General features: G+C 58.5%; 50 protein-coding genes and 2 pseudogenes. 12 read left to right on the top strand and 40 right to left on the bottom strand.

Annotation, left to right across the window (positions count from 1 at the left end; translation table 11 throughout):
• Positions 1-283 precede the first annotated feature (283 nt).
• Positions 284-493 carry a DUF6316 family protein gene (locus tag AUK77_RS03480; protein ID WP_296126161.1) on the top strand — a complete coding sequence of 70 codons (210 nt, stop codon included), beginning with the start codon at positions 284-286 and terminating at the stop codon, positions 491-493.
• Between the two features lie 72 nt (positions 494-565).
• Here the strand turns inward: AUK77_RS03480 and AUK77_RS03475 are convergent, their stop codons facing one another.
• The 3 genes from AUK77_RS03475 to AUK77_RS03465 form a co-directional block, all read right to left on the bottom strand.
• Entirely contained in the window at positions 566-1,750 is a 1,185-nt protein-coding gene (locus AUK77_RS03475) for a thiolase family protein (protein WP_296126159.1), read from the bottom strand.
• Between the two features lie 117 nt (positions 1,751-1,867).
• Positions 1,868-3,355, bottom strand: a complete 1,488-nt coding sequence (gene pap, locus AUK77_RS03470) for a polyphosphate:AMP phosphotransferase (protein WP_296126156.1) — start codon at positions 3,353-3,355, stop codon at positions 1,868-1,870.
• A 69-nt stretch (positions 3,356-3,424) separates the two neighbouring features.
• A complete protein-coding gene (locus AUK77_RS03465) occupies positions 3,425-3,733 on the bottom strand; it encodes a class I SAM-dependent methyltransferase (protein ID WP_296126153.1) in 309 nt (102 codons plus the stop codon).
• A gap of 537 nt (positions 3,734-4,270) precedes the next feature.
• Between AUK77_RS03465 and AUK77_RS03460 the strand changes: the two genes are divergently transcribed.
• Both AUK77_RS03460 and AUK77_RS03455 read left to right on the top strand, forming a co-directional pair.
• A complete protein-coding gene (locus AUK77_RS03460) occupies positions 4,271-5,215 on the top strand; it encodes a triacylglycerol lipase (protein WP_296126151.1) in 945 nt (314 codons plus the stop codon).
• A gap of 73 nt (positions 5,216-5,288) precedes the next feature.
• Positions 5,289-6,314, top strand: coding sequence for a lipase secretion chaperone (locus AUK77_RS03455; RefSeq protein ID WP_296126148.1), 1,026 nt, complete (start codon positions 5,289-5,291; stop codon positions 6,312-6,314).
• A gap of 45 nt (positions 6,315-6,359) precedes the next feature.
• Here the strand turns inward: AUK77_RS03455 and AUK77_RS03450 are convergent, their stop codons facing one another.
• Both AUK77_RS03450 and AUK77_RS03445 read right to left on the bottom strand, forming a co-directional pair.
• On the bottom strand, positions 6,360-6,794 hold the full coding sequence (locus AUK77_RS03450) for a DoxX family protein (RefSeq protein WP_296126146.1): 435 nt from the start codon (positions 6,792-6,794) through the stop codon (positions 6,360-6,362).
• Between the two features lie 112 nt (positions 6,795-6,906).
• A complete protein-coding gene (locus AUK77_RS03445; protein ID WP_296126143.1) occupies positions 6,907-8,292 on the bottom strand; it encodes a transglycosylase SLT domain-containing protein in 1,386 nt (461 codons plus the stop codon).
• 239 nt (positions 8,293-8,531) lie between these two features.
• Here AUK77_RS03445 and AUK77_RS03440 point away from each other — a divergent pair, with 239 nt between their 5' ends.
• Entirely contained in the window at positions 8,532-9,332 is an 801-nt protein-coding gene (locus AUK77_RS03440; RefSeq protein ID WP_296126140.1) for a TatD family hydrolase, read from the top strand.
• Between the two features lie 209 nt (positions 9,333-9,541).
• Positions 9,542-11,008 carry a methyl-accepting chemotaxis protein gene (locus AUK77_RS03435; RefSeq protein ID WP_296126137.1) on the top strand — a complete coding sequence of 489 codons (1,467 nt, stop codon included), beginning with the start codon at positions 9,542-9,544 and terminating at the stop codon, positions 11,006-11,008.
• Positions 11,009-11,074: 66 nt separating this feature from the next.
• Here the strand turns inward: AUK77_RS03435 and AUK77_RS03430 are convergent, their stop codons facing one another.
• From AUK77_RS03430 to AUK77_RS03410, 5 genes are all read right to left on the bottom strand, one after another.
• Positions 11,075-11,872, bottom strand: coding sequence for a thioesterase family protein (locus AUK77_RS03430; RefSeq protein ID WP_296126135.1), 798 nt, complete (start codon positions 11,870-11,872; stop codon positions 11,075-11,077).
• A 105-nt stretch (positions 11,873-11,977) separates the two neighbouring features.
• Positions 11,978-12,751, bottom strand: coding sequence for a CHAD domain-containing protein (locus tag AUK77_RS03425; protein WP_296126133.1), 774 nt, complete (start codon positions 12,749-12,751; stop codon positions 11,978-11,980).
• Between the two features lie 82 nt (positions 12,752-12,833).
• A complete protein-coding gene (locus AUK77_RS03420) occupies positions 12,834-14,828 on the bottom strand; it encodes a DUF3488 and transglutaminase-like domain-containing protein (RefSeq protein ID WP_296126130.1) in 1,995 nt (664 codons plus the stop codon).
• The gene (locus AUK77_RS03415) at positions 14,825-15,781 is read right to left on the bottom strand and encodes a DUF58 domain-containing protein (RefSeq protein WP_296126128.1); all 957 of its coding nucleotides are present in this window, start codon (positions 15,779-15,781) and stop codon (positions 14,825-14,827) included. The genes AUK77_RS03420 and AUK77_RS03415 overlap by 4 nt, the downstream gene beginning before the upstream one ends.
• Positions 15,778-16,695 (bottom strand): AAA family ATPase, encoded by a 918-nt coding sequence (locus AUK77_RS03410; RefSeq protein WP_296126125.1) that lies wholly within the window; start codon positions 16,693-16,695, stop codon positions 15,778-15,780. The genes AUK77_RS03415 and AUK77_RS03410 overlap by 4 nt, the downstream gene beginning before the upstream one ends.
• 168 nt (positions 16,696-16,863) lie before the next feature.
• On the opposite strand from AUK77_RS03410, the gene AUK77_RS03405 reads away from it, so the two are divergent.
• Positions 16,864-19,557: a cation-transporting P-type ATPase gene (locus tag AUK77_RS03405; RefSeq protein WP_296126123.1), complete on the top strand. Its 2,694-nt coding sequence runs from the start codon at positions 16,864-16,866 to the stop codon at positions 19,555-19,557.
• On the opposite strand, the gene AUK77_RS03400 is transcribed toward AUK77_RS03405, so the two are convergent.
• A complete protein-coding gene (locus AUK77_RS03400) occupies positions 19,554-20,159 on the bottom strand; it encodes a flavin reductase family protein (RefSeq protein WP_296126120.1) in 606 nt (201 codons plus the stop codon). The two genes, AUK77_RS03405 and AUK77_RS03400, sit on opposite strands and share 4 nt — an antisense overlap.
• 2 nt (positions 20,160-20,161) lie before the next feature.
• The gene (locus tag AUK77_RS03395) at positions 20,162-20,440 is read right to left on the bottom strand and encodes a hypothetical protein (protein ID WP_296126119.1); all 279 of its coding nucleotides are present in this window, start codon (positions 20,438-20,440) and stop codon (positions 20,162-20,164) included.
• 252 nt (positions 20,441-20,692) lie between these two features.
• On the opposite strand from AUK77_RS03395, the gene AUK77_RS03390 reads away from it, so the two are divergent.
• A complete protein-coding gene (locus tag AUK77_RS03390; RefSeq protein ID WP_296126114.1) occupies positions 20,693-21,718 on the top strand; it encodes a patatin-like phospholipase family protein in 1,026 nt (341 codons plus the stop codon).
• A gap of 3 nt (positions 21,719-21,721) precedes the next feature.
• Here AUK77_RS03390 and AUK77_RS03385 read toward each other — a convergent pair whose 3' ends face one another.
• The 17 genes from AUK77_RS03385 to AUK77_RS03305 form a co-directional block, all read right to left on the bottom strand.
• Positions 21,722-22,417, bottom strand: a complete 696-nt coding sequence (locus AUK77_RS03385; RefSeq protein WP_296126113.1) for a response regulator — start codon at positions 22,415-22,417, stop codon at positions 21,722-21,724.
• 10 nt (positions 22,418-22,427) lie between these two features.
• A complete protein-coding gene (locus AUK77_RS03380) occupies positions 22,428-25,082 on the bottom strand; it encodes a sensor histidine kinase KdpD (protein WP_296126111.1) in 2,655 nt (884 codons plus the stop codon).
• 5 nt (positions 25,083-25,087) lie between these two features.
• Complete coding sequence (gene kdpC / locus AUK77_RS03375; RefSeq protein ID WP_296126109.1) at positions 25,088-25,654, bottom strand: potassium-transporting ATPase subunit KdpC; 567 nt, start codon at positions 25,652-25,654, stop codon at positions 25,088-25,090.
• 84 nt (positions 25,655-25,738) lie between these two features.
• A complete protein-coding gene (gene kdpB / locus AUK77_RS03370; protein WP_296126106.1) occupies positions 25,739-27,790 on the bottom strand; it encodes a potassium-transporting ATPase subunit KdpB in 2,052 nt (683 codons plus the stop codon).
• Positions 27,791-27,802: 12 nt separating this feature from the next.
• Entirely contained in the window at positions 27,803-29,503 is a 1,701-nt protein-coding gene (gene kdpA / locus AUK77_RS03365) for a potassium-transporting ATPase subunit KdpA (protein ID WP_296126104.1), read from the bottom strand.
• 8 nt (positions 29,504-29,511) lie between these two features.
• Positions 29,512-29,601 carry a K(+)-transporting ATPase subunit F gene (kdpF, locus tag AUK77_RS03360; protein ID WP_090253391.1) on the bottom strand — a complete coding sequence of 30 codons (90 nt, stop codon included), beginning with the start codon at positions 29,599-29,601 and terminating at the stop codon, positions 29,512-29,514.
• Positions 29,602-29,801: 200 nt separating this feature from the next.
• Positions 29,802-31,340 (bottom strand): YdgA family protein, encoded by a 1,539-nt coding sequence (locus tag AUK77_RS03355; protein ID WP_296126101.1) that lies wholly within the window; start codon positions 31,338-31,340, stop codon positions 29,802-29,804.
• A 209-nt stretch (positions 31,341-31,549) separates the two neighbouring features.
• The gene (locus tag AUK77_RS03350) at positions 31,550-32,629 is read right to left on the bottom strand and encodes an AI-2E family transporter (RefSeq protein ID WP_296126098.1); all 1,080 of its coding nucleotides are present in this window, start codon (positions 32,627-32,629) and stop codon (positions 31,550-31,552) included.
• 92 nt (positions 32,630-32,721) lie between these two features.
• Positions 32,722-33,534, bottom strand: coding sequence for a DUF4892 domain-containing protein (locus AUK77_RS03345; protein ID WP_296126095.1), 813 nt, complete (start codon positions 33,532-33,534; stop codon positions 32,722-32,724).
• Positions 33,531-34,193 (bottom strand): glutathione S-transferase N-terminal domain-containing protein, encoded by a 663-nt coding sequence (locus AUK77_RS03340; protein ID WP_296126092.1) that lies wholly within the window; start codon positions 34,191-34,193, stop codon positions 33,531-33,533. The genes AUK77_RS03345 and AUK77_RS03340 overlap by 4 nt, the downstream gene beginning before the upstream one ends.
• A 50-nt stretch (positions 34,194-34,243) precedes the next feature.
• Positions 34,244-35,107, bottom strand: a complete 864-nt coding sequence (locus tag AUK77_RS03335) for an alpha/beta hydrolase (protein WP_296126089.1) — start codon at positions 35,105-35,107, stop codon at positions 34,244-34,246.
• Positions 35,104-35,913, bottom strand: coding sequence for an alpha/beta hydrolase (locus AUK77_RS03330; protein WP_296126085.1), 810 nt, complete (start codon positions 35,911-35,913; stop codon positions 35,104-35,106). Before AUK77_RS03330 ends, AUK77_RS03335 begins: the two co-directional genes overlap by 4 nt.
• Before the next feature lie 139 nt (positions 35,914-36,052).
• On the bottom strand, positions 36,053-36,499 hold the full coding sequence (locus tag AUK77_RS03325; RefSeq protein WP_296126081.1) for a hotdog fold thioesterase: 447 nt from the start codon (positions 36,497-36,499) through the stop codon (positions 36,053-36,055).
• A 65-nt stretch (positions 36,500-36,564) separates the two neighbouring features.
• Positions 36,565-38,232, bottom strand: a complete 1,668-nt coding sequence (locus AUK77_RS03320) for an AMP-binding protein (protein ID WP_296126078.1) — start codon at positions 38,230-38,232, stop codon at positions 36,565-36,567.
• A gap of 153 nt (positions 38,233-38,385) precedes the next feature.
• On the bottom strand, positions 38,386-38,841 hold the full coding sequence (sixA, locus tag AUK77_RS03315; protein ID WP_296126075.1) for a phosphohistidine phosphatase SixA: 456 nt from the start codon (positions 38,839-38,841) through the stop codon (positions 38,386-38,388).
• A 25-nt stretch (positions 38,842-38,866) separates the two neighbouring features.
• A complete protein-coding gene (locus AUK77_RS03310) occupies positions 38,867-39,214 on the bottom strand; it encodes a DUF4389 domain-containing protein (RefSeq protein ID WP_296126072.1) in 348 nt (115 codons plus the stop codon).
• A gap of 21 nt (positions 39,215-39,235) precedes the next feature.
• Positions 39,236-40,258 (bottom strand): NAD(P)H-dependent glycerol-3-phosphate dehydrogenase, encoded by a 1,023-nt coding sequence (locus AUK77_RS03305; RefSeq protein ID WP_296126068.1) that lies wholly within the window; start codon positions 40,256-40,258, stop codon positions 39,236-39,238.
• Positions 40,259-40,516: 258 nt separating this feature from the next.
• On the opposite strand from AUK77_RS03305, the gene AUK77_RS03300 reads away from it, so the two are divergent.
• From AUK77_RS03300 to fabB, 3 genes are all read left to right on the top strand, one after another.
• Positions 40,517-42,430, top strand: coding sequence for an ATP-binding protein (locus AUK77_RS03300; RefSeq protein WP_296126066.1), 1,914 nt, complete (start codon positions 40,517-40,519; stop codon positions 42,428-42,430).
• A gap of 190 nt (positions 42,431-42,620) precedes the next feature.
• A complete protein-coding gene (gene fabA / locus AUK77_RS03295) occupies positions 42,621-43,136 on the top strand; it encodes a 3-hydroxyacyl-[acyl-carrier-protein] dehydratase FabA (protein ID WP_296126063.1) in 516 nt (171 codons plus the stop codon).
• Between the two features lie 12 nt (positions 43,137-43,148).
• Positions 43,149-44,369 (top strand): beta-ketoacyl-ACP synthase I, encoded by a 1,221-nt coding sequence (gene fabB, locus AUK77_RS03290; RefSeq protein ID WP_296126060.1) that lies wholly within the window; start codon positions 43,149-43,151, stop codon positions 44,367-44,369.
• Positions 44,370-44,455: 86 nt separating this feature from the next.
• Here fabB and AUK77_RS03285 read toward each other — a convergent pair whose 3' ends face one another.
• Positions 44,456-46,081 carry a methyl-accepting chemotaxis protein gene (locus AUK77_RS03285; protein ID WP_296126058.1) on the bottom strand — a complete coding sequence of 542 codons (1,626 nt, stop codon included), beginning with the start codon at positions 46,079-46,081 and terminating at the stop codon, positions 44,456-44,458.
• Positions 46,082-46,340: 259 nt separating this feature from the next.
• Positions 46,341-46,805 carry a DUF3859 domain-containing protein gene (locus tag AUK77_RS03280; protein ID WP_296126055.1) on the bottom strand — a complete coding sequence of 155 codons (465 nt, stop codon included), beginning with the start codon at positions 46,803-46,805 and terminating at the stop codon, positions 46,341-46,343.
• 243 nt (positions 46,806-47,048) lie between these two features.
• Here AUK77_RS03280 and AUK77_RS03275 point away from each other — a divergent pair, with 243 nt between their 5' ends.
• Positions 47,049-48,443: a methyl-accepting chemotaxis protein gene (locus tag AUK77_RS03275; RefSeq protein WP_296126053.1), complete on the top strand. Its 1,395-nt coding sequence runs from the start codon at positions 47,049-47,051 to the stop codon at positions 48,441-48,443.
• Positions 48,444-48,544: 101 nt separating this feature from the next.
• Here the strand turns inward: AUK77_RS03275 and AUK77_RS03270 are convergent.
• The 5 genes and pseudogenes from AUK77_RS03270 to AUK77_RS03250 form a co-directional block, all read right to left on the bottom strand.
• Positions 48,545-49,322, bottom strand: a pseudogene (locus tag AUK77_RS03270) (dienelactone hydrolase family protein).
• A 102-nt stretch (positions 49,323-49,424) separates the two neighbouring features.
• The gene (gene htpG, locus AUK77_RS03265) at positions 49,425-51,329 is read right to left on the bottom strand and encodes a molecular chaperone HtpG (protein WP_296126050.1); all 1,905 of its coding nucleotides are present in this window, start codon (positions 51,327-51,329) and stop codon (positions 49,425-49,427) included.
• Positions 51,330-51,463: 134 nt separating this feature from the next.
• Positions 51,464-52,714: an MFS transporter gene (locus AUK77_RS03260; RefSeq protein WP_296126048.1), complete on the bottom strand. Its 1,251-nt coding sequence runs from the start codon at positions 52,712-52,714 to the stop codon at positions 51,464-51,466.
• A 53-nt stretch (positions 52,715-52,767) separates the two neighbouring features.
• Positions 52,768-53,214, bottom strand: coding sequence for a PaaI family thioesterase (locus tag AUK77_RS03255; RefSeq protein WP_296126045.1), 447 nt, complete (start codon positions 53,212-53,214; stop codon positions 52,768-52,770).
• Entirely contained in the window at positions 53,211-53,675 is a 465-nt protein-coding gene (locus tag AUK77_RS03250; RefSeq protein WP_296126043.1) for a PaaI family thioesterase, read from the bottom strand. Before AUK77_RS03250 ends, AUK77_RS03255 begins: the two co-directional genes overlap by 4 nt.
• 176 nt (positions 53,676-53,851) lie before the next feature.
• Between AUK77_RS03250 and AUK77_RS03245 the strand changes: the two genes are divergently transcribed.
• Complete coding sequence (locus AUK77_RS03245) at positions 53,852-54,142, top strand: hypothetical protein (protein WP_296126042.1); 291 nt, start codon at positions 53,852-53,854, stop codon at positions 54,140-54,142.
• A 71-nt stretch (positions 54,143-54,213) separates the two neighbouring features.
• On the opposite strand, the gene AUK77_RS03240 is transcribed toward AUK77_RS03245, so the two are convergent.
• The 4 genes and pseudogenes from AUK77_RS03240 to AUK77_RS03225 form a co-directional block, all read right to left on the bottom strand.
• Positions 54,214-54,606 carry an MAPEG family protein gene (locus tag AUK77_RS03240; protein ID WP_296126040.1) on the bottom strand — a complete coding sequence of 131 codons (393 nt, stop codon included), beginning with the start codon at positions 54,604-54,606 and terminating at the stop codon, positions 54,214-54,216.
• Positions 54,603-55,337, bottom strand: a complete 735-nt coding sequence (locus AUK77_RS03235) for a DUF599 family protein (RefSeq protein ID WP_296126038.1) — start codon at positions 55,335-55,337, stop codon at positions 54,603-54,605. Before AUK77_RS03235 ends, AUK77_RS03240 begins: the two co-directional genes overlap by 4 nt.
• A 102-nt stretch (positions 55,338-55,439) precedes the next feature.
• Positions 55,440-56,753: a branched-chain amino acid transport system II carrier protein gene (gene brnQ, locus AUK77_RS03230; RefSeq protein WP_296126037.1), complete on the bottom strand. Its 1,314-nt coding sequence runs from the start codon at positions 56,751-56,753 to the stop codon at positions 55,440-55,442.
• Between the two features lie 411 nt (positions 56,754-57,164).
• Positions 57,165-57,422: pseudogene (locus AUK77_RS03225) on the bottom strand (arsenic resistance protein); the annotation flags it as partial.
• Between the last annotated feature and the right edge of the window lie 94 nt (positions 57,423-57,516).

The raw sequence follows: 57,516 nt of genomic DNA, 5'->3' as shown, positions 1-57,516 counted from the left end.
AAACGCCTCAATACGAAGCTGCGGTATCCCCAAGCGGGATGTGCAGCGTGACTGCATTCTAGGGGCTGACTGATAAGCAGCACAGCCACAGCCGAGCTGTGCAAAACAGCACAACTGTACTGATGGCCTTTCACTATTCAGGCAATGAATTGGCGCCAAAAACCCAGATAACGAGCACAAAACGTGCGATTTGACTCGATAAAGACCGTTTGTCGTTCAACTCACCATCACTGGAAACGGGGTTTAGACTGATTTTCATACAGCGTAAGCAGGAGGCTTAACCATGTTTGGTCAACGCACCATCGATCACAACCCAGGCACCCACTACCGCAGTGAGCGCGTCTGCGCGGTCAATGGCCAATACTTCTTCTCCACGCGCGAGGGCACACTGGAAGGCCCCTATTTCAATCGCGACGACGCTGAGCGAGAAATTGCCTTCTATATCCGCCGGATGATCCAGGCCAACCAAATCATCGATAGCCGCTCCTTTTAAAACGCTGGCGCATATAAAAAAACCGCGACATGTCGCGGTTTTTTATGTCCTGCTCAAAGCGTTTAGAGCGGCTTAGCGCACCGCTTCAAACAAGCCCGTCGCACCCATACCACCGCCCACACACATGGTGACGATGCCGTAGCGCAGGTTACGCCGCTGCAGTTCACGCACCAGATGCCCGACCTGACGCGAACCGGTCATGCCAAACGGGTGGCCAATTGAAATCGAACCGCCGTTGACGTTGTACTTGGCGTTATCGATTTCCAGACGATCGCGCGCGTACAGGCACTGCGAGGCAAAGGCTTCGTTCAATTCCCACAGGTCGATATCGGCGATGCTCAGCCCTTTGGCCTTAAGCAGTTTGGGCACCGAGAAGACAGGTCCAATGCCCATCTCGTCAGGCTCACAACCTGCGGCGACAAAGCCACGGAAAAACGCCAGCGGCTTGAGGCCCAGTTCGATGGCTTTTTCCAGGCTCATGACCAAGGTCATCGAAGCGCCGTCGGACAGTTGCGAGGCGTTACCAGCCGTGACCGAGCCATCCTCGGCGAACACCGGCTTGAGTGCGGCGAGACTCTCCAGCGTGGTGTCCGCGCGGTTGCAGTCGTCGTGTGCAACGATGCCGTCGACGATGCTCTTTTCACCCGTTGCCTTGTCTTCAACCTGATACTTGACGTGCATTGGCACGATTTCATCGTCAAACAAGCCTTCAGCTTGGGCCCGTGCGGTGCGCTGTTGGCTTTGCAGGGCATAGGCGTCCTGGGCTTCGCGGCTGACGTTATAGCGGCGCGCAACGATCTCGGCCGTTTGGCCCATCGGGTAGTAGATGCCCGGCACGTCTTTTTGCAGCACAGGATTGAACAGATTCTGCGTGTTCATGCTTTTCAGAGTCATGGTGATCGACTCAACACCACCCGCCACAATCACATCGCTGCAACCGGACGCCACCTGATTAGCCGCAATGGCAATGGCCTGCAAGCCCGAGGAACAAAAGCGGTTCAGGGTCATGCCGGCCACGTTGGTGCCCAACCCCGACAGCACGGCCACATTACGGCCAATGTTCATGCCCTGGGCACCTTCGTTGGAACCGGCACCCACGATGCAATCGTCCACCAAGGCTGGATCAATACCGGTACGGGCCAACAGGGCATTGACGCAATGGGCAGCCATGTCGTCGGGACGGGTCAAATTGAACTTGCCACGAAAGGACTTGGCCAAACCGGTTCGAACGTTGTCAACAATCACCACTTCACGCATGCCACACCTCAATGTTGTTGGGTTTTATGGCATGAGAATAAAACCGCGCAATCTCGCTCGGCGACGATCATTCATCAGGGATATGCGCAGCCATCCTTTGGCTCACAGGCCAGCGGCTCAATCCTTGGCAAAGGCGGCTTCAATGGCCTCGTTGATCGTGCGCAGCACCTTAATACGGGCGAAGCACTTGTCGTTGGCCTCAACCAGTGTCCAGGGCGCGATTTCCGTGCTGGTGCGATCAACCATGTCGCCCACCGCATCGCGGTAAAGCGGCCATTTATCGCGGTTTCGCCAATCTTCTTCAGTGATTTTGAAACGCTTGAAGGGGATTTGCTCGCGGGCTTTAAAACGTTCCAACTGGGTTTGCTGATCAATCGCCAGCCAGAACTTCACCAGCACCACCCCCGCGCTGCTTAATTGCTCTTCAAAATCATTGATCTCGCCATAAGCACGCAACCAGTCTCCGGTGCTGCAAAAGCCTTCAACGCGCTCGACCAATACGCGGCCATACCAGGAGCGATCAAACACGGTGAACTTGCCGCGCGGTGGCATGTGCCGCCAAAAGCGCCAGAGGTAAGGCTGCGCGCGCTCTTCTTCGGTGGGCGCGGCCACCGGCACAATCCGGTACTGGCGCGGGTCCAGGGCACCAATCACGCGACGAATCGCGCCGCCCTTGCCGGCCGCATCATTGCCCTCAAAAACCGCAATCAGCGAATGCTTACGCATACGTTTATCGCGCATCAGGCTGGATAAGCGTGCCTGCTCAAAAGCCAGTTGTGCGGTGTAGCTTTCCTTATCCAGCGTCTGCGTCATGTCCAGGCTTTCGAGTAAGCCACGCTCATCCAGGCTAGAGGTCAGCGGCGCGGCATGCGGGTGAGGCAGCGGTCGGTTTTTGGCTTTTAGCGCGGCCTGCAGGCCGTCGAGCAAAATGCGCCCAACGGTCAGGCTGCGGTAATACTCATCGACCCCCTCGACCACATACCAAGGGGCATAGTCGCGACTGGTGCGACGCAACACGCGCTCACCGACGCGGACAAACTTGTCGTAGGTTTTCGATTGCTGCCAGTCAAACGGGCTGATTCGCCAGCTGTGCAAAGGGGCGTCCTGCAGGGCTTTGAGGCGCGCCTTCATGTGCTGTTTGGAGAGGTGAAACCAGAACTTGAAAATCAGTGTGCCTTCGTCGCAGAGCATGCGCTCCATGCCAAGGGTGCTGTCGATGGACTGATCGAGCACGGCGTTTTTGATCCGTCCATGCACCCTGCCCTGCAACATCTGGCTGTACCAATTGCCGAAGAAAATGCCGATACGCCCCTTGGGCGGCAATTGCCGCCAATAGCGCCACGCGGGCGGGCGGGCCAATTCTTCATCCGTTTGCTGATCAAAGGTGTTGACCTGAATGAGGCGTGCATCCATCCACTCGTTAAGCAGTTTGACCGTTTCGCCCTTACCGGCGCCCTCAATGCCATCGATCAAAATCAACACGGCAAAGCGGCCTTGTTGCTGAAGTTCGTATTGCGCTTCAAGCAGGGCCTCGCGCAGAGCGGGCGCTTCGGCGTCATAGGTGTCTTTGTCGATGCTGCGGCCGATTTCGGCTGATTCAAACATGGCCTACTCCCTCAGTAATGCTGATCAGCCTAGCGGATACAGCGCCGTTATAGCCAAAACACTTCGGGCTTAGCGCCGAGTGATCAGCCCTTGCCGGGCGACTCGCGTTAGCTGGCGCACGGTTTCGTCCAATTGCTCGGCGGCTGGCGCTTGAATAACCGCCATGTCGAAACGATTGCTGGCAAACCGCGCCAAAGACTCGCCGTCGTGGACAAAATTGATCAAGAACGTACGCGGCCCAGGCCAGCGCTTCGGCCAGCCGTCGAGGTAGCGCAAAAGTGTCGGCTGATGACTGCCACCCAGAAGAATTTTCGGATTACGAAACGTCAGCCTGGAGGTGATCGGGGCCAGGCGAATAAGCGGTTGGGGACTTAGCATGGTGATGTCTCCGCCTCATTGGGTCCGCTGGGCAGCGGTGAGAGGCGACACCGAACCAGCGCTTTAGCGGTATTTCGAGGCCTCCTTGGAGTTCCTCTCAGGGCGCTGCAATCAGCAGGTAACCCGGCGCCCCGCAAGTAGCTGTTTAAATCGGCGCTTGGGTCAGCATCCTAGAGAAGCGCGCGCAAAGGTGTCAAGGCAGGCACTGCACACATAAGCACCCCAACCTTTGATTGGCACCTTGCTGTTCAGGGGCTCGCTTGCTGCTTTGAACACCTCTTTAGCAGCACCAGCGAACAGCAGATGGGGCCCATGCCCACCACTTGCACGTGTCAGGCCGTAACAACAACACAGATTGACGCAATGCTTAGCAAGCGCCTGCTTGAGGCATAACCCCCATGCCAGAGCCTTGCAGGGACGAATGTACTAAGTGGCATGTTTTGTGCCAAATCAACACGCTGATATATGCGTCTCGGGATAGGCGCTTTGACTGCAAGGAACGCCTTGAACTGCCCGATAAATCCAATGAGAGCACCCATGAACAACAATAAAACCCTGCTCGCCCTTTGCCTTGGCGCTGGTTTGCTAGCCTCTGGCAGCACCCACGCCTTCTGGTTTGGCTCCTCCGGCTACACCCAAACCAAATACCCGGTTGTGCTGAGCCACGGCATGCTCGGCTTTGACAGCATTCTCGGGATTGATTACTGGTACGGCGTGCCGGGAGCCCTGCGCCGCGACGGCGCCAGCGTGTATGTCACAGAAGTCAGCCAGCTGAATACCTCTGAAGCACGTGGCGAAGAATTACTGTCTCAGGTTGAAGAGATTGTGGCCATTAGCGGCAAGCCCAAGGTCAATTTGATCGGTCACAGCCACGGCGGCCCAACCATTCGCTATGTCGCAGCCGTAAGCCCCAACTTGATTGCCTCAGCCACCAGCGTCGGGGCACCGCATAAAGGTTCAGCCACAGCCGATTTTATCCGTCAGGTACCGCCTGGCTCAGCCGGCGAAACGCTGCTGGCCGGCATCGTCAACGGCCTGGGGTCGTTGATCAACTTCCTGTCTGGCAGCTCCAGCACCAGCCCGCAAAATGCACTGGGCACCCTGGAGTCACTCAACAGCCAGGGTGCGGCGCGCTTCAACGCCAAGTTCCCGCAAGGCATCCCCACCACGGCGTGTGGTGAAGGTGCTTACAGCGTGAATGGCGTGCGTTACTTCTCGTGGAGCGGCACCAGCCCGGTGACCAATATCATTGACCCCAGTGATTTGTTGCTCGGTGCCACAGCACTGACGTTCAACGGCGAAGCCAACGACGGCTTGGTTGGGCGCTGCAGCTCACGCATGGGCAAGGTGATTCGCGACAACTACCGCATGAATCACCTGGATCAGGTCAACCAAACCCTGGGGCTGACCAGCCTGTTTGAAACCGATCCAGTCACGGTCTATCGGCAACATGCCAACCGCCTGAAAAACGCCGGTTTGTAAGTGCATTCCGGGGCTGCTTGCAGCCCCGGTTCAGCTACATCGTCCATGCTGCAATTGTTTCGAATGAGTGCCTGTGAAAAAACTTCTGCTCCTGTTACCCGTGCTTTTTGCACTGTGCCTGGCTCTGGCGCTTTACTTACAGCCCACACCCGCATCCGCGCCGCACGTCGGTACACCACCTGTACAAACCGTGCAGAACCAACAGCCACACACCACGCCGCAAAAAACCATGGCGGCCATCAAAACACCTGCCCCACAGCAAACCCTGCCCAGCTCTTTTGAAGGCACGCATGTAGATGGTGTGTTTCGTTTGGATGCGGACGGCAACCTGCTGATCACCGAAGATATCCGCCGTATCTTTGATTACTTCCTCGCGGCTGTAGGCGAGGAACCTTTACGCGCCAGCGTCGCGCGCTTGCGTGCCTACATCGCCGCTCAACTCCCGGTTCACGCCCGTGAACAAGCGCTGGCGCTGCTTAATCAGTACCTCGATTACAAGCGCGAGTTGGTGCTGCTAGAGCGCGATTTGCCGCAAATGGCCAACCTGGATGCACTGCTCCAACGCGAATCAGCGGTGCAGGCCTTGCGTGCAAGGCTGTTCGACAGCCAAACCCAGCAGGCCTTTTTTGGCCGGGAAGAGGCTTACAACCAGTTCAGCCTGCAACGACTGGCCATTGCCAATGATCGCCAGCTCGATGACAACGCCAAAGCCGTTGCCATTGATCAGCTGCGCAACAGCTTGCCCGCCGAGATGCAGGACGCCGTGCTGCCGCAGTTACAAAACGACCTGCGCCAGCAAACCGCAGCCCTGCAAGCCGCAGGCGCAAAGCCTGAACAGATCCGTCAACTGCGCCAGCAACTGGTCGGTGCGGAAGCCACCCAGCGTCTTGAGACGCTCGATCAACAACGACAGACCTGGAAAAAGCGCATCGCCCAGTACCGTCAGGAAAAAGCAGCCATCGAAAATAACTCCGGCATGAGCGCCAGCGATAAGCGCGCCGCGATCAATCAACTGGCCGTGGAAAACTTCGATGAGCGTGAACGCCTGCGCCTGGAAGCCGCAGAACAACTGTCTGCTCAGCAGGAACTGCAACCTTAAAGATGCAAAAGCCCACCGAAGTGGGCTTGTTCAAACGGGTTTGGCTTAACCGGCGATGCGTTTATCCAGCGACAGCTTGCCAGCCCCTTCGATGACCAGCGCAATACTGATTGCCAGCAACGCCAGAGCAAACTCATAGCCGTTATTGCTCATGAAAAACCCGTTAGCCAAGTGCACGGTGACAATCGCCACCAGCATGGTCACAGCCAACATGGCCGCCGCAGGACGCACAAGCAAACCGAGGATCAGCGCCAGCCCACCGAAAAACTCAGCACTGCCCGCCATCAAGGCCATCAGGTAACCGGGGGCCAGGCCGATGCTTTCCATCCATTGCCCCACCCCTTCAAGGCCGTAGCCGCCAAACCAGCCAAACAACTTTTGCGCGCCGTGAGCAGCAAAGGTCAGCCCCGCAACGATACGCAGCACAGTCAAGCCGAAGCCCGCTTGGGTGTGGGTGACACGTTTAAGAAGCGAATTCATGAGCAGCATTCCTGTAGTAGAGGGTGATGCTGCGCAGATTAAATCAATTATCCGATATGAAAAGTCGATAAACCCGCTAAAAGCAATCTACTAATTAGATTTAAAGGCCGCGTTAAGGCTCCAGTAAATAGCGCTCGCGATTAAACGCCAGGTAATACTTGTTCACGCTATTCACGTAGCTGACTACGCCCATGCCCATTTGCTCCATGGCCACTCGTTCGACCTGGAAAAACCACTGATTGGGATTTAAACCGCGCCGCCGCGCTTCGGCGCGCAGCCCTTGAACCCTCTGCGGCCCCATGTTGTAACCCGCCAAAATGAACGCCATACGCTCGCGCTCATTAAGCTGCGGGCTGTTGAAGTAGTTGCGGCGAATCATGGCCAAGTACTTGGCGCTGGCCTGCACATTGTTCTCCAACACCCCGATGTTACTCACGCCAACGCTGCTGGCTGCCGCCGGAGTCACTTGCATCAGCCCGGTCGCCCCGCCCGCCCCGCGCGCAGCAGGATTAAGGGTGGACTCCTTGAACGCCACGGCGGCCAGTGTCAGCCAGTCAAATTGATGCTGCGCCGCATAGCGCTGCAACACCGGGCGCACTTTCTCCAAGCGCTGACGCTCGGTACGACCCAGTGGATAGTGGACTTTGTACAAACGCCGGTAGACGCGCTGAAACACGGCATCCAAGTCAGCCGGATCGCGGTAACTTTTGAGAAAGCGATCAATACTGGCACCCAGCATGGGCGCGTCACGGCGCAGGACCCAGCGCATGTCGCCATCGCTGGAAAGCGGCAAATGGCGGTCAAGACGCAACTTGGGCATCACCTTGGCCCAGCGCTCGGCGATAGGTTGCTCAACCGCCGTAACGCTGAAAATGCCGGCGTTAACCATTTCCAGCACATCCTCGACCGCCAGGCTCGCGTCCACCCACTCAATCACCACTGGCGAGCGCTTGCTGTCGATCAAGCGCTGGTTGAGCGCACGTATGGCGTTGCCCGCCACGCTGCCAGCAGGCAATGCCAGGCTGCGGCCGGAAAGGTCCTCTAATCGCTGGTAGCGGCGGTTACCTTGTCGCGCCACGATGATCACCGGTACATCACGGCGAATAGCCGCGCTGGCGCTTAACTGACTGCCACGGGGTAAATCAAGCAGCTCTCCAGGGGCCACCAGATCGCCCTCACCACGCTGCAAGGCGGCCAGCAATTGGTCTTTTGCCCGAGGGACAAGTGTCAATTTAATAGCACGATTGCCCTGCGCGTTACGGTTGAGGTACTGCTCGAATGCACGCAGCCGCTGGTACTCGATGCCAATGCTTTGGCCGCGCACCATCCCTGAACTGTGGCGGCTCTGATTGACCAAAACACGCAGCTCACCGCTGCTGCGAATACTGGCCAGATCGCGCACCGCTCTGGGTTTTTCGACCTCAAGTGGACCAGTCACGCGCGCCATGGCCGTGCAGGACAGCAGCACCAGGCAGCAGGTGAGCAGCACTCGCAACATCAGGGCTCCAGAGCATGCGCAATTAGTTAAGAAAACGTTCAACAGGCGCCATAACGCCTGCAAGGTACAGTCCAACTGGCCGCCTGCGCGGGGCGCGGAGGTTCGCACAGACCCTCCACAGACACCAGCCGATTGTTATATGCAACATCACCTACACATCTTAAGTCACTGTATTTATTGACTTTTAAACTGAATAAAAAGCTCTGTTATGCTGCTCACACTTCACAGCAGGGTGCACCATGCAACTCATCGACATTGGCGTCAATCTGACCCACCCAAGCTTTGCCGAATACCGCCAGGCGCTCTTGGAACGTGCATACGCCGCGGGCGTTAAACGCCTGATCTTAACGGGCACCAGCCTCGTCGAAAGCCAAAATGCTCTGGCTTTATGCCAGCAGTTGGACGCAAACAGCGAACATTTGTTCAGCACGGCAGGCATTCATCCTCACGACGCCAGCAGTTGGAACAGTGACAGCTACAACGAGCTTACAGCCCTACTGAAGGATCCACGGGTACGGGCCGTGGGTGAATGCGGATTGGACTTCAACCGCGACTTTTCCCCACGCGCACAACAGGAAAAGGTGCTGGAGCAGCAGCTGGCACTGGCCGTCGAGTTGCAACTACCTGTGTTCTTGCATGAGCGAGATGCCGATGAGCGCCTGCTGGCGATTGTGCGTGACTTTCGTGACCAACTGAGTGCTGCCGTGGTGCACTGTTTTACTGGCGAAAAACGCGCGCTGTTCAACTACCTAGACATGGACCTGCACATTGGTATCACCGGCTGGATCTGTGATGAGCGACGTGGCAGCCACCTGCACCCGCTGGTTAAAGAAATCCCGCGCACACGCTTAATGCTGGAAAGCGATGCCCCCTATCTGCTGCCACGCAGCCTGCGTCCAAAACCGAAAAACGGGCGCAACGAACCGGCCTTCCTCACCGAGGTGCTGCGTGAAGTGGCACTGCATCGGGGGGAAAGCGAAGCGGACGTAGCCGCGCACACCAGCGCCACTGCCATGACGTTTTTCAATCTGTCGGTATGAATAGGCTGCAGGTGGCAACCTGAATCGGCGGCGTTTGATAAGGATCAATAGGCCAAAATTTGCTTTACTCGATACTGCTGGCACTTTGCCAAGCAGGCTCTTGACCTAAGGGCCTAAACCCCAAGCCCGCGTTGCCGATAAGACACCTGAACACCCTCAGCCTCGTTCACACGCGGCGGGCTACCAACCATTACACGGAAGAGATGTGCATGGGCCAGTGGATTAGCGATCTTTCCCTGAAGTACAAGTTCTGGGCCGTCAACGCGGTGGCGTTTTTTACCACCTTGTTATTGGTGCTGTACGCCATCCACCTTGAGCAGCAGGTTCATACCCATGCTGCGAAAGCCTCAGCGCAGCAGCTTGCGCAAACCCTGGAGCAGTGGCCCAAAGATACGGCTCTGCCCAGAGACAACCGCATTCTGACCTTCAGTTCCAGTCAATCTCCGCGCCTGCCCGACAACCAAGGCAACCTCTTGAGCAATGCCACTGGCTGGGTTGAACTGAGCGGCGCTGAGCAGATCATCGGTGCCGCAGTGGTCAACCGTGCCGAAGGTCAGCGCGTGGCGGTGCTCGCCAAAGCACCGAGCATCTACGATGTGTTTTTTGACCGTGCCCTCAGCTACGCCTTGGTAGTGGCGTTGTTGATGCTGCTGCTGTTGGCAGCCTCGCAGTTGCTGATTCGCTTTTTGCTGAGCCACCTTAATACCCTCAAGGACGTGATGCTGCAGGTAGAACGCAGCGGTGATTTGAGCGCCCGCGTACCGTTGGACAGCCGTGACGAAGTGGGTCAGATGGCCAGCGCCTTCAATGCCATGCAAGCCGGCTATCAGCGTGTGGTCGGCATCGTCGCGCAATCGGCGGCGCAGTTGGACATGGGGTCCAAACGCATGGCCAGCAACATGAGTGAAGTGCGACGGGGCATGCTTGAACAGCAAAGTGAAACCGAACAGGCAGCCACGGCTATCAATGAAATGACCGCGACCGTGCACCAGATCGCCGAGCACACGGCCGACACGCGTGATCAGTCCAAACAGGCGGAAGAACTCGCGGATAACGGCCAGCAGGTAGTTAATCGCGTAGCTCGGTCGATTTCAGGCTTGTCCAGTGGTGTGCAGCAGACCGCACAGATGATCGAGCAACTAGCAGTCGACAGCCAGAAAATCGGCGGCGTGGTCAGTGAGATTCATGGCATTGCCGAACAGACCAACCTGCTCGCCCTTAACGCTGCGATCGAAGCCGCTCGCGCGGGTGAAATGGGCCGTGGCTTTGCCGTGGTAGCCGACGAGGTGCGCAACCTGGCCAAACGCGTGCAGGACTCAACCGATGTCATAACCCAGATGATCAATACCCTGCAAAGCGGCACACGCGATGCCGTCGACTTTATGCAGGACAGCTCGATCAAGGCCGATGAGTGCGTGAAACAAGCTGATGAAGCCGGTCATGCGCTGGCGGCCATTACCGAGTCGGTGGGATTGATGCGTGAGAGCAACACGCAGATTGCGGTCGCCGCAGAACAGCAAAGCCAGGTGGCAGAAGAGATGAATCGCGCTGTAGTGCGCATTCGTGATGTCACTGAGCAAACGGTCGGTCAAACCAGCGAGTCCGCAGCGACCAGCAATGAGCTGGCCACCCTGGCGGGCGAGTTGAACAAGGCCATCGGCCAACTGAAATTGTAAAACCGCTTCTGGATGCCGTTGCAGGCTCACGCTGCAACGGCAGCGGTTCACATCGCAAACGCGCGCTTAACCAAACACCGTCACGGTCTGTCGGCTGATCGCCAGCAACTCGCCTTCTTTTGTCCAAATGGCGGCAGCCGTGTGCCCATAGCCATCGCGGGCGTGTTCGATATTCGCGCGGTACAAGCACCAGTCCTCAGTGCTCAGGCTGGGCATGGGCTGCACAAACTCAATGGTCCAGGTCAATGAACTGCCCGGCGCTGGCGCACTCAGGTGAGGCAATACGGCAGGTGGCCAGGCATCGACCAAGGCCAATAGGTGCGCCTCGTTGGCGGGTTCGATGCTGTGCTGATCGCGCAGGCGTACCCAACCGCCCATTTCCCGCGAGGGATTATTGGTAAAAGGTAAACCGCCGTAGGCCCAGCGCATGGCCAGAAAGCGCGTGAATTCGGGGGTGACTTTAGGGATGTAGGGCATTTCTTGGCAGGCTTCAACCGGCTTGGCCTCAGGCGCTGGCTCCGCCTGCACTACAACACGCGATTCGCGCCCTGCGCCGAAGCTGCCTTGCACCAGGGTGACCACCTGCCCTCGCTGAATAGCGCGACCCAAGACCTGGCTAACGGCCTTGCCCTCGCGTAGCACTTCCACTTCGAACTGAATCGCAACATCCGGCTCGGCCGGCCCGACAAAAGTGATCGCCAACGAACGCGGCGGCCTGTCGTTCGGCACCTTGGCGCGCATGGCCTCATACACCAGAGCTGCCATCAAACCGCCGAAACTGGCACGACCCTGGGCCCACTGGGACGGAATCAACACGGCCTGTGGGTTATCACGTACCGCCTGAAGCAACTCGGAAAAGCCCATAACCACCTCGATAAAAAAGACGCGAGTGATGGTAGGGCAAAGTTTGCAGCGCGTGATAAGGCATTTCAGCCAAAAATACGAATGAAAAACGGCCTTTCAGCCAAACTATTCGATAGGTTGGGCAAACTTGCTCGTCAACACCTGCAAGGCCGAGTCAGCCTCGGCCTGTGCCGCCAGCAGCGTGCTGCGCCAACCGGGTACGCAGGGTTGCAAGTCGGCTTCGGCCTCCGCACGCAATAGCCATTGCCACTGGTCGTGCCAGTCACCCAGCGCCGATTGAGCATTTTTCAGCACACGCAATTGAGCACGATTCATATCACTCAGTTGCGGATAGGCTTCAGCGCTGTAGCGCAGGCGTTTAACCAGCAAGCGCAGCCGGTGGCGGTCATGCTCAGGGTCAAGCAGCGCTTGCGTCAGGCGGGTACGGTCTTTGCGCATGCGCTTGCGGATCAGTTTACGCACCTCGGCCAACTCACCGCTGGCGGCCGCCGTTTGCCATTGCCATGGCCACTGATCCAGAGCGCTCAGCACATTCGTCAACGCAGCGCTGCTGAGCAACTGTGCATAGCCTTGTTGCAGCAGCGGCTCACGCGCCTGCGCTGCATCAACCAATCCCTGTTGCAGCAGATAGGCCTGCAACACTTCCAGGTCGCGCAGCGGGCTGCTCACGCGGCCTAACTCTGCGGCGCGTTGCTGCAATTCAGCGCAGGTGGCGATGGCTGTCAGCGGCCTGAGCAAGCTGCGTAATTGGCGCAGCGCGATGCGCAAATCATGCAACGCCTCGCTGTCGGTGTTGGCCTGCAAGCGCTCATGGCAGGCAAACAAACGCACCTGAATACGCAGTACGTGGCGTTGGACGTCATCCAGCAAAGCGGACATTACTTCACTCCTGTGTATGCTCTAAACAGCTGTGTGCTTATCACATGCCATTGCGCCGCGATCAATCAGGCAAAGCGTTTCGTTATGATTCCAACCGGGTTAAGCGCCACGGCAGGGAGCGGCGCAACGCGCGAAGGCATAGGCGCAACTCCGCCGCCGACGCAGCCTGGCCGGCATACCGCTGGGCCTCAAACGCCTGGGCAAAGGCCTGAATCGCTTGCGCTTGAGCCGGCAATTGCAGCGCTGCCCGCGCGGCATAATCACGCGGGCCTTCGCCCGGCTGGCGAGTAACGCCATGGCGCGCCAGTAACCGCTCAAAGCGATGGAAGACACGCTGTTGCGGGTCACGCGCGCGCTGCCAAGGTTTGAATAACCAAAGCGCCAGCAGGCCCAGCAAGATGCCACCGCCACCGACCAAGCCGATTACCAGCGTTTGCGCGTCAACCCGCCCCAACCAGCGCTGTAAAAACTCCAGCTGTTGTTGGCTTTGATAACCCAAGACCCAGCGTTGCCAGCCGTAGTTAATGTTGTCCCAAGCCAGGCGCAGTTCATTCAACCAGCTGAGGTTGCGATAACGCAGAGGTGAGAAAGGCGAATCTTCGAGGAAGGTTTGCTCGCCGGACAAGGCATCTTCAAGGCCGCTTTCAATCCGCTCAGGGGCCACTTGAAACGTGGGATCAATGCTCACCCAGCCGCGGCCTGACTGCCAATACTCCACCCAGGCATGGGCATCAAACTGGCGCACCTGCACATAGTTGCCGGCCGGGTTGTATTCGCCGCCCTGATAACCGGCCACCACCCGCGCCGGAATACCTGCCGCGCGCAGCACAAAGGTCATGGCTCCGGCGTAGTGGGCGCAAAACCCGCTGCGGGTTTCAAATAAGAAATCATCGATGCTGTTGGGCCCCAATGCCGGTGGGCGCAGGGTGTAGGCAAACGGTTGCTGATTGAAGTGGCTGAGCATGGCCTCAACCAATTGCTCGGGCTGTGGATAGTCGCGCTTGAGCTGTTCAGCCCACGCACGGCTGCGCGGATCGACTTGTTCAGGCAATTGCAGGGCGCGGCGTAGAGTCTCGGTGCTCGGCTGGGGTTCGCGCAGCGCTTGAGGCCATGAGGTGGCTTGATAAATCAACGAACGGTCCACTGGCTGCCGTCGCTGCAGGCGGAAATCGCTCATCTGCCGGGTCTGCTCCAACGTGGTTTCAGCCACATCAAGGGCAAACAGCCAGCGTTGAGAGCTGGGTTGCATGACGATGCTGTAGCTAACCGGCTCGCCCTGCTTTTGCCACTGCGCCGCCGGGGCGAACTCAGCGTAATCGGATTGCGACCAACGCCGGCCATCGAAGCGGTCAAAGGTTAAGGCGCGCCAATACAACTCACTGCGCGGCGGCGTTTCACCGCTAAAACTGGCGCGAAAGGCTAACGCGGCCGAGCGGCTCAGGTCAGCGATATCAGCAGGTGCCATGCTGTCAGACAGTCCAGTGGTGGCTTTGTCGTTCGGCACCGGCAGCGACCACAACGGCCCCATGCGCGGGAAAAACACAAACAGCAGCAGCATCACCGGCAATGCCTGCAGCATCATTCCACCGGCCAAGCGCACGGTGGGCCATGGTTGGGTGGCCAGATTGCTTTGTTGCAGGCCAATCAATGCCGCTAGCAGGGCAGTCACCGGCAGCAAGCTGTAAAGCGCCATCAGCATGCTGTCGTCAAACAGGTACGCCGTGACCACGACGAAGAAGCCGAGGAACACCAGCACCAGCGCATCTCGCCGCGTGTGCATTTCCAGCAATTTGAGGACAAAGGCGGCCACCAGCAGCACCACGCCGGCATCCAGCCCGATCAAACTGCCACGGGAAAGAAATACGCCCAACGCCGCTGCCAGCATCAAGCCGCCCTTGGCCCAGGCATTCGGGTAGCGCGCGCGCATGCGGAAAATCTGCACCCGCCAGGCCGCGCTGCCGAGCCACAAGCCGATGATCCACAGCGGCAGGTGGCTCAGGTGCGGAATGATCACCAGCACCTGCGCCACCAACAGCCAAGTCAGGCTAATGCGAGGGATTGCCGAAACCTGACTCATACGCCACGTCCAAACAGCGCCAGCGCGCGCAAACAGGCATCACGGTGCAACTCGCCGCTATCGGCCGCCAACACCTGGCCCGGCAGGCTCAAGGCAAACGGCTGCTGGCGCTCGGACAACTGCAATACCCAATGGCAGAGCAACGACAATCGCGTTTCAACATCACCGCCTAGCGACTCGAAATCCAGGTACAGATCCCGCCCAGTGATGGAGGCAAAATCCTTGACCAGCAAACCCTGGCCGCGCGAATACGCCTTCCAGTGCAAGCGGCGCTTGGAGTCGCCGGGCTGATAGCTTTTCAGCCCCTGATAATCATCCACGCCCTGGCCGTGCGCGCGACTGCCCTCTTCTTCCTGATCATCGCTGGCCCCTGCGCTCAGCGGTAAATCACCTGTCAGCGGCCGGGGATAGACCAGCACCTGCTGATCGAGATCGACCCAGCTCCAAGCCACTAGAATCCCCAACGGAAAACGGCTCTCCACGCGCAAACGACCGGGCCGCAACCAGCCGCGCTGGGTTGTCGGCAGGTTCAGTTGGCATTCGACCTGCCCAGTGGCCGCTACATCCAGGGTTTGCAAATCTACCGGTGGCCAGCCCAGGCTGACCGCCTGATGCGCGCGCGCGCTGCTCTCCAGGCGCACCCGAAACGTCGCCGGCTCACCCACAAACACCGCAGGCGCAGCACCCGCCTTGAGGATCAACCCGGCCAGGTTGCGGTAGGTGTGCAAAATGGCCACCACGAACACCGAACTGAGCAGGAACGTCAGGGCATAGGCCAAGCTGTTCTGGTAATTGATGGCCGCCAGCAGCATCAGCAGCAGTGCGGCCATAAACGCCAAGCCGACCTGACTGGGAATGATGAAAATCCGCCGCTGGTTCAGCCGCACGCTGGCGGCAACCGGAATCCGCCGCGACAGCCAGCGGTTCCAGTAAGGTTTTAGCGCGGCCATCAAAGCGCCGGCACCTCACGCAGCAACCACTGCACTAGGCTACCGCCGCCATGCCCGGCAGGGTCGGCGCGCTCGCGCAGGCGATGGCCGACCACAGCGGGCAGCACCGCTTGTACATCTTCAGGAATCACATAATCGCGCCCCGCCAAAAAAGCCCAGGCACGCGCTGCGGCCAACAGGGCCAGGCTGGCGCGGGGTGACAAGCCCCAGGCAAATTGCGGCTGCGTGCGGGTGGCATCAACCAGGCGCAACACGTAGTCCACTAGTGCATCGCTGGCACGCACTTTGGGGATTTCCGCCTGCACCAGCGCCAGCTCACGGTGATCCAGCAAGGCCGGCAAATTAGGCAGCAACGAGCGCCGCGAGTCGCCCAGCAACAGGGCTTTTTCTGCCGCTTTGCCGGGGTAACCGAGCGACAGACGCATCATAAAGCGGTCGAGTTGCGACTCAGGTAAGGCGAAGGTGCCGCCCTGGCTGACCGGGTTTTGCGTGGCAATCACAAAAAAGGGCTGTGGCAATGGCCGCGTCGCGCCCTCGATAGTCACCTGCCCTTCTTCCATGGCTTCAAGCAGTGCGCTTTGGCTTTTGGGTGTGGCGCGGTTGATTTCATCCGCCAGCACTAATTCAGCAAATATAGGGCCGGGATGGAAAACAAACTGCCCGGTGTCCTTGTCAAACACCGACGTACCGAGAATGTCACCGGGCAACAGGTCAGAGGTGAACTGGATGCGCTGAAAGCTCAAGCCCAACACCTTGGCCAAGGTATGGCTCAGGGTGGTTTTACCCATGCCGGGCAAATCTTCAATCAACAAATGCCCTTCGGCCAGCAAACAGGTCAGGGCCAGCCGTACTTGCTGCTCCTTGCCCAGCAACACCTGATTGACGGACTGAAGTACTGAATCCAGTTTGGCGCGCATGCCTGACTCCTCAAAGATCGAACGCCGATGCTACTGCGCTGGCCAGCCCCGGCATAGCGCAAGGAAATCTTTTGATGAACTTGCACACACTTGCGTTGACACACACCAATAGGCCGACGCGCGCCTACCTGTAGTTTGAGTCCCCTGAACGCTATTTTTGAGGTTGCCATGACCCTCTCGCCGACGCCTGACTGGCACAGCCAACCCGCTGACCTCAGCCTGCAACAGCTCAACACAACCGCTCAGGGCCTGGCCGCGCCGGAAGCCGAACAGCGCCTGCAACAATACGGCCCCAATCAGCTGCCCAGCGGCCAACGCACCAGCGCCCTCAAGCGCTTTGCCCTGCAGTTTCACAACCTGCTGATCTACGTACTGCTGGCGGCCTGCCTGATCACCCTGTCGCTTGGTTTATGGCTGGACAGCGCGGTGATCGCCGGCGTGGTGCTGATCAACGCGCTGGTCGGGTTTATTCAGGAAGGCAAAGCGCAACAAGCCATGCAGGCGATTCAGCGCATGCTCAGCCTGGAAAGCCGGGTGTGGCGTGACGGCCAGGTGCAAAGCCTGAATGCCGAACAATTGGTGCCCGGTGACGTGGTGCTGCTGGACGCGGGTGATCGAGTGCCCGCCGACTTACGCCTGCTGGAGACCCGCAACCTGCGCATTGAAGAGGCAGCCCTCACCGGTGAATCCCTGCCGGTGGACAAACTCACTGACGCCGTTGACGCCCAAGCCAGCCTCGGAGATCGGCGCTGCATGGCGTATTCCGGCACCTTGGTTAGCGCGGGCAGCGCCAGCGGCGTGGTGGTGGCCACCGCCGGGCAAACTGAACTCGGCAAAATCAGCCACATGCTCGACCAAGTCAGCACACTGCAAACCCCACTGCTTAACGACATGGCCCGTTTTGCGCGGCAATTAACGGTGATCATCATCGGGCTGGCCGGTTTAACCTTTTGCCTTGGTGTCTGGCTGCGTGACTACAGCATCAACGACATGCTGATGGCCGCCGTGGGGCTGGCCGTAGCGGCGATCCCTGAGGGCTTGCCGGCCGTGCTGACCATCATCCTGGCCATAGGCGTGCAGCGCATGGCCAAGCGGCGGGCGATCATCCGCCACTTGCCTGCCGTAGAAAGCCTGGGCGCAGTGACGGTCATCTGCTCTGACAAAACCGGCACCCTGACGCGCAATGAGATGACCGTGCAGCAGGTGTTTACCGCCGCGCACCACTATCGCATCGACGGCGTAGGTTACGCCCCTGCCGGCAGTATTTATGCTGATGACGATCACCTAGCCGCGCTGGACAACACCCATGATTTGCGCGAACTGGCTCGTGCTGGCCTGCTGGCCAACAACGCCACGCTGTTTAAAGATGAACATGGCTGGAGCATCACCGGCGACCCAACCGAGGCAGCGTTGCTCACATTGGCCGGCAAGGTCGGCCTGGACCTGCAGCATGAGCAACAGCACCTGCCGCAGGTCGACGCCATTCCGTTCAGCTCCGAGCAGCGTTGCACCGCCAGCCTGCATCACGACCGCGCTCAGCACGGCCTGATTTACATCATCGGCGCACCAGAGCGTCTGCTGGAGGTGTGCAACCGTGAATGGCGCGATGGCAGCCCGCACCCCATCGACCCGCGCCATTGGCACCAGGCTTTGGATAGCGGCAGCCGGCAGGGCCTGCGCATGCTCGGGCTGGCCATGCGCCCTCTGTCCGCGCCGCAGCATGAGCTCAATTACAGCGACCTCAACGGCGACTACGTGCTGCTGGGCCTCGTCGGCATGCTTGACCCACCCCGCGAGGAAGCCATCGCGGCCATCCACCAGTGCCACAGTGCCGGTATCGACGTAAAAATGATCACCGGCGACCATGCCGGCACCGCCTGCGCCATCGCGCAAAAGCTTGGCCTGGGCGCAGGCACACCCCTGACTGGCGCAGACCTGGACACCCTCAGCGATGCCGAGCTAGATAAGCTGCTGCCTCACACCCACGTATTTGCCCGCACCAGCCCCGCGCACAAACTGCGCCTGGTCGAGCGCTTGCAAGCCAGTGGTGAGCGGGTGGCGATGACGGGCGACGGCGTGAATGACGCGCCCGCCCTCAAGCGTGCCGATATTGGCATTGCCATGGGTATTAAAGGCACCGAAGCGGCCAAGGAAGCCGCGCAGATGGTGCTCGCCGATGACAATTTCGCCACCATCACCCACGCCGTAGAGGAAGGTCGTCGGGTGTACGACAACCTGAAGAAATCCATCCTGTTTATTCTGCCGACCAATGCCGGGCAGTCATTCACGCTGCTGATCGCGATTATGCTGGGCATGACGCTGCCCATCACGCCGCTGCAAATTCTCTGGGTGAATATGATCAGCGCCGTCACCCTCGCCTTGGCGCTGGCCTTCGAACCTGCCGAGGCGGACCTGATGCAGCGGCCACCACGCGACCCACACAGCGCCCTGCTCAGCTCGGGGCTGCTGTGGCGAATCGTCATGGTCGGGTTGTTGATGACCCTGACCAGCGCCGGCTTGTTCCACCTCAGCCAGCAACAGGGCTGGAGCCTGGAAGCCAGTCGAACCTTGGCGGTCAACGCCATCATTGCCTGCGAAATCGGCTACCTGTTCAGCAGCCGCCGCCTGCTGGCCCCAGCCAGTTTCAGTTGGCGCGACAACCCCATGGTTTGGAGCATGGTGCTGGTCATCGTTGCACTGCAGGGTTTGTTCAGCCACCTGCCGCTGCTGCAACAATTGTTTGGCACCCAAGGCATGCCAGCGGCGGCCTGGGGACTGTGCCTACTGCTAGCAGGGCTGATGTGCGCCATGGTCGAACTGGAGAAACTCCTGACTCGGCAACGGGTTAAACGCAGCTGTTAGGGCCGCTGCAAATCAAAACGCTCACGCGTCCGGCTATAGGACGCACCACCCAGACGACCGATCAAATCCAGGCGCGCGGGGTCGATACGACCCTGCTCGTTGAGCACCTGATCGTCGATATGGGCCAGCAGCACCTCGGCAAACAGCAGGTGGCAATTAGGGGCCTGCGGTGGATAGGCCATGGTCTGCACCACGCGGCACTCAAACGCCACGGCTGCATCAGCCACACGCGGCGGTTTAACCACGAGGGATGCGCAACTGGCGATGGCGCACTGCTCAAACTCGCTCTGCTCATGGGGCAGTTGCGCCGAACTGGCATTCATCGCCTCAGCCTGCGCAAAGGACACCAACTGAATCACCAGCTCGCCGCTGGCCTGGGCATTGATCAAGGTATCTTTAAGGCTGCCGTCGGGGCGGTGATTGATATTGACCATCAAGGTTGGCGGATCATCACTGATCACTTGAAAGAAGCTGAACGGCGCTAAGTTGCTGACCCCGTTAGGCGACAGGGTCGAGACCCAGGCAATCGGCCGTGGGGTGATGGTGGATGCCAGCCAGCGGTAGCGTTCCAGCGGCGTTAACGCCGCAAAGTCCAACAGCATAATCAGCGCCCTGCCCGCGACTCGCGAATGTAGAACCGCGCGCGTTCGGATTTGGCCGTGCAGCCTTCATAGGCCTCGAACTGCTGCTGCGTCTTGGCGGCGGTGAGCAACGACAGCGCCTTGGAATAACTGACCGTACCGGCAAAGCCATCAGCCTTGGCCAGGTCCAACTCACGCCAGGCGGCCTCCAACTGGCTGGCACAACTGCCACGGTAAGCGGTTTTACCGGCGCAACCACTGAGCACCAACAGCAGCATAGGTAACACGATCCACAGTTTCATCTCTTCACTCCCAAACAAGAACGTGGTTTGAATACACCAGCAGGCCGCTACGATACGACGCACCGCAACACACTGCTACTGGCTTATCTGATGCGCGCCCTGATGAAAAGTGCCGCTGTTAGCGTCTTGAGCACATATACCTCAGCGAAAGCCCAGCAAGCCCGCGCAGGCGCCAGAAACTCAGGCCGCATGCCTTGGCGATCATGCAGACCACGCGTATGGTCACACCATCGGTAATTGGGGGGATTAGGGATGAGCAAGCGCATTGCATTGGTATTGGGCTCGGGTGGCGCGCGCGGCTACGCGCACATCGGCGTGATTGAAGAGCTTGAAGCACGGGGCTATGAAATCGCCTGCATCGCTGGCTGTTCCATGGGTGCGGTGGTGGGCGGCATTTATGCCGCTGGCAAACTCAATGAGTACCGAGACTGGACGCAGAGCCTGGATTATCTCGACGTGTTGCGCCTGCTCGATGTGAGCTTTCGCTTGGGTGCTATTCGCGGCGAAAAAGTCTTCGGGCGGATTCGGGAAATTGTCGGCGAGATCAATATCGAAGACCTGCCGATCCCCTTTACCGCCGTGGCCACCGACCTCACCAACCAGCAAGAAATCTGGTTCCAGGAAGGCTGCCTGCACCAAGCCATGCGCGCTTCGGCGGCCATTCCCAGCCTGTTTACCCCGGTGGTGCAAGGCAAGCGCATGCTGGTCGATGGCGGCCTGCTCAACCCGCTGCCCATCGTGCCGGTGGTGTCCGCGCACTGCGACCTGATCATCGCCGTTAACCTCAACTCGACCCACCAACAGCACTACGAGTTGCCCGTTATTGAGCGCACACCGGCCCTAAAAGGCCGTTTTGACCTGCTGATGAACTCACTCGGCTCACGCCTGCCCTCGTTTAAGCGCAAACCCGGTGAAGACGACGCCTTGCTGCTCCTCGAAGACCACAGCAGACTCCTGCAACCAGAAGCCATCAACCCCTGGCAGCAGAACCTCAACCCGCCGCTGGACAAAGCCGCCACGCCAAAATCAGCCAGTGGTTCACGGGTAGCCGACCTGAGCGGCCCCGCCTCGCTGCTGGAACTGATTAACCAGAGTTTTGAAGTGATGCAAACCTCATTGGCGCAGTACAAAATCGCCGGTTATCCGCCGGACATCCTGATCAACGTGCCTAAGCGAGTGTGCCGCTTCTTTGAGTTCTACAAGGCGCCGGAGCTGATCATGCTCGGCCGGCAGATCGCCCGCGATACACTGGATAAGTACGAACGGGGTGAACGCTAGAGCCTAGGCGGAATCGCGCAGGCGATAGCCAACACCCGCTTCGGTGACGATAAAGCGCGGCGCCGTTGGGTCGTCGCCAAGCTTCTGCCGCAGATGCCCCACTACAACACGCAGATAGTGGCTGTCCTCGGTATGGGTCGGCCCCCAAATGTCCTTGAGCAGTTGCTGTTGGGTTACCACGCGACCGATATGCCGCGCCAGTTGCGCCAGTACCGCGTATTCCTTTCGCGTCAGGCTGACTTCAACACCCTCTAGGCTGACCCGCCGGTAGGCGAAATCCACCTGTAGCGGGCCGCTGCTGACCGCTGCGCTGGCATGCTCCGCACCGCCGGCCAGACGCAGCAATACGCGCACACGGGCAAGAAACTCCTGAATACCGAACGGCTTGGTCACGTAATCATTGGCGCCCCCATCCAGCGCCAAGACCTTTTCACCCTCACTGGCGCGCACCGACAGCACCAGTACCGGCACTTGCGACCAGGCACGCAGTTCGCGCAGCACTTGTTGGCCGTCCATATCCGGCAGGCCGAGGTCGAGTACCACCAGATCCGGTTTGCCCAATGCGGCCTGGGCCAGGCCTTCCTGCCCAGTCGCACCCTCCAGCACTTTGTGGCCTTGGGCCGTTAGGCTGATGCGCAAAAATTTGCGAATCTGCACTTCGTCATCGATAACCAGAATGGTCGCGGGGTTTTGGCTCATTGGTTATCCATCACTGTTCTTCTTCCATCGGCGGCTGCGCGTGTAACGGCAGGTGCAAGGTCAGGCTCGCGCCCAAGCCATCCAGGCCTTCGCCCACCGTCACTCGGCCGCCATGGGCACCGAGCATGCCCTGGCAGATCGCCAAGCCCAAACCAGTGCCCTGCCCGCCGCGATCACCACGGGCGGCGGTGTAGAACATATTAAAAATCTTGCTGCGCTCATGCTCGGGAATACCCGGCCCCTGGTCACTGACAATAAAGCGCAATTCCTCGGCATCTGCCTCGATGGCCACGCACAAACGCCCATGCGGCGGGGAAAACCGCGCAGCATTTTCCAGCACATTGACCAAAGCCTGCTCGATCAACGCGGCATGCACATAGAGCAGCGGCAACTGTTGCGGCACCTGCATCTCTAATTGCAATGCGGACAAGACTGGGCGCAGGCGCTGAGTGGCACTGGCGACGATATCCGCCGGCGCGACCCAGTCACGCGCCAGTTTCAGCCCACCGTGGCCCAGGCGCGTCATGTCCAGCAGGTTCTGGATATAGCGGTCGAGGCGCTCGGCCTCATCGCGGGTGCCTTCCAACAGTTCGCGGCGGTCGGCTAACGGAATCTGCTCACCCAGCGCCAGCAGGCTATCAATTGAGCCGCGCATGGCGGTCAGTGGCGTGCGCAAATCATGGGACACCGATGCCAGCAGCGCGCTGCGCAACTCCTCGGTCTGTCCGTGCAGGCGCGCCGCTTCCAAATCCTCGGCCAACTGTGCACGCTCGAGCGCCTGAGCCAAGGGTTGACCCAGCGCCGTAAGCAGTCGGCGTCGTTCGGCAGGCAGGGCTCCTTCATCCTTTGGGCTGACCCCGAGCAGCAGCAATGGCCCCTCCTCACCTGACAATGGCAACCACCACCAGCGCCCGTCCGGCAAGGTGCCAGTGCCCAGCCCGGCGGGCTGATCGTGCTGCCAGGACCAATCCGCCGCTGCACGCTCCAGATCGGTGAGCAGACGCTGCGCGCCCGCCTCCACCTTCCACAGTGCATCCGGACTACGCGACAGCAAGCTGACCTCAACGTCCTGCAGCAGGCTCAGTTGCTGAATGGCCGCCGCCAGCACTGCCTGGCGATCGGTGGCCGCCGTCAGCTTGCGCGACAGTTCCAGCAACGCGCTGGTCTCACGCTGTGTCTCACGCAAAGCTTGCAACTGCCGACGCTGGCGGCTGGCCAGGTTTCCGGTGAGGCCGGCCATGAGCAGAAAGAACAGGAGGGTCAGCACGTCCTGCTGACGGTCGATGGTCAGGGTCAGGGTCGGCGGGATAAACAAAAAGTTATATGCTAGGAATGACAGGCCGGCACAGGCCATGGCCGGACCCAGGCTGCTGCGCACGGCCACGATCAGTACCGCCACCAGCATGACCAGGGAAATGTTTGGCAGTTCCAATAAATGGGACAACCCCAGCGCCACGACGGAAGCCAGAACGGTAGCCAGCAAGGCCAGCAGATAGTCACGCCAGATCACGGGTTGGCGCGGCCGTGATAAGGCCGGCGCACGACTCACCTCGGTGTCCAGCACACTGATCTCTAAACCTTGCCCTTGCTGCAGCAGACGTTCAGCAAGCCCCCGTCCCAGGTGCCAGATCCGCCGCAGGCGTTGCCGGCTGCGACCAACCAGAATCAGGCTGGCGCGCCGTTCGCGCGCATGTTCGATAAGGGTTTTCGCCACCTCACCGCCGCGTAGGCTGACCACCTCGCCACCCAAACGCTCGGCCAGTTGCTGCGCACCCTGCAGGTAGCTCAAGCGGGTTTCGTCACGCTCACCGCCGGTGTCCACATACACGACCGACCAGGGCAGATGACGGCGCTCAGCCACACGGCAGGCATGCCGCACCAGGCGCTCGGCCTGAGCATCGCCGTCGATGCCAACCAGCAGGCGGCCACGCAGCGCAGGCGCTTGCTGGCCTTGCTGGCGGTAGCGCCGGCTGAGGTCCGCATCGACCCGTGCCGCAGCCGTCTGCATCGCCAGTTCACGCAGTGCGGTGAGGTTGGTTTGGCTAAAAAATGCATCAATGGCGGCGCGCGCCTGTTCCGGCACATAGACCTTGCCGTCACGTAAACGCTCCAGCAGCTCACGCGGCGGCAGGTCGATCAGCAGAATCTCATCAGCTTCCTGCAACACCCAGTCCGGCAGGGTTTCACGCACCTGCACGCCGGTAATGTCGCGCACCTGATCATTCAGTGCTTCGAGGTGTTGCACGTTGACCGTGGTGTACACGTCGATGCCGGCATCCAGCAGTTCCTGCACATCCTGCCAGCGCTTGCTGTGGCGGCTGCCAGGGGCATTGCTGTGCGCCAGTTCATCGACCAACAGCAGCTTCGGTGGTTTGGCCAGAATGCCGTCGAGATCCATCTCGCTCAGGGCCACGCCACGGTATTCCAGACGCTGCTGCGGCTGTTGCGGCAAGCCGGTGAGCATCGCTTCGGTTTCTGCACGGCCATGGGTTTCCACCACGCCCACGCGCAAGTCGACACCCTGACGCAACTGCGCCTGCGCCGCCTGCAACATGGCGTAGGTTTTACCTACGCCGGGGGCCGCGCCGAGAAAGACCTTTAGCCGGCCCCGCCCCTCTCGCGGCATTTCATCAAGCAGGGCATCGGCGCGAACGGCATCACTCATGCGGGTTACTCAGCTTGTGCGGGGGGCGAATTGTCAGCCAGCGCCAGGTTAAGCGCCAGCACGTTAACCACCGCTGGGCCAACCAGCGGGCGTTGCACATGCTGTTCGATCAGCCGTTCCAGGCTGGCAGTCGGAATACCGCGTGCTACGGCGATTCGGGCGATCTGAAACTGTGCTGCTGCCGGCGACAAATGCGGATCAAGGCCACTGGCCGAGGTGGTCACCAGTTGCATGGGCACTGCGCCTTGACCTTCAGCCTGCAAACGTTGGGCATCGGCGGCGATACGCTCGGCCAAGGCCGGGTTGCTTGGTGCTAGGTTGCTGGCACCGCTGGCCACGGTGGCGAAGCCCGCCGCCGAAGGGCGTGGGTGAAACCATTCGGTACCGCTAAATGGCTGCGCGAGCAGGCTGCTGCCAAGCACCTCGCCTTTAGCACCCGTGATCAGGCTGCCATTGGCCTGTGCCGGGAACGCCAGTTGCGCCACGCCGGTGACAGTCAGCGGATAGACCACGCCGGTGACCAGGGTCATAAACGCCAACACGCTGATGGCTGGACGAAGTTGTTTAAGCATGATGACTCTCCAGATTTGGTGTAGCCCGGATGTAATCCGGGGACAGGATCTCCCGGATTGCATCCGGGCTACGGATTACGGGGCTTAAACCAGCCCCAGGGCCACCAACAGCAGATCAATCAGCTTGATCCCGATAAAAGGCGCGACCAAACCGCCTAGGCCGTAAATGAGCAAGTTGCGCCGCAGCAGACTCGCAGCATCAGCGGCTTGTACACGCACCCCGCGCAGGGCCAGCGGAATCAGCGCGACGATAATCAGCGCGTTGAACACAATCGCCGAGAGAATTGCGCTCTGCGGGCTGTGCAACTGCATCAGGTTGAGCGCGCCAAGCTGCGGATAGATGCCGGCGAACAGCGCCGGCAGGATGGCGAAGTACTTGGCCACATCGTTGGCCACCGAGAAGGTGGTCAATGCGCCACGGGTCACTAGCAGCTCCTTGCCCACCTGCACCACGTCGAGCAGCTTGGTCGGATCGGAATCGAGGTCGACCAGGTTGGCCGCCTCGCGCGCCGCCTGTGTGCCGTCGTTCATCGCCAGGCCGACATCGGCCTGAGCCAGGGCTGGCGCGTCGTTGGCGCCGTCACCACACATGGCGACCATCTTGCCTTCGGCCTGCTCACTGCGGATACGTTGCAGCTTCTTCTCCGGCGTGGCTTCGGCGATCAGGTCATCGACGCCCGCTTCGGCCGCAATCGCAGCAGCGGTCAGTGGGTTGTCGCCAGTCACCATCACGGTGCGGATGCCCATGGCGCGCAGCTCGGCGAAACGCTCGCGAATGCCCGGTTTGACCACGTCCTTGAGGTGAATAGCGCCGAGCAACTGACCGTCACCGGCTACCAGCAAAGGAGTACCGCCGCTCTGGGCGATCTTCTCGATTTCACGGGCCAGTGTGGCCGGGACGTCGCCGCGCTGGATACCCAGATAAAGCAGCACCGCATCCACTGCGCCCTTGCGGTAGCTGTGACCGTTGTAATCAGCACCGGACAGACGCGTTTCGGCGCTGAACGCGATCGACTTGATTTCACTGCGCTCCGGCTCCTGCATCGTACTGAGCCCGCGCAGGTATTCGACAATCGACTTGCCTTCGGCGGTGTCATCGGCCAGCGAAGCCAGCAACGCCGCATCGCTGAGCTGCTTGCCGGAGATTCCCGGCGCTTTGTACAGCGCCGTGCAGCGGCGGTTGCCAAAAGTAATGGTGCCGGTCTTGTCGAGCAGCAGCACATGCACGTCCCCCGCCGCTTCCACCGCGCGGCCGGACTTGGCGATCACATTCAGACGCACCAGACGGTCCATGCCGGCGATGCCGATGGCCGAGAGCAGGCCGCCGATGGTGGTCGGGATCAGCGTCACCAACAGCGCAGCGAGGTACACCAAAGGCAGATCACCGCCAGAGTAACGGGCAAACGGCTGCAGGGTCGCGACCACCAGCAGGAAGATCAGGCTCAGACCAATCAGCAGGATATCCAGCGCCACTTCGTTGGGTGTCTTCTGCCGTTTGGCACCTTCGACCAGGGCGATCATCCGGTCCAGGGTCGACTCGCCCGGGTTGGCGGTGATATGCACCAGCAGCCAGTCAGACACCACACGGGTGTTGCCCGTCACGGCCGAACGGTCACCGCCGGACTCACGGATCACCGGCGCGGATTCACCGGTAATCGCCGCTTCGTTGACTGCAGCAATCCCTTCGATCACCTCGCCATCGCCAGGGATCAGCTCACCGGCCTCGACCCGCACGATATCGCCACGGCGCAAGCTGCTGGCCGCCACGGTCTCGAACTGCTGACCATTCTTGCGGCGCGCATTCAGCCCCTGACTGCCGGCCTTGAGGCTGTCAGCGCGGGCTTTGCCACGCCCTTCAGCCAGTGCTTCGGCGAAGTTGGCAAACAGCACGGTAAACCACAGCCACAGGGCAATCTGCACGGCCAGACCGGTAGACACCTGAGGATTGGGGATAAAGCACAGCACAGTGGTCACCACGGCCGTCAGTTCGACCACCAGCATCACCGGTGAGCGCACCAACTGACGCGGGTCAAGCTTGACGAAGGCCTGGCGCAGCGCGGGTTTCCACAGCGCGGCGATCGAGGTTTTCGGTTGTTGCGCGGCGCTGTTCAGCACCGGTTCGGTACGGGCGTTCATCATGGTTCTCCCTTAGAAGCCCTGGAACATAGTCATGTGCTCAGCAATCGGGCCCAAGGCCAGTGCCGGAAGGAAAGTCAGGCCACCGACCAACAGAATGGTCAGGGTCAGCAGGGTGACGAACAGCGGGCCGTGGGTCGGGAAGCTGTTGCTGCCCACTGGTGCGCGCTTCTTCGCGGCTAGGCTGCCGGCAATCGCCAGGATCGGCAGGATGTAGCCGAAGCGACCGATGAGCATGGCCAGGCCGATCATCAGGTTGTGGTACGGCGTGTTGGCGCCGAAGCCACCGAAGGCCGAACCGTTGTTAGCCGCACCAGAGGTGTAGTTGTAGAGAATCTGGCTGAAACCGTGGGCGCCAGGGTTGGTGACCGAAGCCGCCGGGCCCGGCAAGCTGGCCGCCAGCGCGCCGAGTACCAGCACGCCAACCGGCATCACCAGCAGGGTCGCCACCAGCAGGCGCACTTCGCGCGCTTCGAGCTTCTTACCGAGGTATTCCGGGGTGCGACCGATCATCAGGCCGGCGAGAAATACCGCGATCAGCACAAACAGCAACATGCCGTAGAGCCCCGCTCCGACGCCGCCGAAGATCACCTCGCCAAGCATCATGTTGAACATCGGGATCATCCCGCCCAGCGCGCTGAAGCTGTCGTGCATGGCGTTCACCGAGCCGTTGGAGGCGGCCGTGGTAGTCACTGCCCACAACGCCGAGGCCGTGGTGCCAAAGCGGCTTTCCTTACCTTCCAGCGAACCGCTTTGCTCAATCGGCAAGCCAGCCAGCGCCGGGTTCGGCTGATGTTCGGCATACAGAGTGCCGCCCAGACCGACGCTGAACAAAATCAGCATGCAGGCCAACAGAGCGCGGCTCTGGCGCAGGTCTTTGACGTAATGGCCGAAGGTGAACAACAAGGCCGCCGGAATCAGGATGATCGAGGCCACCTCGAACAGGTTGCTCCAGGCCGTGGGGTTCTCGAACGGGTGCGCCGAGTTGACGCCGAAGAAGCCGCCGCCGTTGGTGCCTAACTGTTTGATGGCAATCTGGCTGGCTGCCGGGCCAAGCGGTACGACTTGATCGGTGCCGCCAAGAGTGTGCGCCGTAACGTATTCAAGGAAGGTTTGCGGCACGCCCTGCCACACCAGAAACAGCGCCAGCACCAGGCAGAACGGCAGCAGGCCGTAGAGCGTGGCACGGGTCAGGTCAACCCAGAAGTTGCCGACGCTGTTGCTCGAACGACGGGCGATGCCGCGGCAGAACACCACCAGCACGGCAAGGCCGACTGCCGGGCTGACAAAGTTTTGCACGCCCAGGCCAACCATCTGACTGAAGTAGCTGAGCGAGGCTTCGCCGCTGTAGGCCTGCCAGTTGGTGTTGGTGACGAAACTCACGGCGGTGTTGAACGCCAGCGTCCACTCCATCCCCGGCAATTGCTGCGGATTAAGCGGCAAACTGCCTTGCAGCATCAGAATACTGAACAGCGTCACCAAGCTGATCAAAGTGAAAGCCAGCAGCGCCAGCGTGTAGGTCTTCCAGTCTTGCTCAGTGTTGCTGTCAACCCCGGCAATCCGGTAGCAGAGACGCTCGACCGGCTGCAGCACCGGGCTTAGCCAGGTTTTCTCTCCTTCCATCACCCGGTACAGGTAGCGCCCGATGAAGGGGGCTGGCAGCAGAACCAGGACGAAGAACGCCAGGATCAAGGTGAAATCGTAACTGTGCATATGCGCCCCTACGCCTGATCGGCGCGCAGCAGCGCAACCAGCAGATAAATGAATAGTCCCAAGGCCAGGCCCAGGGACACCCCGTCGAGAATGCTCATGTGTTTGCTCCTTGTTGCGGTGGCTACCGCTTGGAGCAAATTGTCGGCAACCAGGGCGTAAAGGAACGAGTGCGGGGGATGCGGCTAGGCATAAAGAAAGCGTAAAGATCGCGGCTGCACGCAAACAAAAACGGCCAGAAGCCCCGTTTTACCGGGTCATCTGGCCGCTTTTAGTGCTGGGAGGGGGTTATGCCCAGTATTTACTCGCCGATGCTTTCTGCTTCGCTGTCATACATCAGCGCTTCGTCATCGCCCGCGTCACCCATACCGCCCAGACCACCCGCGCTGCTCATGGCCAAGGCCATAAACTGCTCGACGGTCATGGGTTTGCCGTTAAAGGTGATTTGCCCGTTGGCATAGTTCAGGCTGGCGCGGATGGTTTCGCCATCCAGGGTCGCCAGTTCGCTGGCCAACGCCATGCCACTGGCCATTTCACCGACCATCGCTGCTTGCTGGGCAATGGCTTGCTGATCAGTTTCACCGGCGATTTTTGCCTGCACGCTCACCACATCGCTGATCATGGCTTTCGACACACGCAGTTGAGCATCCAACTGGGTGATCAGCTCTTGGGCCAACGCTTCTGCGGGCAGATCGAACGAGCTAGGTTTGTTGAAATCAAAGCCCAGGCTGAAACTGCTTTCGCCATTGGCGGTTTTGAACGCCAGCTTTTCTAGGGCGATCGCTGGTTTGCCAGCCAGCAGTTTTTCCAGATCGACTTTCAGCTGAGCGGTTTGCGCGTCGCTGAGCTCGGGCATGCCGCTGTCGCTTTCAATTTTGCCGTCTTGCAGCAAGGTGCCGTAGAGCTCAATCAGCGATTGCAGCGCCGTGACATCCAGGTTTTTCACGCGCCAGAGCATCTGCGAGGAGCCGATGTCCAGCCCCTGATAACTGATCATGCCTACGTCATAACTTTGCCAGGCTGAAATCTGCTGATCGGCCTCGGTGGTTTCATCACGCTGGACAAAATCCTTGAGCAGCACAGGCGCATGCTCGCCCGCCTGAAACTCGATTTGCTGCAGGCGAACTTCGTTCTCACCCAGATAAAGGTCAGTGCTGCCTTTGCGCGTATTGCTGTTGAGGCTCATGCCTTTGAAGGCGAAGCGCAGGGTTTCATCGTTGGCCAGCACGGTGTTGATCTGCAGGCTGTCCATCAGGCCGTTGGCGCTGATGTGTTCGGCGTTGGCGCTGGTTTCAAAATCGACATTCAGGCCGCTGAAATCAATACGCGTCTGTGCATCCAGATCCAGCTGCACAGGTTGCAGGCGCAGGTAGCCGGACAGCGCTTCGTCATAGCCCAGGCTGACCTGGCCTTGCAGTGGCGAGCCGTTGCTGGCGGCAAACCATTTTTCCAGTTCTGGGCTGCGCTCCAGCTCAAAATGGCTGGTGGACATCACCGGCAGCAATTTGAATGCGGCCAATCGCGAGAGCGGAAACGGCCCATGCTCAATGCGGTCAGCCACGGTCCAGGCGTAGCTAGCTGGCGACTCACCGTCCAGACTGCCGGTTACCTGAATACGGTAGCGTGCATCGCTGCTGAACAGATGACGTTCTAACGAGAGCAATTCAATGCTGGCGTTAAACCCCGTAGCCGGCAGGCTTTTGGCCATGTCGTCGTTGGCCTGTTTAATGGCGTCGTCCAGCACAGCAGGTATTTGTTGGCCGGTATACCAAGCGCCCGCGGTGCTCAAAGCACCTACGGCGACAACCACGCCAAGGGCGCTGCCTAAAAATTTATTCATGGGTCAAATCCTGGGTGTCCGTTGAGTGTTGTGTGCTCTTCCCTGTTCGCTCATCGCCACCGATAAGCGATTGCGGTCAGCAGGCCGACGTCTGCCTGGCAAAAGCGCTCGCAGGCTAACACCCTGGCCCGGCGCTCACCAAGCGGGGCGGCGCCTTATCATTGGAAATGCCGTCGTCATAGATACCGCGGCGCTGTATTGAAACGCGCTTAGCTTAACGATTTCGAGCCACTCTCTGTGCGCTGCACAACCGGGGGCACCGTCGAGGAGCCTACCCAGTCACTGAGAAGGCTGTAGGCCACGGCCAGCAAGGTCGGACCGAGAAAAAGACCCATAAAGCCAAACGCCAGAATGCCGCCAAATACGCCCAACAACACAACGATTAACGGCAAGTTGCCGCCGCGACTGATCAGGTAGGGTTTGAGGATGTTGTCAACGCCGCTGATAACAAACAGCCCCCACACCAGCAGGAAAATCCCCAACCCCACTTCGCCCTGCCAGAACAGCCAGGCTACCGCAGGCCCCCAAACCAGCGGGGGGACCATGATCAGACTGAAGCCAAAGGTCAAAATACCCAAGATCAGGGCGCCGGGGATACCGGCGATGGTAAAGCCAATCCAGGCCAAAATGGCCTGCGCCATGGCGGTGCCGATTACCCCATTCACCACCCGCTGCACCGTGCCGGCTACCAGTTCCAGGTAATGCTCAGCACGATCGCCGATCAGACGTTCCAAAAGACTTTGTGCAAACGCGGCCAGGCGCGGGCCATCACGGTAGAAAAAGAAAACCAGCACCAGACTCAGTGCCAACTCCACCATACCGCCACCAATTTGCGCACTTCGGGCCAATAACCAGTTACCGACTTGCCCCAAATAAGGCTGCACAGTGGCAAACAATTCAGCGCCTTGCTGATCGATTGTGAGCCAGAAATCCGTCAACCGTTCACCAATAAACGGAACATCTGCCAACCACACAGGCGCTGGCGGCAAGCCATCAACCTGAAGATCCTTGATCAGCCCGGTCACATCTTTAATGTGATCCGCGAGGTTAAAGCCCAGCATCACTAAAGGTACGGCAACCACACCGGTCCAGACTAAAGTCAGCAGTGCGGCGGCCAATGCCTGACGCCCGCCCAGCAAGCGGGTCAGCACGCGCATCACAGGCCAACTGGCAAACGACAGCACCGCCGCCCAGAACAGTGCCGACCAGAAAGGGGCCAACACCCAAAGGCTGGCACCCAACAAGCCGAGCAACAGTATCTGCACTAGCAGACGATCGTTTGTAGCCATACGAGCAACTCCCTAAACATGCAAAAAGGCTCTGCCGCAAAACGGCAGAGCCCGGACAATAAAGTGCAATTAACTCAGCGGCAAATTAATGACTAACGCAGCACGTCAAGTTGCAAACCTGTGACAGTTGCATCACCGAGTTCAAGACGGCTGGCACGAACCCGTTGCTCGACCAACGCCTCTCGCCAGGCTTCAGCTTTATGGCCACTGATGGTCACGCGCAAAGTACTGTCGAGGTTGAGAGTGCGTGCCACTAATGTGACCCACTCGCTGTCAGGATCAGTTTGCTGGGCCAACCGCAGTTGACCCGTACTTTTTAGCTGTCGCTGCAGGGTTGCGGGGGTTGGCAAAACGACCGCCAGCGGCGAACTGGCCGCCAATCGTTCAACGTGCAGGTACGCACGCTTATTGCCACGGGTGATGCTGTAGAGCGCCAAAAGACTGTTCTCGTTTGGCGATGCCAAACGCATGAGAGCGTAGGTCTGTTGATCGTCTGAACCGGTCAGCACGCTGTTGGCAAAAACCTCATTGGCCCACAGGCTGCTGGAGCCGCATTCACGCCCCTGACACCAGTAGAGCAACTCGGCGTTCTGCGCCTGCAATGACTCGCGGGCCTTGGCAAAAGCCTCATTAGCGCTATGGGTGCGGGGGATTTCATAGGTAATGGTGGTCAGTTGACCCACAGCCAACACGTCTCGCTCAAACCGCAGCTTGCCACTGATGCGCCGTATCGCACCTTGCGGATAAATGCGCTCTTGAGCAGCCATTTCCTTGAAATTAACAATCGTGCTTTCTGGAAACCTGGGTAACTCTTCGAGATCACGACTGCCAGCGACATCTGCTACGGCTGTGACGCTGGCCAGCAACATGCCCGTGACGAAAGTGATACGTGTAAACAGGCTCATTTGATCAACATCGACTGGGCCGCTTTTACAATTTTCTCACCGCTTTCTTCACGCTGCGGCACAAGCAACCCGCGCTGCACCGCAGGGCGCGCGGCCAGTTCGCTCATCCAGCGTTGCAGGTGCTCCAGGCCGTCCACCGAAACCCCAGCCCAATCATGGATGCGCACCCAAGGATAGGTGGCGATGTCGGCAATGCTGTAGTCGTCAGTCAGGTACTGCGACTCGCTCAGGCGATGGTCGAGCACTTCGTAAAGACGACGGGTTTCGCGCTGATAGCGGTCGATGGGGCCTTGCAGTTTTTCCGGAAAATAGCGGAAAAACACGTTAGCTTGGCCCTGCATGGGACCAACACCGCCCATTTGGAACATTAGCCATTGGATGACTTGCGAGCGGCCTTTGACATCTTGAGGCATCAGTTGGCCGGTTTTTTCTGCCAGGTAGAGCAGAATCGCGCCCGACTCGAAGACAGCAAAATCACCGTTATCGCGGTCCACAATCGCCGGAATACGGCCATTGGGATTGATTTTCAGGTAGTCGGCGGATTTCTGTTCCTGCTTATCGAAGCTCAGGGCATGCACGCTGTAAGGCAGTTGCAATTCTTCCAGTGCGATAGACGCTTTATGGCCGTTGGGCGTGGCAGCGGTGTACAGGTCGATCATGTGAATCTCCGTGGCTATCGCCACACCTTTCCCCAGTTGCCTCAGCCAAGTCAAGCCGCCGCGAGGAAAGCTTTGAAACAGTCTGCGACCAAGGTCGCGCCGTTGTCGTCATCCAAGTGCAGATGATGGCCGCCGGGAAGCTGCTGGCACTCCACGGCCAAGCCATCGAGTAGCTGCATGAAATTGGGTTGAGCGAGCAGCATGCCCTGCTCCGCCACGACCAGCTTCACCGGGCATTGCAGGTTGCGGACAAATGCCATGGCGTGAGCGTGCGTCAGGCGCAGCGGCGAAGGTAAGGTCAGGCGGCTGTCGGTGCGCCAGGTATAACCGCCAGGCACCGGCATCAGGCCACGGCGGGCCAGCAATTCAGCGGCTTCAAGGCTGACCGCACCCACGCCCTGCAGACGCGCCTGCACTGCGCGTTCAAATACCTCGTAAACCGGCTTGCGCTTGCCAGCCAAGGCCATCTGCGCGCGCAGGGCTTCACCGAGCTTTTGCGGCGCGCTGTCAGCCTCGCCGGTGAAGGGGATCAGCCCATCAATCAAGGCCAAACGCGTCACCCGTTCAGGCATAGACGCGGCCAGCAGCACCGAGATAATCGCGCCCATGGAATGCCCGAGCAGAGCAAACTGCTGCCAGCCAAATTGCTCGGCCACCTGCAGCACATCCTGAATGTATTCCCAGATGGGATAACTGGCACCGGCTGGGCGGTGATCTGAGTGACCATGCCCAGCCAAATCCAGCGCCACGATGCGCAAGCCCGGGAGCAAAGGTGCCAGCCGGGCAAAACTGGCGGCGTTGTCTAACCAGCCATGCAGGGCAATGACCGGAATGCCGTCTTCGGGGCCATACAAGTGGGCCGCCAACTCGATGTGTGGCAGGCGCAGGCGCACCTCTTCAACATTCAGGCTCATACGCGGTGCTCGCTCGACGGTTGTCCAGACCAACGCTGGAAGAGTTTCTTCAAGAGTTCGGCAGTGTCCTGCGGGCGCTCCAACGGGAACATGTGACCGCCCGGCAGTGTCAGGTATTCGCCGTTGGGTACACGCCGCACCAGATGTGCGTGGTGCGGCAACACCACACGGCTTTGCCGACCGCGCACCATGGCCAACGGTACTTGCAGTTGCTGCGGCCTGCCCGGACTGGTGTGCGGCACACTGCGGTAAATGCTGATTTCAGTGGCCGGATCAAAACGCAAACGCACGTTATTGCCGGCAGCTTTCAGGCCGTGTTCTACATAGGCGTCCAGGCATTCCGGATCAAACTGACGAAACAAACCCTTGCCCGCGAAGTAGCCTCGGGCTTCGTCTAGATCGACGAATTCTTCACGGCGGCCCAAGGTGCGGCCGGCCGGGGTGATACGGTCAATAAAGCCAAAACGCTTGGCGGCGCGGATGACCATTTTGTCGGCCAGGGTCAGCACCGGCGAATCGAGCATCACCACCCCCTGATAAAGCTCTGGCCGCTGCAACGCCGCGTGATAATGCAGCACGCCGCCCAGTGAATGACCCACACCCCACACCGGCTGCTGAGCGCTCTCAAGATGATGGATCAGCTCATCGACCAGATTGCTCCAGTTGTCATTCACCGGAAAGCGCGGGTCATGGCCATGCTGATCCAGGTGCTGCACCTGATACTCAGGTGCCAGAGCTGTAAAAAGCTTGCCGTAAGTGGCCGAAGGAAAGCCGTTGGCATGGGCAAAGAACACGGGCGAGGTCATGGCGGCGGGCTTATCTGAAGAGTTGCCGTCGATTGTCCGGCAGCACTGGCGATGCAGCAATGACAAAACGGCCAGTGAATAACGGCACTATGGCCAAAATGCATGGGAAGCCCGCCAGCGATTGCTAGCGGAAAGGTAATCAGCGTTGCGCCGGACCGTTCTCGCCCAACGGCACGATGGCCATGGTCAGGCGGGAAATGCAGCTGGCTTTGCCATCTTCGCCACTCAGGCGGATATCCCAAACATGCGTAGTGCGGCCCAAATGCACAGGCCGCGCTACCGCCGTGACCCGACCGCTGCGCACACCACGCAGGTGGTTGGCATTGACCTCCAGACCCACACAGTAGAACTGACTGCTATCGATGCACAGATGGCTGGCAGTGGAACCCAGGGTTTCCGCCAGCACCACTGACGCGCCGCCATGCAACAAGCCGTATGGCTGATGGGTGCGCGCATCAACCACCATGCTGGCGGTCAGCGACTCATCATCGAAGGACTCAAAACGGATATCCAGTTGCTCGCCAATGGTGTTTTTCAAAAAACCATTGAGTTGTTGCAGGTTGGGTGTTTGCTGCCAAAGCGCCATGATCACTCCCCTTGAGTGGATTTAGCCGGGTGTGGCCGCCGCGCAGGCGCCGGCCACACGCCTGATCAGTCGTGCCAGAGCACGGTCTCGCTGCGCTCGATCCATTCAGCAAAACGCTCGCCGTAGGTGCCTTCGATCACGGCGCGTTTAATCTTCAACGTTGGCGTGAGGAAGCCGTTATCCACGGCCCAGACCTCCTTGACCAACACCAGACGCTGCAAGCGCTCGTGCTTGTCGAGGGATTGATTAACCTGCTCCAGCAGTTTTTTCAGGCTGCTTTCTAACTCGCCACGGCTGCCATTGGCCGCCTCACTGCGCCCCACATCGGATAACACACAAAGCGCCATGGGCGATGGCATGCCATCACCCACCACACACACTTGCTCGATGCGCGAGTGTTCACCCAAGCGAATTTCAATGGGTGCTGGGGCCACGTATTTGCCTTTGCTGGTTTTGAAAATTTCCTTGATGCGCCCGGTCAACCGCAGGTTGCCGTCAGCATCCTGTTCGCCCTTGTCACCCGTGCGCAAAAAGCCATCGGCGGTGATGGTCTCGGCGGTTTTTTCCGGGTCTTTGTAGTAACCCTGCATAGTCGCCCCGCTGCGCACCTGCACCTCGCCATCGTCAGCAATGCGCACTTCAACGCCCGGACTGTTCTGACCGATCCAACCCTTTTTGAACTTGCCTGGGCGGCATACATGCGAGTAGCCGCAGTTCTCGGTCATGCCGTAAACCTCCAGCACATCCAGCCCCAGGCGCTTGTACCAGTTGAGCAACGCATCCGGCACAGGCGCTGCGCCAGACAGGGCATAGCGCACAGCATCAAGCCCCAAACCGGCCAGCACTTTCTTGCCCACGATACGGCCAATGATCGGCAGTTTGAGGAGGAAATCCAGCTTCTCCGCTGGCATCTTGCTGTAAACGCCCATCTGGAATTTGGTCCAGATGCGCGGCACACCGAACATCACCGTCGGCCGTGCGCGCTTGAGGTCTTCCAGGAAGGTATCGAGGCTTTCCGCAAAGAAAATGGTTTGCCCGGCGTAAATCGAGGCCAACTCGACAAACATCCGCTCGGCCACGTGACACAGCGGCAGATACGACAAAACCCGGTCATCTTCACCCACGCCGAACAACTCGGTGGCGCGGCTGGCGGCAAAGCCAAAGTTGCTGAAATGTTGCATCACCCCTTTCGGCGTACCGGTGGTGCCCGAGGTGTAGATGATGGTGGCCAACTGATTGGCCGCAGGCTTGGGGTTGTCTTGAATGGGCGTGCAGGCTTGCAGGTCATCCCAGGTAAAACTGAACTTACCCTCGGGACGCTGCGGCATGCCGATGGTCGGCACACCTTCCGGCACGCCAGCGGCCATCGAGGGCCAGTCGTCGAGTTTACCGACGAACACCAGCGCTGCTTCGGAGTGGCGCAGCACTTGCCCAACCGATTCAGCCGTGAGGTTGGGATACAACGGCACTGAAACATGCCCAGCCATCCAGATGGCCAGGTCGGTGACGATCCAATGCGCGCAGTTTTTCGAAATAATGGCGATGCGGCTGCCCGGCGGCAATTCGCGGCTGCGCAACCAGTTAGCGGCACGCCGGGCTTGTTCGCCGACATCCGCCCAGCTCAGCTCCAGCAACTGCCCGCCCGGCAGCGGCTGAACCATGTAACGTTTGTTCGGGTGCCGAGCTTCACGCTCGTAAAACACGTCCAGCGGTAAACGGTATGTATCAGCCACAGGGCTTCCTCCTTTGTTATTTTTGTGGAGCCAACCAAGCAATTGCTTGGTTGACTATTCCACGCACAAAGAAAGCCCGCAAGAGGATAAATGTTTCAGCGCCCTGAGCCGGTGTCGTAGCGTCGAATACCTTCAACGCACTGGCAACAGAAGTCAGTGGTGCTGATGCAGTGAAAGTTGCATCAAGCCTGCGACCAGTGCTGGCGCTTCAAGCAAGGCCAAGCTGGCGGTGTCCATTGGCAAGGGCTGTTGCCGATGTCCATGCAGCAGCAACCCCGCCAGTGCGCCAACCAGTGGCTGATGGGTGACTAACAGCAGTTCTTCAAAGGGGTAAGCATCTAACTCGCGCAAGGCATGACGCAAATCACTGTCGGGAGTTAACCAAGGGACGGTTAACCGCTGCCCGGAAAAAGCCAGCGCCTCGCACAGCACATCAGCGGTTTGCTGGGCGCGAACATAAGGGCTGACCAGCACGGCCTGCAGCGGTTGGTCACGCAGGTGTTCAGCCGCTGCAGCAACCTGACGGCGACCAAACGCAGTCAGATTGCGTTGCGCATCCGTGGCGGCCATTACCTCGGCTTCACCGTGGCGCAGTAGCCACAACTTCACCGCAGCCGCTCCAGCGCAACGCCAGTCACAGCTTGGGCTCTTCGTCGCGCACCGGATGAGCAGCCGGTGCAATGCTATGCGCCGTCTCGCCTTGTGGTGCTTGCGGCGTTGGCCAATCAGCGAAAGGCCACGGTTTCTCGTCTGTGTTGAACGTGCCAAAACGACCGATTTGCGCCAAGTACTGGCTCAAGCTATCGCCAAAGCCCAACATCCCGGCATTCGGCGCGCCGTAAAACAGCCGATAGGCCAACTGCAACACCACCAAAACGCCTAGCACCATGACGGCCAGTTGCCAAACGAGGGAAAAGATCACCATCCACAGAACGCGCAGCAGTATCGACTCACGCTGCAATTGTTGGTTGCCATTACTCATGTCCATCTCCTTGGTTAGCGGTTAAAAACCCGTGGTCGGAATAAAATCGACGTCCGTTTTTGGCTCGGCGCGCATCAACGCAGCAATTACCTGATCCAACGTCCGCCCTTCGAACAAAATGGCATGCAGACCTGCCACCAAAGGCATGTAGATCTGTAAATCCTCTGCTTTTGACTTCAATACTTTGATCGTGTTCACCCCTTCCGCCACTTCACCCAAACGGGCCACGGCATCATCCAGGCTCAAGCCCTCACCCAAGGCGAAACCGACCTGATAATTGCGGCTCTTGGACGACGAACAGGTGACGATCAGATCGCCCACCCCAGCCAACCCCAGGAAAGTCATCGGATTAGCGCCCAGCCTGACGGCAAAGCGCGTCATTTCGGCCAGCGCACGGGTGATCAGCATGCTTTTGGTGTTTTCGCCCATGCCCATGGCGGCCGCCATCCCGGCGATGATGGCGTAGACGTTCTTCAGCGCGCCGCCCAACTCGACACCAAAACGATCCGCACTGGCGTAAACCCGGAAGGTTCGACCGTGCAAAGCGGCCTGAACACGTTGGCAGAGTTCTTCATCTTCACTGGCAACCACAGAGGCGGTCAGCGCGTGCTCGGCCACCTCACGGGCCAGATTAGGCCCGGATAACACGCCAATTCGCGCCTGTGGGGCTATGTCTTCAAGAATCTGGCTCATCAGCATAAAGCTCTTCGCCTCGATCCCCTTGGTCGTGCTCACCAACAGTTTGCCGGTCAATAAATGTGCAACCGGCTGTAAAGCCTGACGCAAAGCGCTGGAGGGCAGCGCGACAAAGATCAGCTGACTGGCAGCCAGGGTTGCCGCCAGATCAGTGACAGGCTCAACGCCAAGATGAATCTTGATGCCTTTGAGGTAACGCGGATTTTCCCGCGTTTGCCGAATCGCCTCGGCCTGATCGGGGTCGCGCATCCAATGCAGGACGCGCTGGCCATTTTCGGCAAGCAGGTTCGCAATTGCAGTGCCGAAGCTACCGCCGCCGAGCACAGCAATGGGGGGCTGATCAGTCATAACGTATCCGTGGTGAGCCATTTAAAATGGCGAATTGCTCGCATTATACGGCGCGCTTATCGCGCAGCCAGTTTTTAGCGCGTCTGCCAACGCTGGCAAAGTGCAGCCGCTCGGTTAACATGCGGGCTTTAGACGCCTACAAGGTTGTGGTGTGATCGAAAACTGCCAACCCCGACTCCAAGCCGGCGCCGCCGATGGATCGCACAAACAGGGCCGCCTGCTGACGGCAAAGCCTCAGCATCAAGGCAGGTACCTCCAATGATTCTGCGCCGTGGCTGGAACATTCATACCCGCACACAGCTGATCAGTGTAGGCCCGGCTTTATTGCTGACCTTACTGCTCACCGGCTTTTTCACCTTCGCCCGCCTGCAGGATTTGCGACAAGAACTCAATCACTATGGTCAGCTGATTGCCAACCAGTTAGCCCCAGCCAGCACCTACGGGGTGATTTCCGGCAACACTGACGTGCTCGACGCGCTGCTGCAAGCCACGCTCAAAACGCCCCACGTGCGCTTTCTGGAGGTGCGTGACCGCAACGGCAAAATCTTGGTGTATGTAGAACAAACACCGGATACCGGCCATGCCAGCAGCCAGGTCGAAATCTTCCAAGCACCCATCCAGCGGCCCAACATTGCTCTTGGGCAAACGCTCCACGACGGTGATGTTGAATCAGCCAATGCGCTGGGCTCGGTGGTGGTTGGCATGTCCAACGACGCCTTCAACACGCGACAACAGGAAATTCTCCTCAAAGCTGCACTGCTCGCCTTATTAGCCCTGGCTTTAACATTTTTCCTGGCCCGCCGCCTGGCCCGCCACCTGTCTCAGCCGTTGAGTGAAATGGGTAGAGCCGTTAGCGCCATTCAGGCCGGGAACTACCAAACCACGCTGCCTGAGATCGGCGAAGGAGAACTGCAGGCTCTGGCTCGCCACATTAATAACCTCGCCCAAGGCCTCGCCAGCGCCAGCGCCGAACAGCAGCGGGCCATGGCGCAATTGATTCAGGCACGCGAACAATCAGAGCTGGCCAACCGTGCTAAATCAGATTTCCTGGCCATGATGAGCCACGAACTGCGCACACCCATGAATGGCGTGCTGGGCATGTTGCAGCTACTCGAAACCACTGAGATGACTCAAGAGCAGGTCGAGTACGCCGCGTTGGCAACTGAGTCCACAGAACACCTGCTCAAGGTTATCAATGACATTCTCGACTTCTCACGCATTGAGCGCGGCGCACTGGAGCTGGAGCGCATTCCCTTTAGCCTGCTGGACCTGCTGCACAACTCCATTCAGGTGTTCCAACACAGCGCCCAGCAGCGTGGTTTGCAGCTCAAACTAGAGGTTCAAAACGGCTTGGATCAGCTGCAGGTGCAAGGTGACCCGACGCGCATCCGACAAATTCTGGTCAATTTGATTGGCAACGCCATCAAGTTCACCGAATCGGGCACCATCCGCGTCCACTCCACATGGCAAGCACTGGATGATCAGGTGCTGTGGTTCAGCTGCGCGGTCCACGACAGCGGTTTTGGTATTGCGCCTGAGCGTCTGGAACATATGTTTGATGCGTTCCAGCAGGCAGACACGTCTATTTCAAGACGTTACGGCGGCACAGGGCTGGGCTTGCCGATTGCGCGCACACTGGCCGAACGCATGGGCGGCACCCTGCGGGCCGCGAGTCAGGAAGGACAAGGTTCAATTTTCACCTTAGAAATCCCCCTGCCATTTTCCCAACAAACCGTCGAAGTCGACAGCAACAGCGCCCACCTTACGCAAAGTGGCCATGGTCAATCGGTGTTGCTGGTTGAAGATAACCCGGTCAACCAGACGGTGATCGAAGCCATGCTACGCAGCCTCGGCTACCAGGTCAGCCTGGTGGGCGATGGCGCGCAGGCGGTGTATCACGCCAAACGTCATAGCTATGCCGCCATTCTGATGGATTGCCGCCTACCGGTTATGGACGGCTATGAAGCCACCCGGCAAATCCGCTGCCTGCCAGCATGCGCCGACGTGCCAATCATTGCCCTCACGGCAAACGCCTTACAGGGCGACCGTGAAGCTTGCTTAGAGGCTGGCATGAATGACTACCTGGCCAAACCCTTTAAACGTGCCGATTTGCAGCACATATTGCAGCGCTGGATAGGCCCTCGACCTTTGACGGGTGGCCAAGACGCATGAACTGCTGCAGGCTGAGCACCTTGCTGGCGGTGACAGCTCAACAAGCGCGGAGTACAACTGTACTCACAAGGCTGTGACTTTCACCACAACGCAACAGTCTACGACTAGGCTGCTGGCGCACGCACAGATTGCGTGGCCGGCCAGGACGATTCGCCCAGCCTTGGCGCATGGGATATTTTGAGGAGCTCGCATGACCAAACAAAACGCCTTCACCCGGGAAGATCTGTTGCGCTGCAGCCGTGGCGAACTATTCGGCCCAGGTAATGCGCAACTGCCCGCGCCGAATATGCTAATGATCGATCGCATCACGCATATCAGCGACACCGGTGGCAAATACGGCAAGGGCGAAATTGTCGCTGAGCTCGATATCACCCCAGACCTGTGGTTTTTTGCTTGCCACTTTGAAGGCGACCCGGTGATGCCAGGCTGCTTGGGCCTAGACGCCATGTGGCAGCTGGTCGGCTTTCACCTCGGCTGGCAAGGCAATCCCGGCCGTGGCCGCGCGCTGGGTTCGGGTGAAGTGAAATTCTTTGGTCAGGTGCTGCCAACCGCCAAAAAAGTCACGTACAACATCCACATTAAACGCACCATCGCCCGCTCCCTGGTGCTGGCGATTGCCGATGGCAGCGTCAGCGTTGATGGTCGCGAGATATACAGCGCAGAAGGCCTGCGCGTTGGTCTGTTCACCTCTACCGACAGTTTCTAAAGGACTTATCGCATGCGTCGCGTCGTGATTACCGGCCTGGGTATCGTTTCTTGCCTGGGCAATGACAAAGAAACCGTCTCTGCCAACCTGCGCGCTGGCCGTCCCGGTATCCGTTTCAACCCTCAGTACGCTGAAATGGGCCTGCGCAGCCAGGTTTCCGGCTCAATTGACCTGAATCTGGAAGAACTGATCGACCGTAAGGTTTATCGCTTTATGGGTGACGCGGCGGCGTACGCTTACCTGTCGATGGAGCAGGCCGTCAAAGACGCGGGCCTGAGTGCTGAAGAAATCTCCAACCCGCGTATCGGCCTGATTGCCGGTTCGGGCGGCGCATCCACCTTTAACCAGATGGAAGCCATGGACATCCTGCGCGAGAAAGGCGTCAAGCGTGTGGGGCCGTATCGCGTACCGCGCACCATGGGCAGCACCGTTTCCGCCTGCCTGGCCACGCCGTTCAAAATCAAGGGTGTGAACTACTCGATCTCTTCAGCCTGCGCCACCAGCGCCCACTGCATTGGCAATGCCGTTGAGCAGATCCAGTTGGGCAAGCAAGACATCGTGTTTGCCGGTGGCGGTGAAGAAGAACATTGGAGCCAAAGCTTCCTGTTCGACGCCATGGGCGCCCTCTCCACCCAGTACAACGAAACCCCAGAAAAGGCCTCACGTGCCTACGACGCCAAGCGTGATGGCTTTGTCATCGCGGGCGGTGGCGGCATGGTGGTGGTTGAAGAGCTTGAGCACGCGCTCAAGCGCGGCGCGAAAATTTACGCTGAAATCGTCGGCTACGGGGCCACCTCCGATGGCTACGACATGGTCGCCCCGAGCGGTGAAGGCGCAGTACGTTGCATGCAACAAGCGCTGGCCACTGTCGACACGCCTATCGACTACCTGAACACCCACGGCACCTCGACGCCAGTCGGCGATCTTGCCGAAAGCCGCGCGGTACGCGAAGTGTTTGGCGATAAGGCACCGGCCATCAGCTCGACCAAGAGCCTGTCTGGCCACTCGCTGGGCGCTGCAGGCGTGCAGGAAGCCATCTACTGCATGCTGATGATGGAAGGCAATTTCATTGCCGGCTCGGTCAACATTGACGAAGTCGACCCAGAAATTGCCGATCTGCCGATTCAACGTACAACCCTTGAGAACGCTAAAATCGACACCGTTATGAGCAACAGCTTTGGCTTTGGTGGCACCAACGCCACCCTCGTGCTCAAGCGCTGGGCTGGCCAGTAAGCCACTGCCGAGCAATTAGTTCTGAGTAACAAGAAGGCCGCCCTTGAGGCGGCCTTCTTGTTTGTGTCTCCGACACATAGCGGATGTCAGGTATTGAAGCGCGAAACCAGACTGTTTAACGCAACAGCCAGACGCGACAACTCCTGACTGGCAGCACTGCTCTGATTCGCACCGGCTGAAGACTGCATCGACAGGTCGCGGATATTCACCAGGTTGCGATCCACTTCGCGGGCCACTTGGGCCTGTTCTTCAGAGGCGCTGGCAATCACCAAGTTGCGCTCATTGATCTGCGAAATGGCCGCCGCAATCTCATCCAGCGCCTGCCCTGCCGCCTTGGCCACATCAAGGGTCGAGCGCGCCCTGCTGTTGCTGCTCTGCATGGCATTTACAGCTTTGTCTGTGCCTTGCTGAATACCACTGATCATCTGCTCGATTTCACGGGTGGACTGCTGCGTACGATGCGCCAGCGCGCGAACCTCATCGGCCACCACTGCAAAGCCGCGCCCCGCGTCACCCGCGCGCGCGGCCTCAATAGCCGCATTGAGGGCCAGCAAGTTGGTTTGTTCGGCAATCGAGCGAATCACATCAAGCACCTTACTGATGTCGCGCACCTGACCGGCCAGTTGCTCAACCTCAGAGGCTGTGTGGGTTACGTCATCGGCCAGGTGGCTGATCGAATCCACCGTCTGCCGCACTTGCTCACGCCCATGCTGAGCAGTCCGGTTGGAGGCTTGCGTGGCCTCGGAGGTGCTCACCGCATTACGCGCAACTTCCTCTACCGCACTGGTCATTTGATTGACCGCCGTAGCCGCCTGCTCAATTTCGTTATTTTGCTGATGCAGGCCGCGGGTCGAATCCTCGGTCACCGCGCTCAACTCCTCGGAAGCCGAGGCCAATTGGGTTGAAGAATCCGAAATGCTCTGCACAGTAGTGCGCAGGCTCTGCTGCATGCTGCGCAGTGCATGAAGCAGTTGCGCCGGTTCGTCTTCGCCAACAACCGTAAAATTCTGGGTTAAATTGCCAGAAGCAATTACCTGCGCCACTTCAACGGCCTCATACAGCGGCCTGACAATGCTACGCGTCAGCACAATGGCCAGAATTGTGGTGGCCAACAACGCCGCACCGATCAGCACAAGCACCAAGATAATTGCGTTTTCATAGACCGCACCGCTCAAATCAGCGGCATCCGTCGCGCCCTGTTTACTGAAGTGAGTCAGGTCGATCAACAATTTAGCCATGTCAGCGTCATATTTATTCATTTCGCCGCTGACAACGGCGATAGCTGAATCAATGTCATCTTGTGCGGAGAACTGCATGACTTTGACTTGCTCGGCCATATACGCACTCTGAGCAGCTTTGAAACGCTCGTAGACTAAACGCTCTTCATCAAGGCTGATCAGACCTTCGTATTCCTTCTGCGCCTTAGCCAAATTATTTTTGAGCTCATTTAGCAAAGATTCATTTTGCTCAACCATTGCCGCATCACGTATCACAACAAGACGCAAAGTCGCCGCCCTGATGCGCAAGATGTTTTGCCCGATGTCGTTAAGTGCCTTGACGCTTGGCAGCCAATTACCTTTGACCTCTGCAGCCGCGCTGTTCATGTGCTTCATCTGCTGCAGAGAAAAACCACCCACCAATGCAACCAGTAAAGCCAAAACTGCAAAACCTAAACTGGCTCGCGTAGCAATTTTCATAGTTCTCAAAAACATGGCAGATATCCTGATGATCTAAGGGCAGCGCGGTAGCTGGCAGGCCGCATGGTGTGGGGATTAACAAATCGCTGATCGGGCAATCCCCCTATCAGACTAGTTTATCGACCGTTTGCTTGCCCTCTTGAGTGAACGCAACCTGATAAACCCAGCCAAGGGCAGGCTCATTGAGCGTTTAGTATACGCATGCCAATACTTCACGCCTAACGCAAAAGGCCCGATCGCTTGCGCGGCCGGGCCTTCGGGTGGAGAGCGATGCTCAGCGAACGACGAAACGCTGCTCCAACAGTTTGCGATCATCCTGGAAGACCATAAAGTGCCATTCGCCTGGCACGACTTCATGCGCTTCGCTGAATTCAAAGGCCATAACATCTTGCGGCGCGTCGGGCACCAGTTTCTGCGTGACGACAAACTTGTCGTGGCGTTTGCCATCAGGTGTGATCACACCAGGGGTGAGATACAGAAGCGTCAACGGTACATCATCAGCGACCTTGCCAGCCAGGCTATAACGCATGCCGAATTTAGTACCCAGCTTGGCGGGAATCACCTCGGTTTGCTCGATGGACTGGTTGCTGCGCGTCAATACACGCTCACCGGCCTGGAAGTCCTGATAGTCGCTGACAAAAATGCCATGTTCGACCGCGCCCTGAACGCGCACCTCGGCTTGCGCCAGCCCACTAATCAACACACATGCGGCCAACGCACTTAAACGGAAAAATTGCATGATTCGCTCCTCGTTGAGATCGCGCGAGCCTATGACATCTGCATGACAGGGCCATGACAACCCAATTGGATCCCCATCCTGCACGCACCTGATGCGACCTCAAATGTGGCAAATAGCCTAAGCAACCACGCAAAAAGCACCAGAATGGCGCGCCTTAATTCCAGCGCCAATGACATGGCGCACCATTGCCTGTGATGGCATTTGGCTTGCAGTGAAGCCTTTAGACCCATAAAGGAATTCATCATGCTTCAGTTATTGCGCTCAACGCCTCGCAAAAACACGGACGACGCTGCGCTTGATGCGCTGTTCAATCAACTCGACCTAACAACACGCCTGAGCGACAACTATCGCTGGATGACACGCCTTAACGACTTCAGTAACGGCCTGCACCAACGAATCCGCACCACGCTCGGAGCAGCCGTCGGGATTGCCTCCCACGCACCCCAACTGGCCCGCATCGCCGCCGCCAATCAGCAGAGTGGCCAGACCCTGGCGCAAACTTCAGAGCTGATCGCCAGCGCCAGCGAACAGGTCACAACCACCCTCGACAAAGAACTGGTGCCCGGTGCTGCCGAAGTGGCAACGCTGGCCGCTCAGGTCACCTCAACCCTGCATGGCTGCCAACAAAGCGGCCAGGCGGTGTTGCAACAGGTGGACGTGATCGGTGCCAGCGAGCAGCAGCTTGAACGGGTTATTCAACAACTCACCGGGCAACTTGAAGAAGTCAGCAAAGTGATTGGCGTGATCGCCAGTATTTCCCAGCAAACCAATCTACTGGCGCTTAACGCGGCAATTGAAGCCGCCCGCGCCGGTGAACATGGCCGAGGCTTTGCGGTGGTTGCCGAAGAAGTGCGGCGTTTGGCTGGACATACCACGGATGCCACCACTCAGGTCAGCGGCATCATCGAGCGTTTTCGCAGCGGCATGCAGCAACTCACCGAAGCGGGTAGCCACATGCATCGCGCTGTCGCGGATGGACGAGTCGGCATGCTCGATGTTGACAACGGGCTGGCTCGCACCCGTGAGGCCATGGATCGACTGGACAACCGGGTGGGCCAGATCGCCGAAGGCACACAGCAAATCGGCCTGGCCGTGCGTTCGATTAACGGGGATGTGCAAAACATTGCTCAGGTAGCCAGTGAGTTGCTTGGCAAGGCCAGCGCTGTGTTGCTGCATAGCCAGGCGGTGCGCGAAGACGGTGACCGCCTGTTGGCCGGCTTGGGTGATTTTCGCCTGGAAATTCACCACGCCGTGCAGCGCAGTGTTGAACAACTGGTGCTCCAATCCAGCATGACAGGCGACATCGCACTGGCTGAGCGGGCATTACGCCAGACCCTGCAACGCGATGCGCGTTTTGAGTTGTTTTATCTGGTCGACAGCAGCGGCATACAAGTTTCCGAAAACATCTTCGCCGCCGACCTGCAGCACAGCGAAACAGCTAGCTGTAAAGGTCGCAACTGGCAGCAACGGCCTTGGTTCAGAGCCGTCGCAGATACCCTCAGCAGCCATATCACCCAGGTCTATCGCTCATCGGCAACGGATGATTTTTGCTTTACCGTCTCGGTGCCGATTCTCGATGCACGCGGACAATTGATTAGAGTACTCGGCGCGGATGTCCGCCTCAGCGCACTGCTTTAAGCAAGGCTATGCAAAACGCCAAGCCCGCCACTTGTAGGGTGGCGGGCTTGCGGTAAGGTTGAAGGCTATAAGCAAGGAAGGCCAAAAGACTTGCCTTTCACTTAGTCCGCAAAAACCTCACTCAACAACCCATCCATCGCTTTAAACGCGCGGGCAGCCGCCACGGGGTGATAGGCGTTAACCCCCACCACATTGGCCGCCGGATTAGTGAACGAATGCACCGCGCCGCCGTAACTGATCAGTTGCCAATCGACCTTGGCTGCTTTCATTTCGGCCATAAACCCATCCACCTGTTCTTGCGGAACCAGCGGATCATCAGCGCCGTGTAGCACCAGAATGGGGGCCTTGATATTCAGCGCATCACTCGGCTGGGGTGTATCCAGGTTGCCGTGGAAGGCAACAAAGCCTTTTAAATCAGCCCCCGAGCGCGCCAGTTCAAGCACCGTACCGCCGCCAAAACAAAAGCCGATCGCGCCGAGCTTGCTCGTGTCCAGGGCCACCTGCCCCGCTTGCGCCTTAAAAACGTCTACGGCTGCCTGGGCCCGTTTGCGCATTAGCGGCCTGTCGCTGCGCACAAAGGTGGCCGCTGCTTTGGCCTCGTCGGCGTTGCTTGGGCGAATGCCTTTGCCGTACATGTCTGCCATAAATACGACGTATTGATCGCCCGCAGCACGCGCCGCCTTTTGCGCCGACTGTTCGTTAACCCCCATCCAGTTAGGCACCATCAACACACCGGGGCGTGGTGACCGCATCGTCATAAATCAACAGGCCTTCAAAGGCTTCACCATCGATCTCATAAGGCACGGGTTTGACCACCACAGCCGCCTCGGCCAAGCCAACCAGCCCGAGCATGGCCAGGGGTAAAAGTGATTTTTTCATTGACCTGAATACCTCTTGATTAAGCAGCCTTCGACATCAGTGCTGGATTAGGACACGCGAAAAAAAGCCCGCTTGCGCGGGCTTAGTTGTTTAACACAGATATCAGGCTGAGAGTTCAACCAGCAGCTTATTCAAACGCTGCACATAAGCAGCTGGGTCTTTCAGGTTATCACCGGCGGCCAATGCGGCTTGGTCGAAGAGGATATGGCTGAGGTCGGCAAAGCGGTCTTCGTCAGCCTCGGCGTCAAGCTTCTCGATCAGCGGGTGGCTTGGGTTGAATTCAAAAATCGGCTTGGAATCCGGCACCTTCTGCCCGCTGGCTTCGAGAATCTGGCGCATTTGCAGGCCCAGGTCTTGCTCGCCAATGGCCAGAATCGCCGGTGAGTCGGTCAGGCGATGCGACACGCGCACCTCAGCCACCTGCTCACCCAGCGCAGTTTTCAGACGCTCAACCAGACCTTCTTTGGCTTTGGCGACTTCTTCCTGGGCTTTTTTGTCTTCTTCCGAATCCAGCTTGCCAAGGTCCAGATCACCACGGGCCACGTCAACGAACTGCTTGCCGTCGAACTCGGTCAAGTAGCTCATCAGCCACTCATCGATACGGTCGGTGAGCAGCAGCACTTCGATGCCTTTCTTGCGGAACACTTCCAGGTGCGGGCTGTTTTTAACCTGCGCGTAGGATTCGCCTGTCAGGTAATACACCTTGTCCTGACCTTCGGCCATGCGCGCAATGTACTCGCCCAGGCCAACGCTCTGCTCGCCATCTTCAGTGCGGGTAGAGGCAAAGCGCAGCAGACCGGCAATCTTCTCCTTGTTGGCGAAGTCTTCCGCTGGGCCTTCCTTGAGCACCTGGCCGAAGTTCTTCCAGAAGCCCTTGTATTGCTCAGGCTCGTTCTTCGCCAGTTTCTCCAGCATGTCCAGCACGCGCTTGGTCAGTGCCGACTTCATCGAATCGATAATCGGGTCTTTCTGCAGAATCTCGCGCGACACGTTCAGCGACAGGTCGTTGGAGTCGACCACACCTTTGATAAAGCGCAGGTACAGCGGCAGGAAGGACTCAGCCTGATCCATCACAAATACGCGCTGCACGTAGAGTTTCAGGCCGCGCGGTGCTTCACGCTGATACAGGTCAAACGGTGCGCGGGCCGGCACATACAGCAGCGAGGTGTATTCCAGCTTGCCTTCGACCTTGTTGTGGCTCCAGCTCAGCGGGTTCTCGAAATCGTGGCCGATGTGCTTGTAGAACTCCTGGTATTCCTCGTCCTTGATCTCGGTACGCGGACGGGTCCACAGGGCGCTGGCGCGGTTGACGGTTTCCCACTCAACTTCCGCTGGCTTGTCCTTCTCTTCGCCATGGAACTCTTTCGGCAATTCGATCGGCAGGGCGATGTGATCGGAATATTTTTTGATGATGTTGCGCAGACGCCAGCCATCGGCGAACTCGTCTTCGGCTGCTTTCAGGTGCAGGACAATACGGGTGCCGCGCTCGGCTTTTTCAACGGTGGCAACTTCAAACTCGCCCTCGCCTTTGCTCGACCAGTGCACGCCTTCGCTGGCCGGGCTACCGGCGCGGCGGCTGTACACATCAACCTTGTCTGCGACGATAAAGGCCGAGTAAAAGCCCACACCGAACTGGCCGATCAGATGCGAGTCCTTTTTCTGGTCGCCGGTCAGGTGCTGCATAAAGTCAGCGGTGCCGGACTTGGCGATAGTGCCCAGATGAGCAATAGCCTCATCTCGGCTCATGCCGATACCGTTATCTTCGAGAGTGACGGTCTTGGCGTCTTTGTCGAAGCTGACGCGGATTTTCAGCTCAGCGCCACCTTCGAGCAGCTCGGGCTTGGCCAGTGCTTCAAAGCGCAGCTTGTCGGTGGCATCCGAGGCGTTGGAAATCAGCTCACGCAGGAAGATTTCTTTGTTCGAATACAGCGAATGGATCATCAGGTGCAGCAGTTGCTTCACCTCGGTCTGGAAGCCCAGGGTTTCTTTTTGAGTTTCCACACTCATGCTCTCTTACTCCACGTTGTTGACGAAGCCGCAATGCGGCGGGTGTCATCAAGGTGGGGGCATGTGTGTGAATTTCAAGCCCCGGCGCTGTCGGCATTTGCCCGCGCGAGCCACGCCGCAGCGGCAACAGCCGGCTAAGGTTCCAGCAACTCAATCCGCGTGACTTCCTCAGGACGCAGGCTGTAACTGACCTCGCCCTGAGCACTCATGCGCTGACGCAGAATGATCCGACCCTCTGCATCGACGCCCTGGAAACGCCCCTCTGCACTATTACCCCGCTCGGTGAGTGCACGCATATTGAGGTTTTGGTATCGGTTGGGGTTGCGCAACAGACCTTCGAGGCTGAAGCGTATGCGGCGATCAAGGGGGCGGCTGACGCGTTCGGGCGCAACCTCGGCATCAGCTGTTTTAGCGATCACTGACGGTGTCACGGCGACGCTGGGCAACGGCGGGAAAGAGTCAGCTGCAACCTGCCAACCGCGGGTATCGTGCTTGCTCAGCATAATCGGTAAGCGTTGCTTCTCTCCGTTGATCTGCGCCTCTACATCCAGATCAATGCTCAGTAAGGGAAAGTTGAGATTAGCGATGGGGGAAACCTGTACACGCCGCGTTGCAAAGCGCCGTTCGAGGTAATCCTGAATCACGTGAGTGATGGTATCTACGGAGTCGACATGCCGATCTATTTTGCCATCGCGATAACGCAAGCCATTGCTGAATAACTCCACCCGGCCACTGAGAGTAGTTTTGAACTGCGCAGGCAATACGAGGTGGAAATCACCCACATATTTATTGGGTTCCACTGGCTCTAGATCAAGATGCAGGGTGTAACCACGGCTCAAGCGTCGCGCTTCGGGCAGCTCCTGCTCGGGCAACAGCCAACTGATTTCCACTTCGGGTAAGCGCCCTTCATCAGTGGGCAGCACATCGACCCTAACCGGCCCTGTACTGGGCGCCGGCAGGCGAATGACCAGTTCACTCTGGGCAAAGAAATCCTGGCCTTCGCGCAAACTCAGTACACCATCGAGTAACTCGCCCTGCTGCGGCGCAAAAGGCCGTCCGCTGAGCACGCCACGTAGATCAATCGCCAACTCAGCGCGGGTCTGCGCTTCTGGCTTGAGCCACTTGAGGCTAAAAATTGCCTCAAGCCGTTGCGAGTCATGACTGGCCATCAGGGTTAAGCCAACAATCAGCGGGATAAACCCAAGCCCCACCAGAGCCACAGCGGGCCTTGCGCTGCGCCAATGACGCAGCATGTAGAGCAGAGTAAATGGCGGAATAAAACTGGCCCACCCCCACAGGAGGCCGGTGGCAAATGCCCGCATCACCAGCCATACCAACCCGGCCAGTATCAGCAGCAAGCCTCCCAGTATCATCAGCGCATCCATGGGCATCCTTAAGCGATGGTTAATTGAGCGTTAAGCGGCAAAGCCTCTCACTATCAAGGCTCATCGACCTTGAAGTGCGCACGCGCGGTGGCAATCGGCTCCGTCTGAGTGGTCTGCCAGGCGGTAATCGCCACGTTGGCCACTCGTCGCCCCTGACGCCACACCTGGCACTGCACGAAGGTGTCACGATAATGACCGGCGCGTAGGTAATCTATCGAGAAGTCGATGATTTTCGGCAAATGTGGAATACCCATGAACATGAGCAAGTGCAACATGGCCGAGTGTTCCATAAAGCCAGCGATCACTCCGCCATGCAAAGCGGGCAACATCGGGTTGCCGATACAGTCTTTATTGGCGGGCAGGCGGAATACCATGTCATCGCCCAAACGCAGACACTCGATGCCAAGCAATTTGGCATAGGGAATCAGGCTGATCAGCGGGTCATAGTTGTTCTGCTCATGAGCGTCACGCACCAGTTGATTAAGGTCGAACGTACTCATTGGCCAGCCCCTTTCGCAGCAGCGTGCAGGTCAGTTGGTTTGCCCATGCGCATAAAGGCACCCACCACATGTGCAATTGGCTCTTCGGGGTTGTCCTGATAAGCATAACCACGGGTAAAGATGATGTTCTCAGTCACCCTGTAGCACTCGGCAAAACCAAAGACATCCTTGTTCGGCTCAGCGGGCCGCATGTAATCAATGCGCAGGTCCAACGTCGGGCAAATCTCAAACTCGGGGAGCACGCATACGGTGGAAATACCACAGGTGGTGTCCATCAACGTGGTGATCGCGCCACCGTGAATCACACCGGTTTCAGGATTACCCACAATTTGCAGGCTATAGGGCAGGCGCAGAATGAGCCCCTCAGGCTTGGCGCTATGCACCCCTATGCCCAGCACCTGGCAATGGCGCAACACCGAAAGAAAACGCTGCGCGCGCTCGAAAATCGGGGAATCACTCATGATTTAAACCCTAAAACAACACTACAAAGGGCGTGCATCATACTCGCTGGATACATTTACGACATCTTGGCCCATCCATCCACGGCGTGCGCTAGGGAACTTAACGGCCAGAAAACTGTTTAATAGAGACGCATGAGAAACCATGCCCTGACTATTACTCACAAGGAGTTACAACCGTGCAAAAGCCCTTTACCTATGCCCTGCTGCTTGCTGCCATGCTCGGCCTGGCTGCATGTGAGAAGACCCCGGAAGATAAAGTTGAGTCAGCCAAAGAGTCTGCTGCCGAGGCGGTTGAGTCGATGGGCGATGCGATTGAAGAAAGTGGCGAAGCCATTGAGCAAAAAGCCAATGAACTGACCGGCAATGAGCCGACCACTGGCGAGCAGATAGAAGATGCCGCCGATGATGCAGGCGATGCGATCAAGCAAGCGGGCGATGAAATTAAAGATGCAGTCGACGCTCAGTAAGCGCTAAACGCAGACAAACAGGCCCACGCAAGTGGGCCTGTTCATTTATAGCGCCCTAACACGGGGGCTATTCAAAGCACCGGCGTCAGCATCAGCAGCAGGCTACACAGCAGCCCGATCACCCACACCACGCTGCGCTGCCAGTGCAAATCAGCCCAATAAAAGATCAGATACAACACCCGAGCGATCACGAAGGTCACGGCCAACGTATCGACCAAACTGCCATGGTTGTTGCTCACATGGGCCATTAACACCCCGGCCGCAAACAGTGGGAATGCCTCAAAGCTGTTCAGGTGCGCCGCCAGCGCACGCGCGCCAAAGCCTGTTAAGCGCGCTTGCTGGGCACGCGGATGACGGTTGTCGTACTGCCCCTCGCCTTCTTTGACCATGGCTTTAGCCACAGGCGCCTTGGCCACAAAAATCAGCAATGCACTTATAAAAATGCACCAAAAGGCAATGCTCATTCATTTTTCTCCTTGGGTGGGTCAAAAGTAGGTGTCTGGGTGTAGACCATGACTTCCAGCACATCCGAGTGAAACTCTCGCCGGTACAACACAAGCACAACCCCCGTACTTACCATCATGAAAAACCAGGGATTGATAAACCAGGCCAAGGTCGCCATACCAAAATAATAGGCGCGCAGCCCTTGGTTAAACTGGTTAGCCGCCATCGAGATCACCCGTGCCGTGCGCTCAGCAAATGCTTTGCGCTCCTGCTCGGTAACATGCCGCTCACCAATCATTGGTGCAGAGCCCACCAACACGGCGGCAAAGTTGTATTGACGCATGCACCAGCTGAACGTGAAGAAGGCATAAACAAATACCACCCCCAGGCACAACAACTTCACCTCAGACATCTCACGGCTGGCAGCCTGCACAAAAGGTAAATCGGCCAGCAATGAAACCGCACGATCAGATGCGCCTAACACCGTCAGAATACCGGCCAAGATGATCAGCGTGCTGGAAGCAAAAAATGAGGCGTTGCGCTCCAGATTGCCGATCACATTCGCGTCGGCAATGCGGTTATCGCGCAGCAGCATGCGGCGCATCCAATCCTCTCGGTAAAGATGCAGCACACTGGCCAAACAGGGCGTGGTGCGACCTTTGGCCTGCGCATAACGGGTGTATCCCACCCAGCAAATAACAAACCAGACAACGGCTAGCAAATGGGGCAAGTAGTAGTCGTTAAATGACATGGAAGCTCCTTGTTAACTCGCGCCGATTATAGACAGGGCTGGCTTTCAGTTGGCCAACAAAAAGGCCGCTCAGTGAGCGGCCTCTTAGAATCAGCAAGCGTGTCAGACCAATGCTTTTTCTGGCACAGACAATAGGCGATCAACGCAGGCTGCGAGAGCTAACGTCAGGAGCACAGGTATTAGCCAGCCCAGACTCTGATCAGCCATCGGCAAGGCACTGAAGAACGATGGGATAAGTTCACTGCCACCGGCAGCAGCAATGCCATCAACTACACCGAAAACCAGCGCCACTGCCATTACAGGACGGAACACCCGTGCCGATGAACGCCAAAAGTCGTCCAGCAAGCTCAGAGCGACCAAAACAATTGCCAGCGGGTAGAGGCCGACCAGAACCGGAATGGAAAAACTGATCAGTTGCGTCAGCCCCTGATTAGCCACCACCAAGCTAAACAAACCAAAGACCAGCACAACTATTCGGTAGGGCACACCCAGCAGACCGCTGAAATACTCACCGCAAGCCGTAAGCAAACCAACAGCCGTGGTCAGGCACGCCAGCGTAATCACCACCGCTAACAACAAGCTGCCAGGTGTGCCAAACGTGTGCTGTACATAGGCCGTGAGAATTTGCACACCGTTTTGCGCTTCACCGGCAATCCCCTGGCTGGTAGCCCCCAAGTAAAAGAGCGCCAGGTAGACCAGTGACAAACCAACCGCAGCGATCAGTCCCGCGATGACCGAGTAGCGAGTCACCAACTTGCTGTCGGTTATGCCGTGGTCACGAATGGCCGTGGCGATCACGATGCCAAAAACCAGTGCACCAAGGGTATCCATGGTCAAGTAACCCTGCAGAAAACCCTGCACGAAGGGCGTGTCTTGGTAGTCCGCTGACGTTTGACCTATCTCACCAGCAGGCATCAGCAGTGCAGCACCTCCCAACACCAGCAGCGCCGCCAACAGCACAGGCGTAATGAACTTACCGATACGGTCGACCAACTGGCCAGGATTCAGGGACAAAAACAGCACGGCCGCAAAATAAGCCAATGAGTACAACAGCAAAGCAGTGCTGGAATTGCCAGTGAACGGCGCAACGCCCATTTCAAATGACACCACCGCTGTGCGAGGCGTCGCAAACAGTGGGCCGATTGCCAGATAAACCGCAACCGCAAACAGCATGCCGGCGTGCTTACCCAACGGCGCAGTCAAACGATCCATGCCTCCGCCAACCCGGGCTAACGCCACGATGGTCAATAACGGGAGGCCAACGCCTGTCAGAAGAAATCCCAACGCCGCCAGGCCGATATTTTCGCCTGCAGCCATACCCGCACTGGGGGGGAAGATGATGTTACCGGCGCCCAAAAACAGCGCAAAAGTCATAAAGCCTAGAGCCAGAATATCCAGTCGTTGTAACGCTTTCATTTAGAGCAGTACCAAAGCAGGAAGTCAGAAAGATGCTGTGTTACCCGACTCATGATCAGGACAAGCTGGCTGCGGGGTCACAGGCCACTCACACTGGCGCGAAAACCCTTTTTGAGAGCGCGCCGAACAAGGTGCGCACCTTAATGGAATGCCCGAAAGGCAGCGACTCATGCTGGTCAGTGCGTCGTGACAGCGCGCCTACGTGTCGCATTTATGTAAATTGGGTCAACCCGGCAAAGGACATTAGGATTGAACTGCTCAATTCGTTGGCAAAACTGGCGTGAGCGATCACGAATGCTGAGTGCCGCTGTTTGGGTTTGCTCGGGTAAGCGATGTTCGTTGGGAGCACACAAAGACCGAGCAGTTCATCGGTAAGCGTCCGGCCAACCCGTCTTGCACCAGGCGACCTATCTAGGGAGTTGTCGACGCAAAACTGGGCTTCCCTCGCCAAACAAGCGCAGGTATTGCGCGAATGTAGATCAGCTCACCTACCAACTCGACCAACGTCTGTGTGATTACCGCTGCGGCAGCAAGCCCTCGAATATCTTCAGGCAATGCTAAAGCCAGAGGCAGAACAACCAGGGAGTTTCGAGTTGATGAGCTAAAGGTTACTGCTCGTGCTGTCGTGGCTGGCAGTTTGGCAACTCCTGATGCCAGCGCTCCCATTAGGGATGCTCTGAAGTAGCCCTGTATTTCCGGCCGACTTCAGCTCTTGCCGATTTTAAAAGCGGCGATTCGACCAAAACCGATCAAGTCATCCGTT

The organism is Pseudomonas sp. Ga0074129 (assembly GCA_001465025.1).
Classification (GTDB): Bacteria; Pseudomonadota; Gammaproteobacteria; order Pseudomonadales; family Pseudomonadaceae; genus Aquipseudomonas.
This window is presented reverse-complemented; position numbering and strand designations above follow the sequence as displayed.

What these genes read in the sequence shown, in the direction of transcription:
- AUK77_RS03480 (WP_296126161.1), top strand. Translation starts at nt 284, where the DNA reads ATGTTTGGTCAACGCACCATCGATCACAACCCAGGCACCCACTACCGC.
- AUK77_RS03475 (WP_296126159.1), bottom strand. Translation starts at nt 1,750, where the DNA reads ATGCGTGAAGTGGTGATTGTTGACAACGTTCGAACCGGTTTGGCCAAG.
- pap (WP_296126156.1), bottom strand. Translation starts at nt 3,355, where the DNA reads ATGTTTGAATCAGCCGAAATCGGCCGCAGCATCGACAAAGACACCTAT.
- AUK77_RS03465 (WP_296126153.1), bottom strand. Translation starts at nt 3,733, where the DNA reads ATGCTAAGTCCCCAACCGCTTATTCGCCTGGCCCCGATCACCTCCAGG.
- AUK77_RS03460 (WP_296126151.1), top strand. Translation starts at nt 4,271, where the DNA reads ATGAACAACAATAAAACCCTGCTCGCCCTTTGCCTTGGCGCTGGTTTG.
- AUK77_RS03450 (WP_296126146.1), bottom strand. Translation starts at nt 6,794, where the DNA reads ATGAATTCGCTTCTTAAACGTGTCACCCACACCCAAGCGGGCTTCGGC.
- AUK77_RS03445 (WP_296126143.1), bottom strand. Translation starts at nt 8,292, where the DNA reads ATGTTGCGAGTGCTGCTCACCTGCTGCCTGGTGCTGCTGTCCTGCACG.
- AUK77_RS03440 (WP_296126140.1), top strand. Translation starts at nt 8,532, where the DNA reads ATGCAACTCATCGACATTGGCGTCAATCTGACCCACCCAAGCTTTGCC.
- AUK77_RS03435 (WP_296126137.1), top strand. Translation starts at nt 9,542, where the DNA reads ATGGGCCAGTGGATTAGCGATCTTTCCCTGAAGTACAAGTTCTGGGCC.
- AUK77_RS03430 (WP_296126135.1), bottom strand. Translation starts at nt 11,872, where the DNA reads ATGGGCTTTTCCGAGTTGCTTCAGGCGGTACGTGATAACCCACAGGCC.
- AUK77_RS03425 (WP_296126133.1), bottom strand. Translation starts at nt 12,751, where the DNA reads ATGTCCGCTTTGCTGGATGACGTCCAACGCCACGTACTGCGTATTCAG.
- AUK77_RS03420 (WP_296126130.1), bottom strand. Translation starts at nt 14,828, where the DNA reads ATGAGTCAGGTTTCGGCAATCCCTCGCATTAGCCTGACTTGGCTGTTG.
- AUK77_RS03410 (WP_296126125.1), bottom strand. Translation starts at nt 16,695, where the DNA reads ATGCGCGCCAAACTGGATTCAGTACTTCAGTCCGTCAATCAGGTGTTG.
- AUK77_RS03405 (WP_296126123.1), top strand. Translation starts at nt 16,864, where the DNA reads ATGACCCTCTCGCCGACGCCTGACTGGCACAGCCAACCCGCTGACCTC.
- AUK77_RS03400 (WP_296126120.1), bottom strand. Translation starts at nt 20,159, where the DNA reads ATGCTGTTGGACTTTGCGGCGTTAACGCCGCTGGAACGCTACCGCTGG.
- AUK77_RS03395 (WP_296126119.1), bottom strand. Translation starts at nt 20,440, where the DNA reads ATGAAACTGTGGATCGTGTTACCTATGCTGCTGTTGGTGCTCAGTGGT.
- AUK77_RS03390 (WP_296126114.1), top strand. Translation starts at nt 20,693, where the DNA reads ATGAGCAAGCGCATTGCATTGGTATTGGGCTCGGGTGGCGCGCGCGGC.
- AUK77_RS03385 (WP_296126113.1), bottom strand. Translation starts at nt 22,417, where the DNA reads ATGAGCCAAAACCCCGCGACCATTCTGGTTATCGATGACGAAGTGCAG.
- AUK77_RS03380 (WP_296126111.1), bottom strand. Translation starts at nt 25,082, where the DNA reads ATGAGTGATGCCGTTCGCGCCGATGCCCTGCTTGATGAAATGCCGCGA.
- kdpC (WP_296126109.1), bottom strand. Translation starts at nt 25,654, where the DNA reads ATGCTTAAACAACTTCGTCCAGCCATCAGCGTGTTGGCGTTTATGACC.
- kdpB (WP_296126106.1), bottom strand. Translation starts at nt 27,790, where the DNA reads ATGAACGCCCGTACCGAACCGGTGCTGAACAGCGCCGCGCAACAACCG.
- kdpA (WP_296126104.1), bottom strand. Translation starts at nt 29,503, where the DNA reads ATGCACAGTTACGATTTCACCTTGATCCTGGCGTTCTTCGTCCTGGTT.
- kdpF (WP_090253391.1), bottom strand. Translation starts at nt 29,601, where the DNA reads ATGAGCATTCTCGACGGGGTGTCCCTGGGCCTGGCCTTGGGACTATTC.
- AUK77_RS03355 (WP_296126101.1), bottom strand. Translation starts at nt 31,340, where the DNA reads ATGAATAAATTTTTAGGCAGCGCCCTTGGCGTGGTTGTCGCCGTAGGT.
- AUK77_RS03350 (WP_296126098.1), bottom strand. Translation starts at nt 32,629, where the DNA reads ATGGCTACAAACGATCGTCTGCTAGTGCAGATACTGTTGCTCGGCTTG.
- AUK77_RS03345 (WP_296126095.1), bottom strand. Translation starts at nt 33,534, where the DNA reads ATGAGCCTGTTTACACGTATCACTTTCGTCACGGGCATGTTGCTGGCC.
- AUK77_RS03340 (WP_296126092.1), bottom strand. Translation starts at nt 34,193, where the DNA reads ATGATCGACCTGTACACCGCTGCCACGCCCAACGGCCATAAAGCGTCT.
- AUK77_RS03335 (WP_296126089.1), bottom strand. Translation starts at nt 35,107, where the DNA reads ATGAGCCTGAATGTTGAAGAGGTGCGCCTGCGCCTGCCACACATCGAG.
- AUK77_RS03330 (WP_296126085.1), bottom strand. Translation starts at nt 35,913, where the DNA reads ATGACCTCGCCCGTGTTCTTTGCCCATGCCAACGGCTTTCCTTCGGCC.
- AUK77_RS03325 (WP_296126081.1), bottom strand. Translation starts at nt 36,499, where the DNA reads ATGGCGCTTTGGCAGCAAACACCCAACCTGCAACAACTCAATGGTTTT.
- AUK77_RS03310 (WP_296126072.1), bottom strand. Translation starts at nt 39,214, where the DNA reads ATGAGTAATGGCAACCAACAATTGCAGCGTGAGTCGATACTGCTGCGC.
- AUK77_RS03305 (WP_296126068.1), bottom strand. Translation starts at nt 40,258, where the DNA reads ATGACTGATCAGCCCCCCATTGCTGTGCTCGGCGGCGGTAGCTTCGGC.
- AUK77_RS03300 (WP_296126066.1), top strand. Translation starts at nt 40,517, where the DNA reads ATGATTCTGCGCCGTGGCTGGAACATTCATACCCGCACACAGCTGATC.
- fabA (WP_296126063.1), top strand. Translation starts at nt 42,621, where the DNA reads ATGACCAAACAAAACGCCTTCACCCGGGAAGATCTGTTGCGCTGCAGC.
- fabB (WP_296126060.1), top strand. Translation starts at nt 43,149, where the DNA reads ATGCGTCGCGTCGTGATTACCGGCCTGGGTATCGTTTCTTGCCTGGGC.
- AUK77_RS03285 (WP_296126058.1), bottom strand. Translation starts at nt 46,081, where the DNA reads ATGTTTTTGAGAACTATGAAAATTGCTACGCGAGCCAGTTTAGGTTTT.
- AUK77_RS03280 (WP_296126055.1), bottom strand. Translation starts at nt 46,805, where the DNA reads ATGCAATTTTTCCGTTTAAGTGCGTTGGCCGCATGTGTGTTGATTAGT.
- AUK77_RS03275 (WP_296126053.1), top strand. Translation starts at nt 47,049, where the DNA reads ATGCTTCAGTTATTGCGCTCAACGCCTCGCAAAAACACGGACGACGCT.
- htpG (WP_296126050.1), bottom strand. Translation starts at nt 51,329, where the DNA reads ATGAGTGTGGAAACTCAAAAAGAAACCCTGGGCTTCCAGACCGAGGTG.
- AUK77_RS03260 (WP_296126048.1), bottom strand. Translation starts at nt 52,714, where the DNA reads ATGGATGCGCTGATGATACTGGGAGGCTTGCTGCTGATACTGGCCGGG.
- AUK77_RS03255 (WP_296126045.1), bottom strand. Translation starts at nt 53,214, where the DNA reads ATGAGTACGTTCGACCTTAATCAACTGGTGCGTGACGCTCATGAGCAG.
- AUK77_RS03250 (WP_296126043.1), bottom strand. Translation starts at nt 53,675, where the DNA reads ATGAGTGATTCCCCGATTTTCGAGCGCGCGCAGCGTTTTCTTTCGGTG.
- AUK77_RS03240 (WP_296126040.1), bottom strand. Translation starts at nt 54,606, where the DNA reads ATGAGCATTGCCTTTTGGTGCATTTTTATAAGTGCATTGCTGATTTTT.
- AUK77_RS03235 (WP_296126038.1), bottom strand. Translation starts at nt 55,337, where the DNA reads ATGTCATTTAACGACTACTACTTGCCCCATTTGCTAGCCGTTGTCTGG.
- brnQ (WP_296126037.1), bottom strand. Translation starts at nt 56,753, where the DNA reads ATGAAAGCGTTACAACGACTGGATATTCTGGCTCTAGGCTTTATGACT.